At 45.9% G+C, this 57,671-nt stretch carries 44 protein-coding genes and 1 tRNA gene (1 of these 45 running past the window's edge); 6 read left to right on the top strand and 39 right to left on the bottom strand.

Annotated elements, in window-relative coordinates:
- The 10 genes from G588_RS0111135 to G588_RS0111090 form a co-directional block, all read right to left on the bottom strand.
- Positions 1 to 90, bottom strand: the 5' portion of a protein-coding gene (locus tag G588_RS0111135; protein WP_026668733.1) for a transketolase. 741 nt of this gene lie to the left of the window's left edge; only the first 90 of its 831 coding nucleotides appear in the window; its start codon is at positions 88 to 90; the stop codon falls past the left edge of the window.
- Positions 91 to 314: 224 nt separating this feature from the next.
- Entirely contained in the window at positions 315 to 1,010 is a 696-nt protein-coding gene (locus G588_RS0111130) for an L-ribulose-5-phosphate 4-epimerase (protein WP_022778816.1), read from the bottom strand.
- Positions 1,011 to 1,340: 330 nt separating this feature from the next.
- Positions 1,341 to 2,936 carry a xylulokinase gene (locus G588_RS0111125; protein WP_022778815.1) on the bottom strand — a complete coding sequence of 532 codons (1,596 nt, stop codon included), beginning with the start codon at positions 2,934 to 2,936 and terminating at the stop codon, positions 1,341 to 1,343.
- Between the two features lie 25 nt (positions 2,937 to 2,961).
- A complete protein-coding gene (locus tag G588_RS0111120) occupies positions 2,962 to 4,038 on the bottom strand; it encodes a GntR family transcriptional regulator (RefSeq protein WP_022778814.1) in 1,077 nt (358 codons plus the stop codon).
- 120 nt (positions 4,039 to 4,158) lie between these two features.
- Complete coding sequence (locus G588_RS0111115; protein ID WP_022778813.1) at positions 4,159 to 4,974, bottom strand: DNA-3-methyladenine glycosylase family protein; 816 nt, start codon at positions 4,972 to 4,974, stop codon at positions 4,159 to 4,161.
- Entirely contained in the window at positions 4,971 to 5,417 is a 447-nt protein-coding gene (locus G588_RS0111110; RefSeq protein WP_022778812.1) for a restriction endonuclease, read from the bottom strand. The genes G588_RS0111115 and G588_RS0111110 overlap by 4 nt, the downstream gene beginning before the upstream one ends.
- A gap of 11 nt (positions 5,418 to 5,428) precedes the next feature.
- Complete coding sequence (locus G588_RS0111105) at positions 5,429 to 6,466, bottom strand: hypothetical protein (RefSeq protein ID WP_022778811.1); 1,038 nt, start codon at positions 6,464 to 6,466, stop codon at positions 5,429 to 5,431.
- A gap of 27 nt (positions 6,467 to 6,493) precedes the next feature.
- Positions 6,494 to 7,927: an MBOAT family O-acyltransferase gene (locus tag G588_RS19980; RefSeq protein WP_022778810.1), complete on the bottom strand. Its 1,434-nt coding sequence runs from the start codon at positions 7,925 to 7,927 to the stop codon at positions 6,494 to 6,496.
- A gap of 26 nt (positions 7,928 to 7,953) precedes the next feature.
- The gene (locus G588_RS0111095) at positions 7,954 to 9,045 is read right to left on the bottom strand and encodes a PTS transporter subunit IIC (RefSeq protein WP_022778809.1); all 1,092 of its coding nucleotides are present in this window, start codon (positions 9,043 to 9,045) and stop codon (positions 7,954 to 7,956) included.
- 123 nt (positions 9,046 to 9,168) lie between these two features.
- The gene (locus G588_RS0111090) at positions 9,169 to 10,674 is read right to left on the bottom strand and encodes a hypothetical protein (protein ID WP_022778808.1); all 1,506 of its coding nucleotides are present in this window, start codon (positions 10,672 to 10,674) and stop codon (positions 9,169 to 9,171) included.
- Between the two features lie 144 nt (positions 10,675 to 10,818).
- On the opposite strand from G588_RS0111090, the gene G588_RS0111085 reads away from it, so the two are divergent.
- The 3 genes from G588_RS0111085 to G588_RS0111075 are packed head-to-tail and all read left to right on the top strand — an operon-like array spanning position 10,819 to position 18,329.
- Positions 10,819 to 14,394, top strand: coding sequence for a lectin like domain-containing protein (locus G588_RS0111085; RefSeq protein ID WP_022778807.1), 3,576 nt, complete (start codon positions 10,819 to 10,821; stop codon positions 14,392 to 14,394).
- Positions 14,395 to 14,424: 30 nt separating this feature from the next.
- Positions 14,425 to 17,547 carry an ATP-binding protein gene (locus G588_RS21570; RefSeq protein ID WP_022778806.1) on the top strand — a complete coding sequence of 1,041 codons (3,123 nt, stop codon included), beginning with the start codon at positions 14,425 to 14,427 and terminating at the stop codon, positions 17,545 to 17,547.
- Between the two features lie 20 nt (positions 17,548 to 17,567).
- Positions 17,568 to 18,329: a response regulator gene (locus tag G588_RS0111075; protein WP_022778805.1), complete on the top strand. Its 762-nt coding sequence runs from the start codon at positions 17,568 to 17,570 to the stop codon at positions 18,327 to 18,329.
- A 72-nt stretch (positions 18,330 to 18,401) separates the two neighbouring features.
- Here the strand turns inward: G588_RS0111075 and pelA are convergent, their stop codons facing one another.
- The 4 genes from pelA to G588_RS0111055 form a co-directional block, all read right to left on the bottom strand.
- Positions 18,402 to 21,581 carry a pectate lyase gene (gene pelA, locus G588_RS19970; RefSeq protein WP_022778804.1) on the bottom strand — a complete coding sequence of 1,060 codons (3,180 nt, stop codon included), beginning with the start codon at positions 21,579 to 21,581 and terminating at the stop codon, positions 18,402 to 18,404.
- A gap of 168 nt (positions 21,582 to 21,749) precedes the next feature.
- Positions 21,750 to 23,582 (bottom strand): hypothetical protein, encoded by a 1,833-nt coding sequence (locus G588_RS0111065; protein ID WP_022778803.1) that lies wholly within the window; start codon positions 23,580 to 23,582, stop codon positions 21,750 to 21,752.
- A gap of 34 nt (positions 23,583 to 23,616) precedes the next feature.
- Positions 23,617 to 26,025, bottom strand: a complete 2,409-nt coding sequence (locus tag G588_RS0111060) for a toll/interleukin-1 receptor domain-containing protein (RefSeq protein WP_022778802.1) — start codon at positions 26,023 to 26,025, stop codon at positions 23,617 to 23,619.
- 100 nt (positions 26,026 to 26,125) lie between these two features.
- Positions 26,126 to 27,685: an ion channel gene (locus G588_RS0111055; RefSeq protein WP_022778801.1), complete on the bottom strand. Its 1,560-nt coding sequence runs from the start codon at positions 27,683 to 27,685 to the stop codon at positions 26,126 to 26,128.
- A 235-nt stretch (positions 27,686 to 27,920) separates the two neighbouring features.
- On the opposite strand from G588_RS0111055, the gene G588_RS0111050 reads away from it, so the two are divergent.
- Entirely contained in the window at positions 27,921 to 30,482 is a 2,562-nt protein-coding gene (locus G588_RS0111050; protein ID WP_022778800.1) for a bifunctional diguanylate cyclase/phosphodiesterase, read from the top strand.
- 55 nt (positions 30,483 to 30,537) lie between these two features.
- Here the strand turns inward: G588_RS0111050 and rsgA are convergent, their stop codons facing one another.
- The 21 genes from rsgA to G588_RS0110945 all read right to left on the bottom strand — a co-directional run bounded on the left by rsgA (position 30,538) and on the right by G588_RS0110945 (position 51,467).
- Positions 30,538 to 31,515, bottom strand: a complete 978-nt coding sequence (rsgA, locus tag G588_RS19965; RefSeq protein WP_022778799.1) for a ribosome small subunit-dependent GTPase A — start codon at positions 31,513 to 31,515, stop codon at positions 30,538 to 30,540.
- 354 nt (positions 31,516 to 31,869) lie between these two features.
- Positions 31,870 to 32,118 (bottom strand): CatA-like O-acetyltransferase, encoded by a 249-nt coding sequence (locus G588_RS19960; protein ID WP_330361416.1) that lies wholly within the window; start codon positions 32,116 to 32,118, stop codon positions 31,870 to 31,872.
- 66 nt (positions 32,119 to 32,184) lie between these two features.
- On the bottom strand, positions 32,185 to 33,240 hold the full coding sequence (locus G588_RS23375; protein ID WP_022778797.1) for a DUF3795 domain-containing protein: 1,056 nt from the start codon (positions 33,238 to 33,240) through the stop codon (positions 32,185 to 32,187).
- Positions 33,241 to 33,274: 34 nt separating this feature from the next.
- Positions 33,275 to 34,111: an AraC family transcriptional regulator gene (locus G588_RS0111030; protein ID WP_022778796.1), complete on the bottom strand. Its 837-nt coding sequence runs from the start codon at positions 34,109 to 34,111 to the stop codon at positions 33,275 to 33,277.
- A gap of 232 nt (positions 34,112 to 34,343) precedes the next feature.
- On the bottom strand, positions 34,344 to 34,889 hold the full coding sequence (locus tag G588_RS23065; RefSeq protein ID WP_242830361.1) for a hypothetical protein: 546 nt from the start codon (positions 34,887 to 34,889) through the stop codon (positions 34,344 to 34,346).
- Positions 34,873 to 35,358, bottom strand: a complete 486-nt coding sequence (locus G588_RS23060; protein WP_242830360.1) for an ORF6N domain-containing protein — start codon at positions 35,356 to 35,358, stop codon at positions 34,873 to 34,875. The genes G588_RS23065 and G588_RS23060 overlap by 17 nt, the downstream gene beginning before the upstream one ends.
- 135 nt (positions 35,359 to 35,493) lie before the next feature.
- The gene (locus G588_RS0111015) at positions 35,494 to 35,856 is read right to left on the bottom strand and encodes a helix-turn-helix domain-containing protein (RefSeq protein WP_022778794.1); all 363 of its coding nucleotides are present in this window, start codon (positions 35,854 to 35,856) and stop codon (positions 35,494 to 35,496) included.
- A gap of 534 nt (positions 35,857 to 36,390) precedes the next feature.
- Complete coding sequence (locus G588_RS23370; RefSeq protein WP_022778793.1) at positions 36,391 to 37,386, bottom strand: GNAT family N-acetyltransferase; 996 nt, start codon at positions 37,384 to 37,386, stop codon at positions 36,391 to 36,393.
- Between the two features lie 46 nt (positions 37,387 to 37,432).
- The gene (locus G588_RS19945; RefSeq protein ID WP_050008154.1) at positions 37,433 to 37,708 is read right to left on the bottom strand and encodes a DUF1062 domain-containing protein; all 276 of its coding nucleotides are present in this window, start codon (positions 37,706 to 37,708) and stop codon (positions 37,433 to 37,435) included.
- A gap of 16 nt (positions 37,709 to 37,724) precedes the next feature.
- Positions 37,725 to 38,015: a CD3324 family protein gene (locus tag G588_RS0111000; RefSeq protein WP_022778791.1), complete on the bottom strand. Its 291-nt coding sequence runs from the start codon at positions 38,013 to 38,015 to the stop codon at positions 37,725 to 37,727.
- Between the two features lie 216 nt (positions 38,016 to 38,231).
- Entirely contained in the window at positions 38,232 to 39,977 is a 1,746-nt protein-coding gene (gene rlmD, locus G588_RS0110995; protein WP_022778790.1) for a 23S rRNA (uracil(1939)-C(5))-methyltransferase RlmD, read from the bottom strand.
- The gene (locus G588_RS0110990) at positions 39,974 to 40,471 is read right to left on the bottom strand and encodes a tRNA (cytidine(34)-2'-O)-methyltransferase (protein ID WP_022778789.1); all 498 of its coding nucleotides are present in this window, start codon (positions 40,469 to 40,471) and stop codon (positions 39,974 to 39,976) included. The genes rlmD and G588_RS0110990 overlap by 4 nt, the downstream gene beginning before the upstream one ends.
- Before the next feature lie 6 nt (positions 40,472 to 40,477).
- Positions 40,478 to 41,911 carry a sensor histidine kinase gene (locus G588_RS0110985; protein ID WP_022778788.1) on the bottom strand — a complete coding sequence of 478 codons (1,434 nt, stop codon included), beginning with the start codon at positions 41,909 to 41,911 and terminating at the stop codon, positions 40,478 to 40,480.
- Positions 41,912 to 41,923: 12 nt separating this feature from the next.
- Positions 41,924 to 42,625, bottom strand: coding sequence for a response regulator transcription factor (locus G588_RS0110980; protein ID WP_022778787.1), 702 nt, complete (start codon positions 42,623 to 42,625; stop codon positions 41,924 to 41,926).
- 33 nt (positions 42,626 to 42,658) lie between these two features.
- Positions 42,659 to 45,058 carry an endonuclease MutS2 gene (locus G588_RS0110975; protein ID WP_022778786.1) on the bottom strand — a complete coding sequence of 800 codons (2,400 nt, stop codon included), beginning with the start codon at positions 45,056 to 45,058 and terminating at the stop codon, positions 42,659 to 42,661.
- 153 nt (positions 45,059 to 45,211) lie between these two features.
- Complete coding sequence (locus tag G588_RS0110970) at positions 45,212 to 45,733, bottom strand: hypothetical protein (protein WP_022778785.1); 522 nt, start codon at positions 45,731 to 45,733, stop codon at positions 45,212 to 45,214.
- Positions 45,730 to 45,969, bottom strand: a complete 240-nt coding sequence (locus G588_RS0110965) for a polymorphic toxin type 44 domain-containing protein (RefSeq protein WP_155830786.1) — start codon at positions 45,967 to 45,969, stop codon at positions 45,730 to 45,732. Before G588_RS0110965 ends, G588_RS0110970 begins: the two co-directional genes overlap by 4 nt.
- Positions 45,970 to 46,078: 109 nt before the next feature.
- Positions 46,079 to 47,023, bottom strand: a complete 945-nt coding sequence (locus tag G588_RS0110960) for a 3'-5' exoribonuclease YhaM family protein (protein ID WP_022778783.1) — start codon at positions 47,021 to 47,023, stop codon at positions 46,079 to 46,081.
- A gap of 58 nt (positions 47,024 to 47,081) precedes the next feature.
- Entirely contained in the window at positions 47,082 to 48,431 is a 1,350-nt protein-coding gene (locus G588_RS19940) for a S1C family serine protease (RefSeq protein WP_196804977.1), read from the bottom strand.
- 137 nt (positions 48,432 to 48,568) lie between these two features.
- Complete coding sequence (locus tag G588_RS0110950; protein ID WP_022778781.1) at positions 48,569 to 49,258, bottom strand: MIP/aquaporin family protein; 690 nt, start codon at positions 49,256 to 49,258, stop codon at positions 48,569 to 48,571.
- 73 nt (positions 49,259 to 49,331) lie between these two features.
- Positions 49,332 to 51,467: an InlB B-repeat-containing protein gene (locus G588_RS0110945; protein ID WP_081644321.1), complete on the bottom strand. Its 2,136-nt coding sequence runs from the start codon at positions 51,465 to 51,467 to the stop codon at positions 49,332 to 49,334.
- Positions 51,468 to 51,671: 204 nt separating this feature from the next.
- On the opposite strand from G588_RS0110945, the gene G588_RS0110940 reads away from it, so the two are divergent.
- Positions 51,672 to 53,210, top strand: coding sequence for a glycoside hydrolase family 28 protein (locus G588_RS0110940; protein ID WP_022778779.1), 1,539 nt, complete (start codon positions 51,672 to 51,674; stop codon positions 53,208 to 53,210).
- Between the two features lie 63 nt (positions 53,211 to 53,273).
- On the opposite strand, the gene G588_RS0110935 is transcribed toward G588_RS0110940, so the two are convergent.
- From G588_RS0110935 to G588_RS0110920, 4 genes are all read right to left on the bottom strand, one after another.
- Positions 53,274 to 54,335, bottom strand: coding sequence for a threonine aldolase family protein (locus tag G588_RS0110935; protein WP_022778778.1), 1,062 nt, complete (start codon positions 54,333 to 54,335; stop codon positions 53,274 to 53,276).
- A 30-nt stretch (positions 54,336 to 54,365) separates the two neighbouring features.
- Complete coding sequence (locus tag G588_RS0110930; RefSeq protein ID WP_272796498.1) at positions 54,366 to 54,857, bottom strand: GAF domain-containing protein; 492 nt, start codon at positions 54,855 to 54,857, stop codon at positions 54,366 to 54,368.
- 123 nt (positions 54,858 to 54,980) lie between these two features.
- The gene (locus tag G588_RS0110925) at positions 54,981 to 56,081 is read right to left on the bottom strand and encodes a GGDEF domain-containing protein (RefSeq protein WP_022778776.1); all 1,101 of its coding nucleotides are present in this window, start codon (positions 56,079 to 56,081) and stop codon (positions 54,981 to 54,983) included.
- 80 nt (positions 56,082 to 56,161) lie between these two features.
- A complete protein-coding gene (locus G588_RS0110920; protein ID WP_022778775.1) occupies positions 56,162 to 57,451 on the bottom strand; it encodes a class I SAM-dependent rRNA methyltransferase in 1,290 nt (429 codons plus the stop codon).
- A gap of 125 nt (positions 57,452 to 57,576) precedes the next feature.
- Between G588_RS0110920 and G588_RS0110915 the strand changes: the two genes are divergently transcribed.
- Positions 57,577 to 57,649 (top strand) — tRNA-Gly (locus G588_RS0110915).
- The last annotated feature ends 22 nt before the right edge of the window (positions 57,650 to 57,671 follow it).

The raw sequence follows: 57,671 nt of genomic DNA, 5'->3' as shown, positions 1-57,671 counted from the left end.
GCCCGGATGTCCTGCGCCTGCTGCGTGAACCGCTGTAACAATGCCCTTGCGGACTTCATTGGCTGTTCTTTTTAATTCTAGATTGGTCATAGCCATACTTCCTTTCCCCTTTGTATTGAAAACTTTGTTAAACAAATCTCAAAACGCAATTACAATTTATCACATGAAAATGTATGCGTCTATAAGACAAATTGCTCAAGTTTTTACTTATGTTGCCATTGAAAATCTCGCTAAGTATACATGGTAGTTCTGATCTCGCTTACGCTCGCCAGAACAAAGTAGTACACTAAGCTCGAAAATACCTCGCTAAGTGATTACTTTTGACCGTAATAAGCATTAGCACCGTGCTTACGGAAATAGTGCTTGTCCTGAAGCTCCTGAGGTGCAGGCTGAACTCTGGGATTGATAACTTCGCATCTGTAGGCCATCTTGGCAACTTCCTCGGTTACAACAGCGTTGTGAACTGCCTCATGAGCATCTTTTCCCCAGGAGAATACGCCGTGGTTCTTGCAAAGAACTGCAGGAACAGCCACAGGATCTTTGCCCATGCGATTGAACTCGTTAACGATGAGGTGTCCTGTGTTCTCCTCATAAGCTGTCTCGATCTCGTCCTTGGTAAGACATCTTACACAAGGGATCTCGCCATAGAAATAGTCAGCGTGGGTTGTTCCGTAGCAGGGAATGCTTCTTCCTGCCTGGGCCCAGCTGGTAGCATAGGAGGAGTGGGTGTGAACTACGCCGCCCACCTCCTTGAAAGCCTTGTAGATCTCAACGTGTGTAGGTGTATCTGAGGATGGATTGAGCTTGCCCTCCACCTTTTTGCCGTTAAGGTCCATAACAACCATGTCATCGGGAGTCATGGTCTCGTAGTCAACGCCGCTGGGCTTGATTACGAAGAGGCCGCTCTCTCTGTCGATGGCACTTACATTGCCCCAGGTGAAGGTAACAAGACCGTACTTGGGAAGCAGAATATTTGCTTCATATACTTTTTTCTTTAATTCTTCTAACATCGTTATGCTCCTTATTACGATATGCTAAATCTCTCTTTTTTGCCTAAAGCATATGAGCGCTGCCCGTTAGAATGTTTTAATATGCCTATGATCAGAAAAATTACCGATATCTAAAGCAATTTCACCTGCACATACATATGAAAGCCTTTTTTTCATATTCTTTCGTATGTATTTCTGCCAGTTTGTATTATAGAATTGACGATTAATGCATATTAAATATTTCCATATAAGCATTTCATATGCCGAGGTATCTATTTGGCTTAGTTTTGTTCTTGTTTACGCTCGTCAGAACCAAGCAATACTCCGGATTCGAAGAACCTCTCCCTGCAATTACTTAAGGTTCTCCACTGCTGCTCTCTCTACAGCCAGGCCTGCGTTGTAATCCTTCATAAACTCATCGAATCCCTTAACATCCTCAGCTACAGGCTCAAAGGTCTCAACCTTGCCGCCTACGAATACCTTGTTGTTAAGGTAGTTCTCAAGGGTCTCGCCCTCAGCCTTCTGGCACATGTAACCTGCAAGGATTGCCTGTCCCCAAGGGCCGCCCTCTCCTGCTGTCTCCATGAGCTTGATAGGTGTGTCGAGAGCTGCTGCCATTACTCTGTCACCAACGCCTCTTACCTTAAAGAAGCCGCCCTGACCAAAGAAGAAGTCAGCCTTAACGTTCTCTTCCTTCATAAGGATGTCGTTACCGGCCTTAAGCGCTCCGAGAGCTGTGTAAAGGTGACATCTCATGAAGTTGGAAAGGTTAAACTTGTCATCAGGTCTTCTTACAAAGAGAGGTCTTCCCTCGTTGAAGCCTGTGATGCTCTCGCCTGAGAAATAGTTATATGCAAGAAGTCCGCCGCAATCTGCGTCGCCTTCCATTGCTTTGCGATAAAGTGTTCCGTACAGTGTATCGTCATCCACATCCTGTCCGATGGCACCTGCGAATTCTCTGAAAAGTCCAACCCAGGCATTCAGATCAGATGTGCAGTTGTTGCAGTGAACCATGGCAACTTCCTCGCCGCTTGGTGTTGTTACAAGGTCAAGCTCAGGATATGCCTTGGAAAGGCTGTGCTCAAGAACAACCATGGAAAATACTGAAGTTCCTGCTGAGATATTACCTGTTCTTACGCCAACTGAATTGGTGGCAACCATTCCTGTGCCAGCATCTCCCTCGGGAGGACACACAGGGATTCCTGCCTGAAGTGTTCCTGTGGGATCAAGCTTCTTAGCGCCTTCTGCTGTAAGAGTACCTGCCTTCTCACCTGCGGGAAGTGACTTGGGAAGTACTTCTCTGATCTTCCAGCTGATATTCTCTTTTGCAAGAAGCTCGTCGAACTGATCAAGCATCTTCTCGTTGTAATCGCAGGTTGCTGAATCAATAGGGAACATTCCGGAAGCATCGCCTACGCCCAGAACCTTCTCCCCTGTGAGCTGCCAGTGAATGTAACCTGCAAGAGTTGTGAAGAAATCTACCTTGGAGATATGCTCTTCCTTATTAAGGATTGCCTGATAGAGGTGAGCAATGCTCCATCTCTGAGGGATGTGATAGCCAAAGAGTTCGGTTAACTTGTCTGAAGCCTCTTCTGTAATGGTGTTTCTCCAGGTTCTGAAGGGAACAAGAAGCTCTCCCTCCTTGTCAAAAGCCATGTAGCCATGCATCATAGCTGAGAAGCCCATAGCGCCTACAGTTGTAAGCTTTTCCCCATACTGCTTCTCAACATCCTCTGCCAGCTTCTTGTAGCAGTCCTGAAGACCTGTCCAGATGTCCTCCAGAGTGTAGGTCCAGATTCCGTCCTGAAGTCTGTTCTCCCAGCCATGTGAGCCGGAAGCGATAGGTGTGTACTTCTCATCTGTAAGTACTGCCTTGATTCTTGTGGAACCGAACTCGATTCCGAGAAATGTCTTTCCCTGTGCAATTAGTGTTTTTACGTCTCCCATTCTTTTTTCCTCCGTTTGTTTATCATTAACGTCTGCTGATTGATTCCCTGATTATCACGTCCTCGGCAAATTCGTAGGTGGCATTAAAGTATGCGTTGCCGCCGTGAATAAGACGTATCATGTTCTGCGCTGCCTTCTCCCCAAGAAGCTCCTTGGGATGTGGAATTGAAGATATCGGAACTCCCACGGTACCGGTCTTGGCAAGATCCGAATCATCCATGCCAACCACCGACATGTCCTCCGGTAGCTGTAGTCCTGCCTCAGACAGTACCTGCATCAGAAGCCCCGCCACCTGATCATTGTAGCAAAAAACAGCCGTACAGTCCCTGAGCCTCTCCTGAACCCTCATAAGGGCTCTTGGTCCATCCTTGATGTCTATGGTGTCAATCCAGTTCACATGGTCATAGGTAAAAGAGAGCCCGTACTCAGTCATAGCCTTGAGATACCCGCGGTATCTCTCTCTTCCCTGGCCATCGTCCAGCTTGAGAACGCATCCTATATTCTTATGTCCCGCCTCGATTAGAGCCTTCACCGCTCTGTAGGCGCATTCCTCGTCGTCTATTGAGACGTGGGGAATATCAAGTTCCGGGTAAAAAGTGTTTATGAAAAGAAGCTTAACTCCTCTGTCCGTCAGCTTCTTGTACAGATCCAGGTTAGGATTGGGAAGAGCGCTCTTAACCGGTTCCATGATGACTCCGGCTATATCCGTTCGCCCCGAGAGATCAGAGAGGATCTGACGCTCCTTGGTGGCAGTGTTGTTGGTAAACGACAGCTGCATGGAGTAGCCCTTCTGACTTAGAGTATTCTCGATTCCTCTGATGGTGCTGGGAAAAATGTAATCGTCCACATAAGTTGTAACAACAGCCACCACGGTTCTCTCACCCTCGCCCGCATGAAGATCCGCAACATAAGTGCCGCTTCCTCTCATGCTCTCAAGAAGGCCTTCCTTGGAAAGCTGTGAAATGGCATGTCTTACCGTCTGGCGGCTAAGTCCAAACTGCTCACACAGCTCATTCTCCGAGGGAATTCTGTCCCCGGGCTTGAGGCTGCCGTTGTCTATATTCTGATTTATCCAATCAATAACCTGCTGATATTTTGCCACGATTCGCTCCCTCTCACGCATTTAATCATAAGACCGGAGGGGGAGATGTGCAATGATAAAAGTGTACAATTATGAGAAGTTGTATATGTACAAGTTGATGGGGAATAAGGGAAGCCATCCTTACATAGTAGTTCTGGAGTAGAAGAACAGATACTGCTGCATTATCCCATTATACGGCTTATACTTCTCAAACCTAAATCCATCCGCATACTCCTGCTCCAGCACCCTATTGATCCACACATCCCTGGGAAATGCATCAAGTCTGTGATACCCAAACAGTATCTCGCAGTTGGCAACCTTAACTCCCACGCCAAAGAGCTCCAACAGTCTCTCCATCAGTCCGGCGTCATCAAGATTCTTCCAGCTGTCCAGATTCACATAGCCGCTGGCAACATCCTGAGCGGCTTTCATAACATATTTATCTCTGTAGCCAAGACTGCAGGCAGTCAGATCCTCCATGGAAAGAGCTGCAATCTCCGCTGCTGTGGGAAATGCGTACAGCACTTCACCTTCGGGAGTTCTGCCTGCTTCACGGCCCACCTTGGCACAGAGCTTCTCGATGGAAGCCTTAATTGCAGGAATGTTCTTCCTCTGGGAAATAATAAAGGAGATCAGCATCTCCCAGGGATCCTGCTTGAGTATTCTAATTCCTTTACCATACTCTGCAGCAGCAAAAAGATAGGGATCTTCCTCAGGATCTATTCTTCCCCGCAGTTCACTGTAATTAAGCCCCAGGTCAAAATACTCCTTCCAGAAGTTCTCATATTCTTCTTCACCGCAACTAAGGTCGTACTCATTCTCCCCTACCTGCTTTATAAAAAGATACTTATCCCCCGCCATGACAGTGTAACCCTCGCCACAGGCATTGAAGCGGAAACACTGGCCGCTGTCGGCAATCTTTAATAAATCAAAATCGTCCGAAATTGTTACTCTCATTTATCCTTCTCCATACTATCCAAATACCCCCTATCCCACAGCATCACATTCAATCTCGTCGCCATCTCCACCGCGGGCTGGGTAAAATACTGATTCGTCATCACAACTCCCACCATCCTGCCGTAAAAGTCTTTTCCTGCGTACACCTCCTGGACTGCTTTTACGCCGATGGGCTTGTCGTAGCACTTGCACTGCACGGCGTAGGTGATCCCGTCTTTTTCCGCAAGGATGTCTGCGCCGAAGTCGCCGCTTCCCTTGGTCACCTCCGCCTCCACAAAGCCGTTGGCCTTCAAGAGGTCTGCGCAGTAATATTCAAAATCATGCCCCTCCATCTCATCCATGGGAAGTGGCTTATTTCTTTTTCTCTTAATTATCCAAAACAAAAGGGCCGCCAGTAGCACTATGCCCATTCCGATAAAAAGAAATGTAATCTGTCCTGCCATCTGACGCCCCCTTAATTATTCTCATTTACATCTTCGCTGTCCTGTCTCTCCACCTGACCCCGGATGTACTCCGCATGTCTGTCCCAGGACTCATAGCGCTCATCCCCTCTTCTGTCGGGAATATCATAGAGACTCTTAATCACCTGTCCCAGGAAATCCGAATACTTGCAGCTTCCCTCATAGTTAAGATGGGAGGCATCGTTTAAGTCAGTGGCGAAGTCAAGTCCCATGGTGTCATACCAGTGGTTGAAGTTCTCGTATCTGACTCCCTGCTCCGCCGCGATCTCCTTGATCCTGTTGTAACACCCAGCTTCCGGAGAATCTATGTAGTAAGGGTTCACCACAAGATACAGCTCAATACCGTTATCTTTGCAATAATCAATGATCTTAAGAAGATACTCCTCGGTCTTGGGCGGAAGAACCGTTACATGCTCAAAATCATAATAGGGAACTTCGTAATAAGTATTTCTGAAATGGGGCGTGAAGCCTTTGAAGGCCTGCCGCTCTTTCTTGGACATAAAGAGGTACTCAAGGTCATATTTGTTAAGCTCCTTGTAGCGAAGGTGCCAGGTCACAAAGGAGGGAAAAAAGTCCCATATCCTGTCAGGCTCCGCTGAAGCCATGATCATATCAAGCTTGGTCTTGGAGAATCTGACGCCGTTAAGGTTGTCCGTCAGATAGTAATACTGGTACTCATCATGGAAGGACGCCGGCGAGTACAGATCCAGCACCACGAGCCCAGGCGACTGGTACTTGCACAGCTCCTGCAGATAATAATAGGTTATCCAAAGAGGCTGCTCCGCTGCGCTGTAATCGTAGGAGGCGATTCCGAAATTCTCCCACAGATATGCGGTGTTCATATCATAATGAACATGGCTGGAGCCAAGAAAAGCCACATCTATGGTGTCCCTTGGCTGAACATACAGATCCCTCGCCTGACGGATTCCGTGTATGGTCTTGAAGCTAAGGAGTCTGTCGGCAAAAAGGAACGTAACTACAAGTGCCAGCACCAACGCTATGAACTTTATATATTTTGAGGATCCTTTCATCCGCTTCTTCCTTCCGAGTCAAATATGTTAAAAGCCCATGTAGATCAGCCTTGTTTCCAGGGCCGGGCCGTAGATTCCGAAAATAAATATTGCTGTGGCAAGAAGATAGAACCATATGTATCTCCTGCCCTGCGTCAGCTCTGATATGATCTCAGGCATATGTGTCTGCCTTGCATAGGCGTATCTGTCGAGTAATGCGATGATAAGTACAAGTACTGCAATAACGCATATCTCCACAGTTTTTAATTGAAGAAGCTCCAGCTGCGAAGTCAGCTCGCCGGAGAGAAATCCGTTTTTCCATATAGCAGTTATGTATCCAAGTGCTCCTGTAAAAGAGGACGCTCTGAAGAATATCCAGGCAAAAGCTGCCTCTGAAAAAGTAATGATCCTTCCGGGAGCACCGCTCCTTATGGCCTTATAGCCTCTTTTTCTGGTTTCCAGGTCAAGAGCAGAATATATGCCGTGGAGAAGTCCCCATACAATGAAGTTGAATCCTGCGCCGTGCCACATTCCGCAGACCAGGAATACGATCATGGTGTTCAGCACTTTTCTGAGATTACCCTTGCGATTACCGCCGAGGGGAATATAGATGTAGTCAAGGAACCAACTGCTGAGGGAAATATGCCACCTTCTCCAGAACTCGGTGATATTGCTGCTGCAATAGGGAAGGTCGAAGTTCACCATCAACTCGATATTAAACATTTTGGAAAGGCCCATGGCCACATAGGAATAACCTGCAAAGTCGCAGTAGATCTGAATTGTATAAGCGATAGCTCCGACAAACAGAAGACTTCCGCTGTACTGCGCATATCCGTCGAAGAGCTTATCCACATAGATTCCCAGCCTGTCCGCTATAACCACCTTCATAAAGCATCCGTACAGGATGTAGTACAGAGACTTTTTCCATCTCATGGCATCCTTAAAGGGCGCATCCACAGCCTTACGAAGTTCTGCGGAAAAGTTCTGCCACCTCTCAATGGGTCCGCTGACAAACTTGGGGAAAAAAGAAAGATACAGGATCACGTCAAGGGGATTGTGCTCCGCCCTGACGTGCTCCCTCTTAATATCGGCAATATAGCTAATTACCTGAAAGATATAAAAAGAATAACCAACCGGCATAAACAGCTTTTTGAACAGCTCCGAATCCTCTGCAAAGCGTCCGTAATAAGCCGGCACATATTTAAGAACAAGAAGGCTCAAGGCCGCTACAGTTATGAAGCCATAGGTGATTCCAAGGGACAATCTCTTTCTGCCAGCTGCTGCGGTCTTCTCAACGAGGAGCCCCGCTGCCCAGGCGCATATTGCCACCACAAGCACGCTCACACCCGCAGCCCTGTTAAGTCCGAAGACATAACCTACGCTGGCCAGTGTAAGAACCACTTTCCTGGCCCTGCCCCTGAGGATATAGAACAAGGCGCATACTGCTATAGCATATGCAAAAGAAAAAGCCGTAATGGTCATAAGCGGTCATTACCTTTCGTAGTATATCAGTTAAGCTTAAGGTCTCCTTCCTTGACCCAGCCAAGCTTCTTAACAACTGCGTGAATAGCAAGTGAAAGAATAGCGGGAAGGACGAAGGAGATCAGAACAAGTCCGATCCAGTCAAAGGCTGTGATTGCTGCCTTGGTTCCCTCTGCGATGTCGTTAACCCATCCGGTGTAAACACCGATCTGGCCTACAAATCCGCAGGTTCCCATTCCTGATGAAACCGGGGCGCCGTCCATCTTGAGCTTGAAGATGCAGGTTGCGATGGGGCCTGTGATAGCAGAAGCAAGCGTAGGTGCGATCCAGACTCTTGGATTCTTAACAATGTTGCCCATCTGAAGCATTGAGGTTCCGATACCCTGTGAAACAAGGCCGCCCCACTTGTTCTCCTTAAAGGAGATAACAGCAAAGCCCACCATCTGTGCACAGCATCCGGCAACTGCCGCTCCACCTGCAAGTCCTGTAAGACCAAGGGCTGCGCAGATAGCTGCTGAGGAAATCGGAAGTGTAAGTGCCATTCCAACGATAACAGAAACAAGGATACCCATAAGGAAGGGCTGCAGCTCTGTTGCCCACATGATGAGTTCACCCAGCTTCATAGCGATTCTTCCAAGAGGCGGTGCAATAAGCCATGAGAAGAATACGCCCACGCCAACTGTCACAAGAGGAGTTACCAGGATATCAATCTTGGTTTCCTTGGAAACAGCCTTACCGAACTCAGCTGCAAGGATTGCTACGAAGAGGACTGCAAGAGGGCCGCCGGCTCCGCCGAGAGCATTGGCTGCAAAACCAACGGTTACCATTGAAAAAAGAACAAGCGGCGGACACTTAAGGGCAAATCCGATGGCCACAGCCATTGCCGGTCCGCTCATTGCTGATGCAAGTCCCCCTACAGTGTAGTCGGTGCCTGCGATTGTTGCTACTGTCTGAGTCAGAAACGGAATATGAAACTGACTGCCGATTGTGTTGATGATGGTACCGATAAGAAGGGAACAAAAAAGTCCCTGCGCCATAGCGCCAAGTGCATCAATACCGTAACGCTTCAAGGAAATCTCGATGTCTTTCCTCTTCAAAAAACTCTTAATACTTCCCATACTTTTTCCACTCCCTGCCGGTGACTATTTTTGTTAAACCCTGTGTGATCTGCCCCGGCTATCTGTTTACATTAGCATTGATTGTATCATATATTTTTGGAAAAAGTAGCAAAAATATTATTTTTATCTGACTTTTTTGAAAAGAAAATAATTAAAGTCGTATCCGTACCAGCCGTAGCTCTCCGAATCTATGAGTTCATAGTGGTCATCAATGGACTTAGGGATGTCGTCCCTGACAAGCACATAATCGATGAGACCCTCGCGGACATAGCGCTCCTGCTCCATGTAAGGATTGTTCTCCGGCTCGTCTATATCCAGTGTCTGAGTCTGGAACCAGCGACAAGTTGGAACGATGTCGCACAATGTATAGAGTCCCGCATCGAGACAACCCACGTTGAGAAGCGTCGGATCCTTAGTCTGAAGCACTTCGTCCCTGAATCTGTACAGGAAAAAGTCATCCCGGCTAGTCTTCATAAATGGAATATTCATCGAGTTCGCATAAACAAACAGCACTGATAAAACAGTACACAGCACAGCCAGCACCACCGTGGCCGAACCCGAATTGGTATTGATCAGCTTATCAAGAAGAACTGCAATCACCGCTACTCCAAACACAGCGAACATCGAAAGGGGAAGGCCATAATAAGGAATTTCCCTTCCGCCCCCGAAGATTCCCAGGAAAGTAAAGGCAAACAAAACAGGGGCGATGAGCCTTGCCAAGACTTTTTTGCCCTTGCCAAAGAACGTGAAGATAAGTCCTGCGATTCCCGGCACATAGTACTGCCAGTTGCTGCGAATCTGCCAGTAGAGGAGCTTGGCCATATTGTAGATCTTCTCGAAGAAGGTCGGGCCGTAATCATCAAATTTGCTGTAGAGGAATACGTTGATGTATACGTATCCCCAGTACCACTCATAGAGCGCTCCCTGCACTCCGAAGTAAATGATCCAGGGCGCAAAGGGGATGAACATTCCAAAGAGGAAGACGAAACAGGCCTTGATGCCTCTCACAATTTCTTTTTTGGCCACATAGGAAAAGAATACCATCATCATCCAGGCAAAGAAAAATCCCAGGCCCGTGTATTTGATATTCGCAACCATGCCCGCAAGGACGCCGCCAATCAGAACATTTCTAAAGGGCATTGTCTCCTGTTCGTAATGATTCTTGAAATAATCAGTGACAATATAGAGTCCCCAGATATAGAAGGGAAGGCATATCTCCTCTGCCGCTCCGCCCCACCAGAAGCTCCGTGAGCACACGATCATGGCAAAAGAGACAGGCGCCAGCGCAAGGGACACCCCTTTACCCGCATAGAGCCTTACAATGCGGTACATCCCCGCAATATCCAGGGCTCCCAGTATTATCTCCATAATGAACACGCCGATAAATGTGGTGTGTGACACCAGGTAACACAGCCCATAGAAGAAGTACAGGTACATTCCCTTCTGATCGAAGATGTCGCGGTAGGGCATCTTGCCGTTGAATATTCCCTTGCCTACGGAAAAATAGCTGTTGGCGTCGTCCCAGTTGTTCAGGGGATAGAGAAAGGACGAGCGGGATGCCAGCATGAGGCATAGGGCTGCGGCGAGAAGGAAAAATGTATAGTGAATCAGGGTTTTCTTTTTATCCATAAAGTCTCCGGTGATGGTTTATAGTCATTGCCTTATTTTACTATATTTAGAAGAAGAATAAAATTCATTCTCCTATAAACTCCCTCGCCTTTCCTGCCGATATATATACGTAAGGCTTGATTGGAAATCTAAGGAGTGAATGTCATGAAAAAACAACTGGTTTCATTATTACTTTCATTTGCTTTAGTACTTACTAATACAAGTATTATCAATGCTGCCGACAAGCTTCCCTCGGCTATAGAGGAATCTTCGGAAGAGCTTGAAATATATGCGGAATCGGATGATTCATCCGTAGAAGCTTTGGATGACCAATCATCTGAGTCCATTTCGATACCTGACATGGAAGAGCTGACAATCGATGAAGGAGCCTTCGATGCCTCTTTTGCCGATATATCTGATCTCAGTGAAGAAACTGATCTTACCGAGGACGAAGAGCAAAACCAGCTGCCTCCTTCAGGTACTGTAACAGGCCCGGAATTCGACTCCCTGATTCCGGATAGTAACCCCGATCTGAGTGAAGAAATAGAATATGATGTCAGCGGTAACAGCTTCAGCTCACTGACTCATAATAATCTGTATGTATCACTTCCAACATATACTACGCCCAAACTCCCTCCTCTTCGTAATCAGGGCTACTATGGTACTTGCTGGGCTCATTCCCTTCTCTCGATGGCAGAGATAAGCCTGCTAAAAACCTACAATGATCTAAGCAATGTGGATCTGTCCGAGCTGCACCTGGCATACTTCACCTATCATACAGTCCCGGATCCCCTTGGAGGAACTTCAGGCGACACCAACGACTTCACAGGAGTTAGCAGCTTTCTTAACAGAGGCGGCAACCCCAATTGTGTATCAAATATCCTTGCAACCTGGACCGGCGCAGTAGACGAAACCGATGTTCCCTACTCTGATGCAGCCACCGTGGATGCTAATGGCCTTCCGTCCGACCTTGCCTACCAGTATTCTGCACATATGGAGAACTTCTATACCGTGCGAATAACAGACCATCCATATGATATTTATGCCGTCAAAAAACTTGTCTATGACTGCGGCGCTGTAGGTATCATTTTTCAGGCAGACACTCAATACTATAATTCCACCTATAACAGTTATAATGCGCAGGTTCCCGGTACAAACCATGCCGTAACCATCGTTGGATGGGACGACAACTTTGACAAAAATCACTTCAATACACCGGCTCCCTATAACGGAGCATGGATCATAAGAAACAGCTGGACCTCCGGAAGCTATGAAGATAACCAGAGCTTTTACGGTTATTTCTACATGTCCTATTATGACAAATCCCTCTATAACCTTGGTATTGCTTATGATTTCCGAAAAGGCTATGACTACAATAACTATCAGTATGACGGCGGAATGTTCAATGAGATAACAAGGTACACACAAGCTGCAAATGTCTTCACAGCAAATGGCAAAGAATCCCTGGAGGCAATATCCTTCAGCACAATAGATGCGGATTGCCATTATGTCGTTGATGTCTACACCTTTGACAAAGGCGCCGTAATTACCGACCCTACAGCAGGAACCAAAGTGGCCTCGGTTAGAGATACAACAGTTTATGGCGGCTATCTCAGAGTGCCTATGGAAACAGCCATTCCGCTAAACGCCGGAGATAAATTCTCTGTGGTAGTCACCCTTTCACGTGAGGACGGTATATCCCGTTTCATGGCAGAAACTAATCTCACCGGTGCTCTGGTATCCAACGTATCAGCCCGAAGTGGACAGAGCTACGTAGTGGAAAACAGTCAGTGGATAGACTACGGCGCAAAATACAACAAAAACGTTCGTATCAAAGCATTTACCCGCGACGTAGGCGACAGCGGTCTTATATCCCTACAGCTCCAAGGTCCCACAGAAATAGAGGAAGGTGCTTCCGCCACCTACACTGCGGTCCCAACTCCTTCCGACTGCAATCTTAAGGACCTCACCTGGGCCAGTTCAAATCCTTCTGTATTATCAATTGATCCAAAGACCGGATCTGCCATCGCCCTTTCCGAAGGCACTGTTACCATCACCGCCACCTGCGATGGCGTCACCGCTACCATAGATGTAGTCTGCTCTGCTAAGCCCACAGAAAGCTACATCATCTACGATCCCAACGGCGGCTCAGGTTCTATGAAAAAAAGTCTTTTCACCAATGACACTCCCATCACCATTACCCCTAACAGCTATAGCCGGGTCGGCTACAAATTCAGGGAATGGAACACAGAACCCGACGGTACAGGAATCGCTTTCCCCGACAGATGTACGATCAAATACACTCTTCCCGACGATGAGACTAACCTGACTCTCTATGCCCAGTGGACAGGCAACAAATACATCGTCTACTACAATGGAAACGGCGGAGTGGGCAGCATGACTGCCACAAATGCGCACTACGGAACAGCGTTCCAGCTTCCGACCAATGCCTTCCGAAACGGCAAAAAGGTCTTTTCCGGCTGGAACACGGACAAAAACGGCAAAGGAACGCAGATTGCCGCGGGAGCTCTGGTCAAGAACCTGACTTCCGTCTACAACGGCACTGTAACTCTCTATGCCCAGTGGACAGACTACGCCATCAACAAGGTCAGCTCCATCAAGATTTACACTCCAAAAAGCGTAGGCTACGTGGCCAAAGGCAAGACTCTCAGAATGATCGCCGAGATTGACGGCGTTAATTCCAAAAAGTCCCGCTACGGCAAATACCTGATCTGGTCCATTGATGAGGAGCTGGGTACCGGCGGTGCAACCATTAATCCCAAGACCGGAGTCCTTACAGCAACCAGGGAAGGAACCGTATATGTAAAGGCTACGAATGCCGCTAATAGCGAGGTCTACGGCCTAAGCGAAGAGATCTACGTCTACATTCCCTTTAAAAAGGCGTCCTTAAACAAATCCTCCGTAACCCTTGCCCCCGGTACCACGTACCGGTTAAGCGCCAGCCTCGTTGCTGCCACCAAGGATTCCGAGGATTACCCGACTCTTGACAAGAATATCACCTGGAGCCTTAGAAACACCTCCGATTCCCAATATGTGACCGTTGATTCCACAGGTCTTGTGACAGCAGTGACCCCAACCATCAAACCTGTGGTCGTACAGGCCAAATTTAAGCCCTACAATCAAAAAGAAAAAACCTATGTCTGCAAAGTAACCGTTAAGGACGTGGCCATTAAGAGCCTCTCCTTCAGCCCGAGCTCCCTCACCATTCAGGAGGGCGGAAGAAAGACTCTCTATGCACTTACCTCTCCGGAAACAATTTCAGTCACCGGCGTCACCTGGGAAGTTGTCTCCGGCTCGCAGTACATAAGCCTTATTCCCACATCGGATTACAGCTGCCTCATTGTCGCAGGTGCTGCGCCAAAGAATAAAGTAACCGCCAAGGTTAAGGCAACCTCTGTAGCCACCAACGCCAGGAAGAAGAACGTATCCAAGACCTTAACCATAACCGTTACCGCCAAGGCTGCTTCCATATCACTAAGGCGCCCCACCCCTGATATTAAAGCGGGCAAATCCTTTACTCTTTCGCCCATTGTTTACACCTCTCAGCACGGAGTAAAAGCAGTGAACCAGAAGGTATGGTATTCATCAAGCAACGAATCAGTCCTCACCGTCAGCCCTCAGGGCAAGATCACAGGCAAAATGCCCGGGGATGCTTCGGTAACCATAACCTCGCAGGATAACCCGGATACAACACTGACTATACCGGTAAGGATTTACTAAGAAACAGCGCAGCAGGCGGAAAGGTACTCTATGTTCCAGAAAAATGCCATTGTTCCTGACCTGTCAGGACTAAAAAAAGCTCTCCCGGAGCTGATAGAGTTTTTTAACAGCAAGGATTATTCCGACGGAGTAATAGAAGTCTATATAGGAAACATTCCCGAAACCGATGTCGGCAAGATCCTTGATCTACTAAACGATAGCTTTCCCAAGATGAAAGTTATCGGCTTTTCCGTTACACAGCAGGCATATCTGCATGACATGGAGAGCGCCATCGTCATTAGCTTTACCGCCATGGACCGCTCAAAGGCAGATCTTTTTTACAAAGAGATACAGCTTGAGGAGGACGACTTTCTTGAAGACTGCTTCTCCTATGCAAGGGACCTTAATGCCCGGATTAAATCCATGAAGGATGTCAAAGCAATCGAGATATACTTTTCCTATCTGAAGGCAGGAGCCGGCAAATTCCTGTCGATTCTGGCGGAAGGCCTTGAGGAAGTGCCGGTATTCGGAGCCCTTGCCGCAGGCAACAAAGCAGGTGAAGTTCGCAACTTCATAACCATGAAAAGTGATGATTCCTTCATCATTGGCGGAAAAGATCACTCTCCCGGTGTCAGCGGCGTTATCTATTCCGGAGAAGATCTGTATGTCTATGAGGATTACCTATTTGGCTGGGAACCCATAGGCAGATACATGGATGTGAGCGCCACCAACAGGACAAAGGATGGTACCACAGTCATCAGGTCCATGGACGGAATGAAGCCCATCGATGTTTACAACAAATATCTGGGCGTTAAGCCCAACGACTATTTTGTAGCCAATATAGGGGAATTCCCCCTTGTTATAGAACGGAACGGTCTCCTTATAGGCAGAACCCCCTCCTCCTTCGATGAAGAGGGCGGAGTGTATCTCGCCGGAGACATCGATACCAAGGAAAAAGTCAGATTCTCCTATGCTGAAGCAGGAGAACTTCTTGATGCCACCAAAAAGGCCTCTGTAAGAATGCGTTCTTTTGGTGCAGAAAGACTCTCCCTGATCATCTGCGGAAACAGATTCAATTTCCTTCAGGATGAGGATCATCTGGAAATCGATTATTACAGCGAAGGACGAAGTGAATGCCCCGGAATCATTCTTGGCATGGGTGAGATTTACATGCACAAAGGAAAAGGCGGCATTCTCAACTCTGCCCTTGTGGCAGTCGGTATGAGAGAGGGCCTTGGTGGCAAGACCTCCTCTCCTCTCTTAGAGCCCAGCTCCCTTCACCACTATAATGACTTAATCCCCCTCTCCGAAAGGCTTTCCCACTTCCTAAAAGCCATGACCGGAGAGCTGGAGGAAGCTGTTGATGCTGCCAAAGCCGCCAACAACGCCAAGAGCGAATTCCTCTCCAACATGTCACATGAGATCAGGACTCCCATCAACGCAGTCCTTGGAATGGATGAAATGATACTTCGCGAATGCGACGATCCCGTCATCCAGGGATATGCCCATGATATTCGCAGCGCCGGCAACACCCTTGTCAGCATCATCAATGACATCCTTGATTTCTCCAAGATAGAATCCGGCAAAATGGATGTGCTCCCTGTGGACTATGATTTTTCCTCGGTTCTTAACGATCTCATACACATGATCATGCCCAAAGCTACCCAAAAGGGCCTTTCTTTCGTACCGGTCATGGATAGAAGCATGCCCAGTATTGTTAACGGCGATGAGATCCGCATTAAGCAGTGCATCTCCAACCTTCTGTCCAATGCGCTCAAATACACGGAAAAAGGCACCATAACCTTTACTGTTTCATGTATGCAAACCCACAGCGATTCCGTGGATTTCCTTGTTTCAGTCAAAGATACGGGAATAGGCATCAGAGAAGATGAAATGGAAAAGCTCTTTAATTCCTTCCAAAGGGTTGATGAGGAAAGAAACAGAACAATAGAAGGCACCGGACTTGGTCTGAATATAACACAAAAACTCCTTAATCTCATGGATAGCGAACTCCATGTTGAGAGTAAGTACGGCGAAGGAAGCGAATTCTATTTTGTTATCAATCAAAAAGTTGTGAAATGGGATCCCGTCAGCGAATACATGGAGTCCTACACACGGGCCCTTTTCAACAAAGAAGCCTACAAGGAGAAATTCACGGCGCCGGAGGCTGAGATCCTGGTTGTAGATGATACTTCCATCAATATAACCGTATTCAAGGGACTTCTTAAGAAGACTCTTGTCCATATAGACGAGGCTCTGAGTGGCAGGCAATGCCTTGAGATGACACGGGAAAAGAAATATGACCTGATCTTCCTTGATCACAGAATGCCGGGGATGGATGGAATCGAGACTCTTACGGCACTTCAGAAGGAGGCTGATAATCCAAACCTTCACACCCCGGTGATCAGCCTTACCGCCAACGCCATCTCGGGAGCAAGGGAAATGTACATACAAGCGGGCTTTATTGACTATCTGAGCAAGCCCATCATGTCGGACAAGCTGGAAACCCTGATGATACGCCATCTTCCCAAGGAGAAGGTTCATCTGGATAATGTTCCCTGCGACAGCCCTGAGCCCCCTGATGAGCCTCTTCCCGATTGGCTTAAGCAGGCACCCGGCATCGACTGCAGGGAGGGCCTAAGTAACTGCGGCTCCGCAGAAATGTATCTGGACGCCCTTGAGTCCTTTGCAGATGCTGCCCCTGATAACAAGAGATTGATTGAAGAGTTCTTCAATGCAGGCGCGATTCCTGACTACACAATCAAGGTCCACGCTCTGAAATCCTCAGCCAGAATTATCGGTGCAAAAGAGCTCTCCGAGCTGGCCAAGTCCCTGGAAAAGGCCGGAGACGACGGCGATCTTGAGACCATTAACAGAGATACCCTGCGGCTCCTTGAAATGTATGAGGAAGTCTGCAGCGGCCTTACCGGGCTCCAAAAGGAGCCGGAAGACGATTCAGGTCTCCCTCCCATTGACCCGGAGCAGCTCCGGGAAGCCTTCTCTTCTATGAAAGAGCTGGCTATGGTCTTTGATTATGACAGCATTAAATTTATAATGGATGGTATAAGTAGTTATCGAATTCCCGATGAACGAAAGGATCTTCTGGCAAAGCTCAAGGACGCCATGAGAAATGCCGATTGGGATATGATAAAAGAAACTCTCGATGAATTCTGATAATCAGACAGGAAGAAGCTATGGATAAACAATTACTTCTTATAAGCCAGGGCTCCACCTTCATGGTGGACGCTCTCTCCAGCGGCCTCAAAGATGCAGGAATAAATGTAATAAAATGCGCTCCCAGAGTGAATGAGCTGGAACAATACAAGGAAAACCCATCGGTATTTCTTTTTTACCTGGGCAATTACCTTGAGGACATTAGTGACGCTCTTGTTTATATCAAGGATCTGTGCGTTGAAAAAAATAAGATCCTGTGCACCATAGGCGACATCTCCGAGCGCGGAGTCCTCACCAGGATCATACCCGAAAACCTTATCATGGAGCACTATTACAGGCCCCTTGATATCAAAAGTATTGCCAGAAACATGCTGGAGGTTCTCTACACGAACGAAGCCCTGTCCCGTCAGAAGACTATCCTACTGGTGGACGACGATCCCACTTTTTTGACCCTTGCCAAGGGCTGGCTTGAGTCAGAATACAAAGTTATCATCGTCAATTCCGGAATGCAGGCCATCGCTTACCTTGCCATAAACAAACCGGACCTTATCCTTCTCGACTACGAGATGCCCGTAACTCCCGGTCCCAAGGTCCTTGAGATGATAAAAAGCGAGACCTTTATCCAGGATGTCCCCGTCATCTTCCTCACAGGAAAAGGCGACAAAGAGAGCGTAATGAAGGTTCTGGCCCTTAAGCCCGACGGGTATCTTCTCAAGACCCTCCCCCAGTCTGAACTGCTTAAGTCCCTGCGCCAATTCTTCAAATCAAGAGAACAGAGCTAAATAAAAAATATCTGATTTACCAAAAAGAACCGTGGCAAAAGCCACGGTTCTAAGTGTTTTCAGAACAAATCTTTATTCCAGTGTATATTCAAATGAATCTCTTACCTGTCCGGTTCCGATAGCGCCAAACTCTATGCTCTGTCCGTTTGCTATGGTCGCATTCCAGGAAAGTGGTGTGATCACATAGTAGTTGCCGCTTGTCTTAACATCCACGTTCCAGTAGGAATCAAGATTTACCTGGTTCTTGTTGATCTTAAGAGTCCAGCCGTTTACAGTGCTGCCGGAGTTGTTGGTGATCTTGAAGCTTGCCTGATAGCCGCTTCCCCAGCTGTTGATACTATAACTGAGTTCAAGTCCGCCTGTAACCACAGGTTCTGGCTCTACTACAGGCTCAGGATCCGGTTCCACAACAGGATCAGGATCTACAACTACAGGTTCAGGATCGGGTTCTACAACTACAGGTTCGGGATCGGGCTCAACCACTACAGGAGTAGGCTCCTGAGTCTGCTCTGCAACCTTCTCGAACTGCCACTGCTGATTGGGCTTGCCGTTGTAGGTCCACTGGCATACATTGGTGCCGTCTGCTGTCTTCTTGGCGTATACATCAAGAGTCTTGGCAGCAGATGAGCACTTGGTTCCGATGGTGAATACGCCGCTCTGATCTGTTGTCTTAAGGATGAACTGCTGAGCATTTCCGCCATAAGCCTGATAAATGCCGATGTCTGCGCCGTCTGTATCCTCGCCATTGGCAACATCGAGCATTACATTGCCAAGCTTGTTGGTAAGTGTAATATATCCGTTACCTACATTTGTCAGATACCACTTCTGAGCATCAACGCCTGTGCCGGTCTTGATAACTACGCTCTTCCAGCCGTTTGCGTTGTCAGCATTAACTGTAAGATACTTCTGGGACTGAACGCCCTTGATGTAGTACCAGCCATCTTCCACATATCCTGTGCTGCCTGTATTTACAGGTTCTGAAGTCTGAGGGTCGGGCTCTGGCTGAGGCTCGGGCTGCGTAGTTCCGCTTTGGCTGCTGCCTGAGTAGTTGTAGTAATAAGGTGCATTTCCGCCAAAATATGTAAGTACATCAAGGCCGTTTCCGGAATATTTAACCGTATTTCTGACTCTTCCTGAGGTATTAACCGCTCTGCCACCAGCTGTTGTGTTGTATTCCTTGAAGTTAGCATTCTCAGGAGCATTGCCGCTCATGGAAGTCCAGCCTGCTGAGGTGATGAGGCTCTCATAGGCAAGCTCTGTATTAACAAATGCTACATCCGCCTTGTCTCCCCAAGGTCTTCCAAAGTAACCTGATGCTACCTTCTTGCTGCCGTTTGCTGTTACTTTGCAGTCATAGAAAAGAGATCTTCCGTCGCTCTTCATTGCTGTGATATATCCGCCCACAGCCTTGTCTGAATAACCTGCGAACTCCAGCTCACAGTTCTGGAACACTGCGATGCCCTGTCCGAAGATATAGTCTGTGTTACCTACAACGTGGCAATCACGGTAGTAATCGTAATTACCTCTTGTGAAAAGAGTATCCTGACTGCCGAGGAATGTGCAGTTACAGAACTCACTGTAATCGCCCTCAACTGCGATGGCTGCTGCTCTCTCTGTAGCTGTCTTGCTGGTAACGTCAACGCCTTTTCTTCTCTGGAAGGTGATGGACTCACTTCCTGAAGGAGTTACACCGTCTGCGATCTCTTCATCTGTCACATATTTGTTAAAAGAATTCTCGAAGGTAATATACTCAGCACGGAAATAATCTGCGTTGCCCTTAAGTCCAACGGTGCTGCCCCAACGAGTGGCTTCGCCCATACCGGACTTGGACTTTGCTTTGTTTGCATCGTAGTAGCCGTTGCTGCCCATACTGTAGTACTTGTATCCGATTCCGTAGTACCAGGTAAGCTTAACTTCCTGTGAAGGCTGATCGTTGATAAAGCTGATGTATGGTGTGTTTACAATAACCTGCTGACGGTAGGTTCCCGGAGCGATATGGATGTATACACGCTGCTGCTCGCTCTTGGGATTAAGCTTGGCCGCTGCATCCACAGCTGCCTGAACCGTTGAATAATTGCCTGACTTATTGCTGTAACCTACATAGAGGTTGGTTCCGGGACGATCTGAAGGGTTCGAAGTACTGCTGCCGCTGCCTGAATTCTCAGGAAGTGTTCCCTTCTTAAGATTGTCTGCACACCAGGTGCCGTACCAGGAGTAACCTGTTCTGCGCTCCTGACTGATCTTGGTAACATCGTCATAGGCCTTGCCGTCGCGATCTGCGAACAGGGGCTTATTTGTGTTAAGATCGTAGAATCTTGCCCAGATGGTTGAACCATAGGAGGTTGTCAGAACCTTGTCTGTCTTATTGGAATTCCAGTCCCATTTCTTGTTCTCAATCTTAACTGCGTCAAACCATCTTACTGCAGCATTGATACTCTTAATTACAGCATTACTCTGCTTTTCCTTGGGAAGGTCCCTAAGGAAGGTTACGATAGCTGCGCTCTCTGATGAACAAACAGACGCAAGCTCATAGGCACGGGCGGAATCAGGAGCAAGTGTATACTCATTGTGCTGCTGACCCCAGGCTGTCAGGGTTCCGTTAATTGTTATCTGAGTGTTTAAGATACACTGAACACCCTTATCCAGTGCGTTAGCGGCCTTACTCTGGTAGTTGTTGTCTACCCATGAGAAAGCGCCGGATTTCTGTGATACTTCCTGCATGATCTTAAGAACATTGACCATGGCATTGTCGTTGTAGGTAATATGCGCATGATAGGTTCCCGCATCATTAAATACCTGCGGCCATCCGCCGTTTGAATACTGACCATTGAACAAAAGAGTAAGACCCTTCTCGCAGGACTGTCTATACTTGTAGGTTCCGGTTGCGGCATAGACATTTGCCAGGAAACGGATCTGTCCCCAGGTCGCATTGTTGTCGATGGTGGATTTGTTCCAGGAGCCGCTGGTGGAGGTCTTCATATCCTTGCGCCATCCCCCGTCTGAGAGCTGATACTTTATCATCTCATCCGCAAGGCCTGTAGCCTCCGAGCTCTTCCACCAGGATGCACTCTTTTTGGAATAAGTGCTCCAGCTAAAATCATTGCTTCCGGCGTAGACCGTCATTGTGCCCACGCTCTGCGGCATAACTGCAGAAACCGGCGAAACTGCCAGCATAGCAGCAAGCATTATGCCTGTTAAAACTTTTGTCCCCCTCTTGAAGCCATTGCTTCCCCGTACAAAACTTCTTTTCATCCTTCTCCTTCCTTTCTTTTGCTACGCGCAAATTTGCGCCCGTTGATCAATACAATTATGATAACCGCGAACAGCCTGCCACGCAAGGAAATACCGCACTTATTTACAAATTTATTTCAAAAAAATTACGGGCCGCTTAAATCTTAAGCAGCCCGTTACTTTATCATATTATTCAGTTACCTCAGTCTTATTGATAATGCCGCATACCGCCTTGACGTTATCTCTGTCCACCTGCTTGTAATCATGCTTCTTGCCTGTAAGATTCGTCTCAAATTCGGAAAGGGCATCTATCTTATCCCAGGGGATAAGGCAGGCATGACGCCGTTTGACTACATCCTTGGTAAGATTGATAGAAGGATCCTTCTTGTACAGTTCTGCCCTCTCACTGCGCTCATCATCGGTCATCGGCTGATATCCGATTGCATAATGGAAGCCCATCCATCTAAGATGCTCGCACCTTGCCAGATTCTCCAGAAGCTCACCTCCGATACTGTCTGCAGGCGTCTTAGCAAGGCCCAGACGTCTGATAAGTCCTGAGAGATAATCCGCGCTGGCACAGCAGCTCATGCGGCTGAAGTAATCACAGCTCTTCCACTGTTCCTCAGGGTCTCCTTCTTTGCAGTAATAATGATTTATTTCCTTGGCCAGAGCATCAAGGCTCCTGCCATACATGATCTCCTTGTCAAAAACGCTGGTGGTTACGCAGTCCTCACCCTTCTTATTGCGGATGATCTTGTCGTCATAACACTGATAAATGGGTAGCGTTGCTCCATTGTCCGAGAGAATATCCATGATTCCGTAGGTAATCTCCTGTCCAAGGCTCTCATTTCCCACCTCCACCGTTATAAGACTTAATCGATTGGCTTTTTCCTTAACATAATCAGCAAACCTTATGCTTCTTGCATCTGCTGCTTCAAACTTAATATCATAGTTTTCCAGAAGTCCCGGATATCTTGAGGAAAAGAATCCGTTTACCTTTTCATAACAGGAATCAAAAATATGAACATGAAGAGAACTTCCCTCGAACTGCGCAACCGGAACTAACTTGCGAAGGATCTCCTGACCGATGCCACCAAAGCCCACCATAAGAACATCAATGTCCTTCGTAGCTCTCCCCTTGTCGTCAAAGCTCATCACATCAGCAATTGGATACTTCCACGTCAGGAGCCTGGCGGTGAGTTCTGTCTGCTCAAAAGCCTTGACCTTACCATACCCGTAGTCTGTTCCCAGTGCCAGCAGCTCATTTCCGATACTTGAGGCTCTTGCAAACATCACAAGCTCAGTGTTTTCAGGCTGGATATTTGCTCTCTTAAGGCAGTTCATCATCTTATGGGCGTAGGAATAATTCTTTTCATAATCCCCGGATAGGACGCTGACTCTTATCCTTCTTTTGCCGTCTTTGAGAGCCAGCCTTTTTATGAACTTATCGCTTGGCTGCATAGCATCAGGATCCGAGTAGACAAGTGCTCCGGTACGGTTCAGATAACTGTCGGGGACACTTCCGCCGCCCACAAATACCAGTGCGACACGTCCTTCCTTGCACAGCGCCTCGCCAAGCCTTAAAGTATTATCATCAATCCCATAGATGATCTCTATATCCCTGAATCTAAGAAGCCAGGTACGAAAGCTCTTAAGTATGTCTTTACCTATAACCAGAATTAAAGCGCTTATTACCGAATAATAGGCAAAAAAGTGCACGATCCAGTAAAAGCATGATGTGAAAATGTTCTGCCCCACCACCTTTACAAAGGAGTCATGGGCGCTGTCACCGGCATTTCCAAACATCCTGCTGACATGAACAACGGTCCTCAGAACCGCAATTGGGGGCAGCTCACTAAACTGGGAAGCATCTATATTTCCATAGATGACAAGTCCTCCTGCGATGGCCACCAGAAAGGAGATACCTGTCCATTTTTTTACATGCTCAGTATCAACCGTAAACCATATGATAAGGGTCAGAAACACTGCTGCTGCGATCAGAATAATTATCACGTTACTCATACTCTTTTACCTCTCGTTTATCTTAAGGTCACCGTTACTTAAGTCCGTATTTCTGCTTGATGGACCCCGGCGGAGCATAATCCGCCAGGTACTCATCGGCCATTTTGCATATCCCCTTGTAGTCCACAAAAGGAAGCAGATATTCACCCTCGTTGTCGTATACTATAATCCCTTCGTTTGTTTCACCGAACACAGAACCTATCTCACATACTATGCGCATGTCCTTGTCAAAAATATATATCTTCTCTCCTCTTAGTACGTAGCTTCCGGTAAGATCACTAAGCCCAAATGAATAGAAGTTATCCTCGGAAGTGGCAAAGGAGCTGACTTTTTCTCCCGTTTCAGCATCGTAAATGCAGGCTGTGTGGTTACTAAGAGCCGTCATAATATACTTTTTGTCCTCAGAGTAATAAATAAAATCAACAAGTCTCTGATTTACATCAAATTTCTCGCTGTCTGTGAAGACCTCCTCCGGAAGATAGGACTGCATCATCTCCGTATCAAAATCACCGTCATAGCGCGCTGCCAGAGTACTTGTCTTATCTGAATAACGGGTCACATAGCTCTCGCTATTGAAAACACAATAGAGATCACCGTTCTTGTAAGATGCGTCGCTGACTGCCAGACTGGGAACCGTCTTAAAGAACACCTCGGTTGCATCTGCCTGATTGTACTCGCTGCAGCTAAAGACTTTGCTTCCACCGGTCAGATAATACAGTTGACCATCTTCTATCCAGGCTTCGAAAATGTTCCCCGGTGCATAGTATCTCTTAACAAGCTCGCCTGTTTTTGGTTCAAGAATTGCCACTTCCGTCTTGCCGCATATATACAGGTATTTATCGGATATCCTGAAAAAACCGTAGATAACCTCAAAGTCTTCAAGGGTTGTCTTCCACTTCTCCTTTTTGGATTCCGGATCCATTAAGGTAATGTCGCAGCTAAGAAGTTCACCCTCGTATCTTCCGGCGGCAACATACAATACATCATCTCCAAGGTATACCACAGGCTCCCGGAAGGATTCCCCTTTATACAGATCAAGCATTTTACCATCTGTTGTATTTATCTTGACCAGGAAGTAGTTCTCTTCCATTTCGGAAAAGCAGCAGGTAAGCACATTCCCTGACAGCCATGCCTCCCGGATACTTACAAATTCTTCGAAAACATCGCTGTGGTCGAATTTGAAAAGAATCTGTCCACCGTCTCCCACAGCGTAGAGAATGTTGTCGAAACTGTCTATAAGCACCATTGTCCCATCATCAACCACGAAAAAGCTTGCATCTGCGGGGACTTCCACCGGGGTACTCTCTTTTGTCTCAAAAGAATAGTAATAACAGTTTTCACCGTTACCCCAGAGCACACCTTCTTCACCGCAGAATGCAGACTGGATCCAGCCATTGTCACTTACGATGGTATGAAGAACACTTCCCGTCTCCGCATCGCACACATAGGCGACCTTGTCCTCATTTAGCAGCACATATTTGCCGTCTCCTGATACATAGAAGTTGTACAGCATAGATCCCGCATCGTAGGCGCAGACAGGCTCATGACCTCCTGACATCTTGTATACATCCATGGATTCATACAGTGCCTTAAGCGCATCTGCGTTATATCCTTCCTCTTCATCATCAGGAAGAACGCTCCTGACAGCATAGACAGCATCCTTTCTCCTTCCGGCCTTCATAAGATTTCCCGAGGCTGCAGCCATGGATGAGGCAAAACTGTCCTGAAGCTCTCTGTACTGCTTGTTAATGGTCACATTCTGAGCGCTGATCTTGATCAGCATTACGGTTGCAAAAATAGCAAATGCCAGGACAGCCGCTCCGATACTGCCAAAGATAGTCGCCAGCCTTCGCATTCTCTGCTCTCTGTGCCTTTGCTTAAGGTCATCATAATTAAGCCCGAACATTGCGGCGCAGAGCTTGATCACTGCAATATCCATGGCCTTCAGGACCTCTTTTTTGGTGCCGCCCCTGGTATCTGCCGCAAGCGGCTCCAGTTCGCGCCTTGTTATAATGGTCTCGCCGTTTTCTGTTGTAGTCTCTATGTCCTCATAACACAGAATCTCGGGAAAAGAATTGACCGGCTCATCCTCAGCCAGCACAACCAGAATGTGGTCCCTTGGATGGGTCTGCAAAAAGACCTCGATCTCCTTCATACACCATCTGGACTCAGGATATCTGGGCGTACAGATGGTTATGAGAAAGTCCGAGTTAAGAAGCGCCTTGCTGATAGGGTCGGAAAGATTGTCCGTAAGAGGAAGCTCGTCCACGTCGCGAAAGACCCGCTCTATCTTTTTCTTTCCGCTTGCTACCTTAGGAAGCACAGACTTAGGGAGTTTGAAGCTCTCCAGCTTTTTATGGAGATTTTCAGCCACAAAGCTGTCAAACTCATTGTGCCTGTAGCTTATAAATGCATCATAATGAAGATCGTTTCCTCCTGACATATTGGTCACCCCGGGCGCTTATGCGCGTGTTCGCTCAAGACCATGTTTACGATTTATCATGATACAATTATACTGTTTTTTATGTACAATTAAAACAATTTTATAAATTATCTATCTTCGACAGAAGTTCCCAGGAATAGGCATCCTTGGCCTGTTCTTCGTAAGGAAGATCGTCAAAGGGAACCAGCAGGTTATGCTCTCTCGCTGAATCATTCCGCACAGCGGCGTAGTGCCAGTTATTAACGATATGAAAACGAGTCCATCTCTCATGCTCCAGATGCCACAGCGTAAGCTTCTGCTCATCGGTCAGCGCCTTGTAAGCGGCATAGGCTTCCCCGGGCGTCGCAGCCTTAAGAATTCCAAGCTTGACAGGCATGTGATCCGCAACTTCCTGGTTTGACTGCCTCTTGAAGGCTGACAGATAGTTCCAGTCAGGGGCTGCTGCGTTATCCTTTCTGTAGGTCTCATGCATACCGATGGCAACACGGCTCATTTTTTCCTTAAGGACGAACTCTTCTGTATAGATATCCTCTATTGAGCCAAAGGTGGTCACCCCGGAGTCATTGATCTTTCTGGAATACAGAACATGGAACTGCTGGTCCTTATTTCTGATCGCATAATATTTGCGGAGCCTGCTAAGGACAGTGAGATTAACGCTTTCATCGAAGTCGCAGATAATGATTCTGTCGGCATTTTCAATTGTCTCTCTGTCTTCCATCCAGGAGGCCTGATGATAGATTATGCTGTCCACCGTTTCGCTCTTTTTATCGATGGAAAAATAATCGCCAAGGTAGTAGTGCTCTTTCCTGAAGGTATTAAAGTCTCCGAACAGATGATATTCAACGCTCTGCGTAACCTTATAAACATTTCTCTTCAGGGCATGCTCAAGGATACTGCTGCTGTACTCTCCATCACCGATGATCACTATCCTTTCGTCATGTCCAAGATCAGCTCTCAAAGGATAGGCGTTCCAGTAGAGCCTGCTGATATTCTCATATTTGCTAAAGCATACCAGATTAACGGGAATTATCTCCGGAACATACTCCGTGAGGCAGTAGCAGTGGAAGGGTAAAATATTGTCCCTAAGGTATCTGTTGCACTGATCATAATACTCTGAATAGTTCTCATAATCATTGTCACAGTCCCTCATAAAAAAGAGATGCAGCCTTGATTTATCACCTTTTAAACTGATGATCTTTTCGAAGGAACAGTCGATAGGCAGTACACCTGAGGGAGTGAAGTCATTGATTTCCCCGAGGCATATGAAGATTCCTTTGCCATGGCTCTTAATGTCACTTATGAGAAAGCTCGTTTTTTCATTTATCTCTGAAAACACATACCAGTTCTCATCTCTGTGCCTTTTAAGCCTCCAAAGTTTGATGCCGTCGGAATTGAAGGTACTGATGATAGTCGCCAGCAAAAAGCCCATCAGCCCCATGCTTGACAGTATGAATATAATACCGATGATCTTGCCCCATAATGTCACAGGATACAGATCTCCGTATCCGACAGTGGTAAGGGTCACTACCATATACCACAGCGCATCGCCTATGCTGGTTATGGAAGAGCCACCGGCTCTTGCCTCTACCATGTATAGGAGGCCGCAGAGTACCAGCATTATCAGACATATAACACCTATGTAGCCAAGTTTTTTCTTCATACATTTGTCCCCCGAAGACTTCAAGTGATCCTGTACCACATCTATACTTAAGCATATCAAAATGTCCTGTTTCTCTGCAAACCTTTTTGTATCCCGCCCCATATCTTAATAAACATTATACTTCATAAAAATTATCTAAATTACGATAACCAGATTTCTGATAGTGCTAGAATAATTATGATGGTTAACTATTGTGACCTGATATTTTCATGCAATGATCAGAGGATTTGTAACTATGAGTACTGCCATTTTACCGGAGGGCAAAACCGAATATTTGATAAATAACCTTGATCGGGCGATTAGTGAAGGATGGATTGAAATATATACCCAGCCTGTAGTTCGCTCGTCCAACGGCAAAGTAAGTGAGGAAGAGACGCTGGCAAGGTGGGACGATCCTGTCCTGGGAGTACTTAACCCCTCCGAATTTGTTCCCGTGCTTGAAGCAGCTGATAAAATTGAATTCCTTGACCTATATATACTGCAAAAAGTTCTGGAGAAGATGCATAAACAGCGTGAAATGGGGATGGATCTTGTAAGAAATTCCATCAATTTTTCGCTCCTGGATTTTCAGCAGGAAGATATCATAGACAAAATTGATGACCTGGTCACTTCTTTTGATATCCCCAAAGACAGAATTGCTTTTGAGATCTCAGAAAGCTCTGTTTTAACTGAAAACACGAAGACTCATCCACAGTTGGAATGCCTCCATAAGCTGGGCTACAGATTTGAGCTGGACGATTTCTGCTACAATTCGATCGCGCTTCTTTTGTCTGGCAAGATCAGATTTGATACTGTCAAGCTGGACATGGCGCTGACCAGACAGATCCCTGATAATCCCATCGCCCAAACCGTTTTATCCGAGCTGACAAAGATGTCCTCCAAGCTTGGTCTTGATACCATCGTTAAAGGCGTAGAGACTAAGGCGCAGGCAGATTTTTTAAGCGAGATCGGTTGTGCTAAACTCCAGGGCTATTACTTCAGCAGACCGGTTTCCGTAGCAAGCCTCTTTGAATTATCAGCAGATAAACAGAATTTCCTGTTATTAGAGCGCACAGAGGAGGAACCCTATTATAATGCTGTAGACAGGATGAGTATACACGAGTTATCCATTACCGATGTAAACAGCGAGGTTCTTGGTAATTATCATAACACAATACCGATCGCCATCATCGAAGTTGACGGTGATGAGCTTACTATTTTGCGTTCCAACAAGGACTTTACGAGATTTCTCCGGGATGATTTTCATTTCGACAGTTCCAAGTCAACTATATCAATCAAAAATCATGAGAACAAACCCGGAATTTACGCCCTTAATTCGATCAAACAGTGCATATCCATCGATGCTCCCATGGTTATTGATGATAGAACCCCTACCGGAAAAACTGCTCATATCATGCTGCAAAAAATCGCACACAACCCGGTATCGGACAAGAATGCGGTCTTAACAGCCATCATTTCTATTGAAGAATCTAACACGATCACCGATTCTCTATCCTTTAATTATATTGTCCGCGCGCTGTCAGCTGATTACGTGGCCATGTTCTTTGTAGATATCAGAACAAATAACTATGTAGAATATCGTTCTGATGGTGCGAATCGCGATGTAACTGTTGAAAAAAGAGGCGATGATTTCTTCTATGATGCCGGAAACGACGTCAGTAAACGGACTTATCATGAAGACAGACAAATGTTTAAGGAAATCTGCACCAAGGAAAACATCTTAAGAGCCATAGACGAACAGGGCAGCTTTTCCATAACCTACAGATTAGAAGACAAATTCGGAATACGTTATGTAAATCTAAAAGCAGTAAGAGACCGAAGCAATAGCAACCACCTGATCATTGGTGTAAACAGTGTCGATGATCAGATGAAACAGCAGGAAGCCTTTCTGGCAATTCAGAAGGAGAAGGTGTCCTATTCAAGAATGGCCGCCCTTGCCGGAAATATCTATGCCGTTTACACAGTAAATATCGATAATGATTCTTACTCTGCTTATAAAACCGGCGAAGGCGAGAGCTATATCGGTTTCAAAGAAAAGGAAGAAGATTTCTTCAATGAAACGAGACGCCGAATCAAAGATCTGATTTACGAAGAAGATCTGGAGGGCTTCTTAAAGGTCATAAACAAAGAGACAATAATCAAAAAAATCTCAGATGATGGTGTCTTTGAATATACCTACAGATTACTTATGGATAACAAGCCTACTTACTTCATGTTCAAAGCCGTAATAATATCTGAAAATGGCGAGCCCAAGCTGATAGTCGGTATCGTAAATATCGATGCTCAAAAGAGAAGGGACGAGAAATATGCAGAGACTCTGTCCGCTGTAGAAAATATTGCCCTTAAGGACTCCCTTACCGGAGTAAAGAATAAGCATGCCTATGCCTTGGCAGAAGAAGAGTTTTCTTCGCAAATTGCCTCCGGTGAAGCTCTCGAATATGCAATAGTTGTTTTTGATCTGAATAACCTTAAGCTTGTAAACGATACTTATGGACATAAAAAAGGCGATGAATTCATAAAGGAAGGCTGTAAGATCATCTGCAAGACCTTTGCTCACAGTCCCGTATACCGCATAGGAGGAGATGAATTCGTGGCCATTGCCAAGGGCACGGACTATGAAAAACTCGATTTCCTCATGGGTGTCATAGACATGAAAAATAACGAAAACAAGATCCGCGGTAAAGTAACCATTGCAGCAGGCACAGCCCGCAGTTCTAAAGGTCTTTCCTTCAATGATGTATTCAATCAGGCCGATACCTGTATGTATGAAAAGAAAAAGAAGATGAAGCAGCTGTAAATGCCTTTCATGGCATCTACGCTGCCTTATCTTCTATTCTGTCATGACCTTATCATCAAATCTGAATATTTTCTCTTTTGAACTTCTTAGCCGCCTTGGCCCACTTGGATATTTCTTTCTTCCTGGCATAGTTTCTGGTATTTTCTGCACTGAGGGATTTGTATAGTATGTAACGTTCAGCGGACAATTCTCCGTTTTCTATTGCCGCTTTTATAGCACAGCCAGGCTCTGTATCGTGCTTGCAGTCACTGAATCTGCAGCACCTCTCAAGTTCCAGGATGTCTGAAAAAGTGTTGTCGATTCCCTGCTCTGTGGCCGCCATTCCCAGCTCTCTCATACCGGGAGTATCGATGATAGATACGCCGTTTGGAAGCTCGATGAGCTGCCTGTGGGTGGTGGTGTGTTTTCCTGTGGAATCGGATTCTCTTACCGCGGAGGTTCTCATTATCTCTTCCCCGGCAAAGGCATTTAACAGCGTTGACTTTCCTGCGCCTGATGAGCCCATGAGGCAAATAGTGACGCCGGGCCTCATATACTCCTGCAATTCATCCACGCCAATTCCATATAGCGCAGAAATTGCATGAACTCTCACCTTATCGGATATACTCTCCACTTCTCTTATGTACCTGCCATAGTTGCTGCAAAGGTCTGATTTGGTCAGCACCACAACCGGTGTGGATTTCCCCTGAAGAACGACGCTCACATATCTGGCAATCCTGTTGTAGCTGTAGTCCTCATTAAGGGATGTGACTATAAAAGTGTAATCCACGTTAGCCACCATGTACTGCATTACCCCGGTCTTAGCCTGATCGGGCCTTTGCAGGAAGCTCTTTCTCTCACATACCGAAAGGATGGTGGAATCGCCCCGGCTGTTATACAAAAATGTAACATAATCTCCCACAACCGGGAGCTTGTCCGCATCCTCTTCGTAGAAGTTGCCTTTTAACTTCGCCGGAAGCTCCTGTTCTTCAAATCTGATCTTGTAACTGTTCTTGCTTATTTCTGATATTCTTCCAATATTAGTATTATTCAATTCTTTGTCTCCTCATATTTTCATTAGTCAGGTTAAGTTACTTGCGCATAGTATGGAGACCCGGTCATGGAAGTTTGCCTGAAATGGCACTGAGTGTAAAATAGAAAAACCGTAGCTAAAGAAGCCACGGTTGTAAATTCATAAATATATAAGCCTGATAAAAACTGTTAAAAGGCATAAACCGAGGTCCTCATACAATATGAAGTTGCAATGTCTGTTATGTACTTTACACTCATTATTATGATTTCCTCGCTTTCTTTAGTATTTTTTTACTACAATGATGATTCTATCACCGATAAAACGTAAATGCAATTGTTTATTAACTAAACTATCGCTTTCCTTCAATGCTGGAGGTCAGGTATTGCAGAAAGCTGCCATTTCCTTCTCCAGCAGTCTATATACATTTGCCACAAGAAAGCCATCTGCTATGGCATGATTAAGGCGCACCGTCACCGGCATCATGAGTCTTCCGTTTTCCTCTCGGTATTTTCCCCAGTTGATGATCGGAGGAAAATAAAGATAACCATCCGGCAGCTCAATATTCAACGAATCATAGGACAGCCAGGAAATATAGGATGCGTCAAACCAGTTCGGAAGTAAAATGGCGAAAAACGCCGCTTCTATAGTATTCTTTTTTGTTCACAACCTTATAGTTCATTTCACCCTTCTTCAGTTCTTTTCCAGTATTTCAAATGCTTTTTGGTAGTCCTGTCCGAGAATTTCCTGGGTCTTCTGGAAATCATATTTCTCATGTAGTCTGGTCTGGACTTTCAGGAATTCCTTTTTACCATATTTCCTGATATATAAGGACTGAGCTTTGGCAGCGTTTGCGCCATCATTTGAAGGCACAAAAAAGCCTTTATTACAGGTCTCAATTTCGCTACATTCGTAGCAGCCGTCAATCCCTTTTTCTTTACAACATTTTACATTTGGACAGATCCTGCCTTCAGAACATGTAGCAAAAGAACAAACATTATAGCTTGTCCTACAGCCTCCGCACCATTCACCCAGGAAACAATGATTGCATGACAAGCCGCATATTGCCACAGGGTCGACACCTTTTCTGGCGTTCTTGCATAGTTTATCTTTTATGCGCCTCATGGCCTCTATATGCATGATCCAGTGGCGGGAAAAAGGCATCTGTATGAGGCCCTTTATATCCTTGCCACACCAATAGTCGATAAGCCAGAATGCGTTCTCATCTTCACTGACACATTTGCTCTTTATAAGCTGAGTCTTTGTCTCGCCTTCAAACTTTCTTTTTAAGTCCTTATAATTGAGACCTTTGAGAAGCTCATCGCTTGCTTCCTTTACAGCCTTGGCATACAGATAGAGCTGCTCGACATTCAGTTTCTTTGAAAACTCAGCAATCTCTTCTCCCACAAGTTCATTCCCGGTTGTAATGATGGGAGAGCTCGTTTTTTCCAGGAAACCTTCCCTAAACAGAATCTGCTCATCTTGCGCGATCATCTCATGGGCAACGATATCTTCAATCCTGAAAATATGCCATATAGAATAGGCCAGCGTCTTGCTATGATATCCGTCGACGCCGGGAAATGGCATCTGATAAAAAGCCTCCTCAGGGTAGCCTTCTACGATCCAGGTGACCTGCTGGAACATCTCATCTCTGAATGCGATTAGTTTCTTGGTAGCTTCATCAAAAGTCGCCTCTTTGGATAAAAGGCGTTGCACCTCTTTATTCTTCTCCGACCATTCTTTGTCCATAACGCAGATCACCTCCTGAAGCTTCGCTTACCTGTTACCTCTTTTTTACCGGAATGCAGATCTCGCTGACATAATCAGCTGCTGAGGGGTCTCCCGGAAGATAGTTCTCGATATCTACATCCGGGATCAGCTCGTACTCAGACACCGGAAGCCATTCCTTGTAGATACGCTCCCACATATCCTGTATTGCATTGGGGGACGGACCGACACATTTAAATACTGCCCAGTCATATTCGGGAATATGGATAACTTCAAAGCCTTCAGGCACGCCATCTACATCCGATGCCTTGCAGCCAATGCCGTACTTAAACTCATCGCTTCCGCTTTTCACCTGAGCGCATACCCCCAGATACCCCGGAATCTTTCTGTACTCCTCATTGGAATAGTACTCATCCCAGAACTTCGGTATCTCCGTTTCACTGGTTTCGGCATTAAACAGCTTAGCATGTACGAGAAGATCCATCTCTTCCCATTTCTCAATCTTGTATTCCATGATACTGCCTCCTTTAATCGTGATCTGGACGGTATACCTGCTCATGAACTGGATAGGCTCTCCTTTTTTGGCCTGCGCAGGCGACACACCGTGAAACCTTGTAAAAGCTTTGGTAAAGCTCTCCGGTGAATTGAATCCAAACTTAAGTGCAATATCAATAACTTTCCCATCTCCCTTTACCAGCTCCGATGCGGCCTGAGACAATCGTCTTTTTCTCAGATATTCCGCCGGAGACATTCCTGTCAGCAGCGTGAAAGCTCGCTGGAAGTGGAACGCTGAAAGATTAACTGCCTTGGATATATCCGCCAGGGTTATATCCTCTGTCAGATTCTCTTCCATGTATTCTATTGCATCGTTTATGGTCCTTACCCAATCCATTTGGTATCCCTCCTTTCACTTAAGATTTTAAGGCGGTAATAGATTGCAATCCTGTCCTTGATTGCTTTGTTTTGTCATTTTTCTTGGCGGTGGTAATGGAGGCGATGAGCTTTCTTCTGATTGTTCCACATTTTCTGTGCCTCCAAAGAATAACCATCTATCTGCATAGATGTGGAAACACGAGTATATAGATATACTTTTGGTTTTTCTTTTCCCAATTATATCATCTCCTTTAGATTTTTTTATCCGGAAGTTTTAACAAAGCATCAATAACCGGGCGAACCATTTGTACTGATTCTACCTTGTTAATAGCACAGAGCTTTCGTCCTGCATCCTTACTTGATGCTCCACAGTGGAATGCCTGCTCTGTTGGAAATCCATAATCGAGAACAATAAGTCTATCATGACAATCCGGATTTGGTTTAATCCGAAGCGGTGGGTACTGGTTTATAAAATCATTAACCACAGATGTAGTAAGAAATCCTCTTTTGCCATGTCCATTTTCTGTGAAAAGAACAACTTCGACCCCTGGATTTTTCTGTGATAGTAACTGTAACGATTTAGCATTCATATAATCGTCAACAACATAAATTGATTTTGCTGCCTGCTGATAGATATCTATGTAAGCCACATCAGCTTCAAACTTCTGACCTTTATAGATTATAAAATTCTTAAAATCCTTATCCGAAACAAAATTTTCATTCAGGGTATCAATACTCTTCTGAATATCTTCAATTGCCTTATCCGTTTTCTTCTGATGATCAATTGCTCCTGCCATTTGCACAGATAACTCTGAAACCTTTAGCAGTAACCATGCTCATTTCGGACTGAGTTACAAACTGCTGATTCTGACGGATATAATGACGCATTTCCTTAAAAGCTCGCATAATAAAAATGCTTTGTTGCTCAGCTAACTCACCTCTAAGAACTGTAGCTAACATATAAATTCCTTGCTCTGTAAAAACATAAGGCATTTTTCTTCTACCACCATCCTGCCCTTCAAAAAATGAATCATTCCGTGAAGTCGCATTTTGCGACTTCACCAAATCAACTTCCTCTCTTGTCAATTGAAACATAAAATCTTCCGGAAATCTGTTTATATTTCGTTTAACCTGCTCATTTAATCTTTTGACTTCATATCCATAAATATCAGCTAAATCACTGTCGAGCATCACCTGTTGCCCGCGTATCGTATATACACAGTTTCTAATAGACTCAACTGTGAGTAAGTCTGTTGTATTTTTCATAAACACTATATCCCTTTGCATTTCCTTTTTTGAAGTCACAAATTGTGACTTCATATATTCTATATTCAAACAATGTGATTTTTGTGGTCGCAAAAATCGACCGCAAACCACCTTTTCAAATTTTTAAACTCTTTCCTACATCTCTTCAAGACTTTCTATCTTCTTCAAGGCCTCCATATAAGCCATAAGTCTCTTCTGCTGTTCTTCTCTAAGATTGTGATAATCTTCAATCATCTGAATATCTCCCGGCGTAAATTTGCTTTCAGGACTTGCTGCAGCAATTTCCTCTTCATCCTCAATTCCTTTACCGGTAAGAAGTTGCTCCGGAGTAATTTGCAAAACATTACAGATGTCCATTATCTTTTCTACAGTAGGATTGGTCTTTCTCTTTTTCCATTCGCTTATGGTACTGGTCGAAATACCTACCTGCTTTGCAAACTCCGCCTGAGTCATATTGCGTTCTTTCAAAACCTTTATAATTCTTTCACTGATAATCATGAGTGATACCTCGCTTTATTATTCACTTATATAACATTCATATTAGTGAATTTATTTTATCACACCCACTGATGTCCTTCAATGATCTACTTCATTTTCCGAAGATAATTACTTTAACAACCTTCTCGGAAATGATATCGTAAAAATCGCAAAGATTTAAGAGATGCTCATAGCAAAGATGCAGAAACCGGTGATGTTACTACACCTGTTGATGATATCCTTGACTCATTTGAAGAGCTAAAGACTGCCGATAATGCAACACAAGCTCAGATGATAATGTACAGCAAACTCTTTAAAATCAACTTCACTAAGATGGCCCCTTATGAGTTTAAAACCTTTACCGATATCCTCCAGAGATAATCAGATCTTTGTAAACCTGTAAAAGGAACCGGACGCGGCAAGAAGAAATAATAAACCAATGTCAAATGCTTTTCCGAAATCTATTACATTTTCTTTTTCAAGAAAAAGGCGCACTCATACCTGCCATTAGTAAGTATAGAGTGCGTCTTTTCCTAGTTGTCTATTTCAAATGTATCATCGATGAATGTACAATCTCGTCTGCTCCGGTTCATCATCTCCTTGAGCCATACAGTAAAACTCCCATCCATAACGCTCATAAAAACCAGTATGATCTGTAACAAGATAGAGCGGTGAAATTCCTTTTTTATTCATGTTCTCCACAACAAGATTAAGAAGATTTCCTGCTATCCCCTGTCCACGATGAGCCTCTTCAGTATATACAGCGCAAACATTGGGGCTTAAGTCCTTCCTGTCATGAAAATCATTATCGATTACACCTAACCCCCCGACAATTTGATCTCCTAACATGCATAGGTACCAACCATTTTCGGTCTCTTTATTAAGATACGCTGTCATACATTCAAGATAAGCATCCTTGGGGACTCCCCACTTTTTGTGAAACCAATCTGCAGCCATATCTTTTAAGTCGGGTTTTTCTCTCAACTCAAAATATTTGTATTCCGTATTCGCATTAATATCTTTTACCATCTCAACAATCTCTATATCTCCGTCAACAAGAATCTCCACGATTGATTCATGTCCATCCTCATTAGCTCCATTCTGCCAATAGATTTCAGCCATCCTAAGATTCTCTTGTTCGTCTGTTACTCCATCAAAACACTTGTAGGCATCTCCTTCAAAAACTCTTCCAGTCACTTTTATCTTTGCAATTCCGAAAGTAGGTCTTCCTAACTTAGCAAAATAGTCTCCCCACCTCTCAGCTTCCTCGTATGACTTAGACACATATAGCGAAGCCATTCTCGAAGGGTACTCCGAATACTTTTCTTTTCTAACTTTTTCCAACGCAAGCTCACGAAGCGCTACATCCACCTTGTGCGTCAGTTCTGTATCCTTATATTTTTCAGGATTATTATATATATCATTTACTGTTTCGAGTTCCTCATATACACGCTTGTGGACACCGTTTGGATGCTTGTCATCCAGAATGATATGTTCACCGACCTTCTTGGGAATGTCGGATATTACATGAAAAAAATATTGTTCTTCCATTACATTCTCCCTATTGAAATGGCCGGACACATAGCCCGGCCGAAATTCATTTTAATTCAGCATTGTTTCTTTTTAAAAAGTCTATATCGCTACCATACTTCATGGCAGTTTCCATATCGTTATTCATAAAGCTCTCAAACAATTCTTCAGGTATCTTTCCTGGACGAGTCCTTTCATAAATTGTGAGGTTCTTGGAATGCTTACATTTCTTACATCGATATATCAGCCATACATCAACACTTTTACCGTTAGCATTTACTCTAAATCTATAGGAATTGATAAACTCCTGTTTCTTCCCACAACCTCCACATCTAAAGAACACTCTTGTTTTGGTATGATCAGACAGAAAGGGCACCTTTGCTTAAGGCCAGCCTCTGATTCCTGAGGATTCTCTGAATGCTTTTCTCCGACAAGGAAAACCTGTGTGCAAGTTCGTGTATTCCTATTCCGCCTATGTAGTTTTCGTATATTTCTTCATTTCTTTCACGAAAGAAGACCTTGGCAGAAGTCGTGGTTCCCCACTCCTGTTTTTCCTTGCAGGGAATATAGATCATTTTTCCGTCTACATATTGCTGAATCGTTTCTATTAATTCCTGCGGCAGCACATTCTCTGCCTTTATATAGCTCATATCGTTCCTCCTAACATCATTTCTCTTAGGATTCATCTGAGCTTACGATTCATTTATTATTTAAGCTCAGACTACTGAGCGGTAACAACTCTGATGGTCATATAATCATGCTCCTTTCCAATCAAATAAAGAAAATCTTTGTAAATTGTACGTGAATACAGTTTACGATTCAACCTTAACAATAATTATAAAAGAACTTGCGCCATAAATCAGGCCTTATATCATCTGAAAAAATTTCAAAGCCTCTTCTATAGCCTTTACCTTTTCTTCCGGGCATCCCGGTTGTCTGCTATTTTCTGATTTTGGCTTATTGTAATTCTCTCTTTCTATAATCCCATGCTTCTGCTTTACCTGAGCTATATTCAGGTTTGTCACATGGAATCCGTAGTGCTCCTGCACCCATTCTTCAATCTCTTTATATGTTGCCTTAGCCTCCGCACTTGTAAGATCAAGTTCATCCATATCTACCTTTACGTTGATATGATGCTTTGCTTCATGAAGTTTGGACAATAAACATACTGTCTCCACATGCACGGTATGACTAAACATGTCGCATGGTCTTACCTTCTTTATCTCGTATCCTCCATCCACAAGAATACGGAGGTCTCTGGCCAAAGTTGCACTGTCACAGCTAACATAAACAATTCGTTCAGGGCTCATCTTAAGCATGGTCTCAAGGCACTTCTCGTCGCATCCTTTGCGAGGAGGGTCAACAACAATGACATCAGGATGTAGGCTGGCAGCATCTTTGTTTTCCTTCATCTGCTTTTCATAGAACTCAGGAAGTACCTCCTCAGCCTTACCACAGAAAAAGTCCGCATTATCAAGGCCGTTACGAACCGCATTCTTCTTGGCATCCTCGATTGCTGCGTCAATTATCTCAACGCCGTAGACATGTCCTGCTGCCTTTGCCATAGACAGGGTGATGGTTCCTATGCCGCAGTACAGGTCCCAGACTGTCTCTTTTCCTGTAAGTCCGGCATATTCGATGGCCTGTCCGTAGAGTTTCTCACATTGAACAGGATTGACCTGGAAAAATGAAAGGGGCGAGATCTCGAATTCAAGGCCGCAGAGCGTGTCACGGATTGTGTCCGTTCCCCAGATGGTATGGATCTCGTAGCCCATGATAACGTTGGTATTCTCAGTGTTTATGCTGACAGAGATGCTTGTCATCCCGGCGACGGCAGAAAGTCTCTCCGTAAGCTGTTTCTGATTCTTAATATACTCTGCTTCACCGGCATTATTCTTCGAAGTCTTTCCATGACTATCAGTGCCCTTGTAATTGATCACAAGGCACACCATGATCTGACCGCTCTTGAAGCCCTTCCTTATCAGTACATGACGAACAAGGCCCTTGCCGGTCTTCTCATCATAGGGCTGGATATTATTCTTTTCCATGTGGCCTGTGATGATGCCCAGTATCTCTTTGTTCTCTTCTGTTCCGATAAGGCAATCACTGACAGGAATAATGCTGTGGGTTCTCCCTGCGTAAAAGCCTGCAATGTTTTTGCCATTCTTATCCTTGCCAATGGGGAACTGGGCTTTGTTTCTGTATCTCCAGGGCTCCTCCATTCCGATGATCGGCTCCATAACAGAATCAACAAAAGCTTCATCAAAACCGCCAAGACGCACGATGTTGCTGCGAACCTTGTTCTGCTTGAACTCAAGCTCTCTTTCGTAGGACATACTCTGGGTCTGGCAGCCGCCGCACTGACGGGCAATGGGGCACTTTGGCTCCACGCGGTATTCGGAAGGCCTTATCACCTCATCAAGATGGGCGTAGGCATAGTTTTTCTTGGCCTTCATAATGGAGGCCTTAACTGTATCTCCTATTACCGCATCCTTTACAAAAAGGGTATAGCCGTCTATCTTGCCAATACCCTCCCCGTCAATTCCTATATCTTCAATTGTAAGTGTCAGAACATCGCCCTTGTTGTATGGGGCATTCTTTTCTACTTTCATGACTTCCTCCAATGCAGCCTGTGCAATTCCCCTTCCTTCTCCAGACCTGCGAAGTTGTTCTGGCGAAGTGCCTCATACAGCACAATTGCCACAGAGTTAGACAGATTCAGCGACCTGATCTCCTCTCCCATGGGAATCCTGATACAGGTCTCCTCATTGTCCACCAGAATTTCCTCCGGGATTCCGGCGCTCTCTTTTCCGAACATGATGAAATCATCGGGACCGAAATCCGCCTCCACATAGGACTTCTTCGCCTTGGTGGTGGCATACCAGATCCTGGCGCCGGGGTGCTTCTCACAGAACTCGTTGTAGTCCATGTACCTTGTCACATCGAGCTTGTCCCAGTAGTCCATTCCGGCTCTCTTTAGTTCTTTTTCCCCGAGACGAAAGCCCAGGGGCTCGATAAGATGAAGACTTGTGTTCGTTGCAACGCAGGTTCTTCCGATATTTCCCGTATTTGCTGGAATCTCCGGCTGATGTAAAACTATATGCATAAAATATTAAACCTCTTCTTCGTCCATGACCTTAGCCTTAGGCAGGGAAAAAATAAACTCCGTGCCAACGCCTTCCGTACTGATGACGTTGATGTTTTCCTCATGGGCTTTAATAATCTCTTTTACAATGGAAAGGCCAAGGCCTGTTCCCTTCTTGTCCTTGCCTCGCGACAGGTCGGACTTGTAGAATCTCTCGAAGATCATCTTCTGATCATCCTTGGGGATTCCGATTCCGCTGTCCTTGACGGATACAAAGACCTTGCTGTGCTTCTCCGTGGTCTCTATCTTGATGGAGGAATCATGGTGACTGAACTTGATGGCGTTGTCCACAAGATTGTACAGCACCTGCTGGATCTTGCTGATGTCAGCGTTCACCAGCATTTTTTCGTCGGTGAGCACCAGCTCTATGGCAATCCTCTTTTCCCTGCAGGTTCCCTCGAAGGAAGCAGCAACGTTTCGGATTACCTGGTTGATGTCAAAATCTGTTTTATCAAGCAGCATTCCCCTGGTGTTAAGGTTGTTCAGTGTCAGTAGCTCGTTGGTAAGCTTGGTAAGTCTGTCGGTCTCGTTGATGACTATCCCAAGATATCTGTCGTGCATCTCCTCAGGAATGGTTCCATCCTGCATCGCCACCAGATACCCCTTGATGGAAGTAAGGGGAGACCTGAAATCGTGGGATACATTGGCGATGAACTTCTTCTGATCATCCTCCTGACGGGCAATCTCTCCTGCCATGTAGGACAGAGTCGCTGCAAGATATCCCATCTCATCCTCCGACTCCACCGTAAACTCATAGGCCATATTGCCGGCGGCATACTGCTCTGTGGCCTTGGTGATCTTACGAAGTGGCATATACACCAGCTCCGTGAAGAAGATCAGGATTATCATGGACAGCAAAAAGAGCACTATCAGCATCAGATATGAAATATTCAGATAATCATTGGCCTGCTCCTGAATATCGATAACAGGCTCATGAACAATAACATAGGCCTGAACCTTGTACCCCGCTGTAATCGGGGCAAAAACGCTGAGCATATCCTCATCAAAGGTTCCGAAGAAATTACCTGTGGTGTAATAATACCCGCCGGTAACCGTTGGATCAAAGCCGTTTACCACGATCTCATCTCCGGGGCCCAAGACTCTTGAGGAATCAAGAACCAGTCGTCCCGAAGGGTTGATGATCCAGATGGACGCTCCCTGCATGTACTTGGACAGAGCCACCATCTGGGTATGCACAGCCTCCAGCGAAGTCTCACTGTTATACAGGTCTGCCGCATAGGTATTGGCAATCTGAGTTGCGATCTGATACATGGTATCCGCCCTGTCACGCCTTATCCTCTCATAGGTCATGCTGTACACAAAGGTTGCCACCACGATAAATCCAAAGATTCCAAACAGCAGGTATGCCAGCAGAAATTTTAAATAAAGAGTTCTCTTCATAAGTAAAAATCCTTACTGTTGTACCTCAAATTTGTAGCCGATTCCCCAGATTGTAGCAAGGCGCCAGCTGTCGTGATCGCTAAGTTTCTCACGAAGACGCTTGATATGTACGTCAACGGTTCTGGTATCTCCGATGTACTCATAGCCCCAGATCTGGTCAAGAAGCTGCTCTCTGGTAAAAACGTGATTTGGCGAAGCCGCAAGGAAGTACAACAGCTCTAACTCCTTCGGCGGCATATCAACTCTCTCTCCCTGATAGGTTACGGAGTAGTTGGTCATATTGATCTCAAGATCCGGATATCTTACCACCTTGTCATTGGGCTTCTCCGGCTCCTGAACCGGTGCTTTGGTGCGGCGAAGAACAGCCTTTACCCTTGCCACCAGCTCCTTGGAATCAAAGGGCTTCTCCATGTAATCATCTGCCCCCATCTCAAGACCAAGAACCTTATCAAAAACCTCTCCCTTGGCGGAGAGCATGATGATCGGCACCTGAGACCTGGTCCTTATCTCCCTGCAGACCTGATAGCCGTCGATTCCCGGCAGCATCAGATCCAGAAGGATAAGATCCGGATTAAAAGTGTCATAGGTGTTAATTGCCGATTCGCCATCGTTACAGATCCTGGTCTCGAAGCACTCCTTGATAAGGTAGAGTGAAACCAGCTCTGCGATATTGTTGTCGTCATCGACGATTAAGATTTTCTGTTTGTTTACCATTTTTACCTTCCCATTCCCCTCATATTATGAAAATCATTTAATAAAATTAACTATTGTAACACCCGCATCGCCTTCGCCGTATTCGCCCAGCTTGTAGGACTTGACGTAGGGCACGCCCTTAAGATAGTTGTGAACTGCATTCCTGAGAGCTCCCGAACCCTTGCCGTGTACGACTCTGACGTTATTAAGATGAGTCATATAGGCGTCGTCCAGGTATTTATCCAGAGCGGCGATGGCATCGTCGCAGTTCTTGCCGATAAGATTGATCTCTGTTCTGATATTGGCAGCCTTGGACAGATCCATCTTGCCGCCGCTTGTGTTCCTACCATAGAACTTCTTCATAGCAGTCTTCGCATCATCGTCGGACACCAGCACCAGATCGCGAATATTGGCCTTGGTCCTCATGATACCGCACTGAACATAGAGGTTGCCGTCCTTGTCGGGCTTGGAGCTGATGGTTCCCTTAAGTCCCATGGACACGATCTTGACGGACTCGCCCAGCTTAAGCTGAGATTCCTTAAGGATCGGATGAGTCTCCTTGGCCTTCTCGTTCTTGGAAGAATTGGAGATAGCCTTGTTCTTGTCGGAGATCTTCTGTCCTACGCTGGTTCTTGCTCTCTCAAGATCAGCAATTGACGCTCCGGGGCCTGCCTTTCTGAAGGTCCTGATGGTATCATCCGCCAGATCCTTGGCCTCCTGCAGGATCTCTCTTGCCTGCTCATTGGCCTCTCTGATGATATCCTCACGCTGCCTGTCCAGCTTGTCTGTCTTTTCCTCAAGGCGCTTGTGAAGCTCCTGGGTCTCCTTCTTGTACTGCTCGATCTCAAGTCTCTCATTCTCGATGATCTTGCGGCTTCTCTCAAGGTCTGCCAGCAGATCCTCAAACTTTTTGTCCTCGGTACTGATCTGCCCCTTGGCCGCCTCAATGATCCTGTCGGGGAGCCCCAGCTTCTGAGAAATGGCAAAAGCGTTACTCTTACCCGGGATTCCTATAAGAAGCTTATAAGTAGGTCTCAGCGACTCCACATCGAACTCGCAGCTGGCATTCTGTATACCCGGTGTATTAAGGGCATAGACCTTCAGCTCGCTGTAGTGGGTTGTAGCCATAGTTCTGATCTTCCTTGAATGCAGGTCATTCAGAATAGATATGGCAAGCGCCGCTCCCTCTGTGGGATCCGTTCCCGCACCCAGCTCATCGAAAAGACACAGCGAATTCTCGTCGGCGTGCTCAAGAATGGATACCGTATTGGTCATATGTGATGAGAAGGTTGAAAGAGACTGCTCAATACTCTGCTCATCACCGATATCTGCATAAACCTCATCAAACACAGACAGCTCTGAGTGATCACCTGCAGGTATCGCAAGGCCTGCTTGTCCCATCAGTGTCAAAAGACCTACTGTCTTCAAGGTAACTGTTTTACCACCGGTATTTGGTCCCGTGATAATAAGCATATCGAAATCTCTGCCCAGATATACATCGATGGGAACCACCTTCTTTTTGTCGATAAGAGGATGTCTTCCCTTCTTGATGTCGATGGCGTGGTGCTCGTTAAATACAGGAACCATGCCGTTTATCTCAAGGGCATAGGAAGCCTTGGCAAAAACAAAGTCAAGGTCCGTCATTATATCAGAATCAAACTTGATGTCGTCCACATGCTCCGCAACACGAAGGCTCAGCTCCGCCAGGATCTTCTCAATCTCAGCCTGCTCCTGCAACGCCATCTCTCTAAGCTTATTGTTCAGTTCAACTATTGCCTGGGGCTCGATAAAAAGAGTGGAACCCGAGGAGGACTGGTCGTGGACAATTCCGCTTACCTGTCCCTTATACTCCGAACGAACGGGAATACAGTATCTGTCACCTCTCATGGTAACAACGCTGTCCTGAAGATAGGTCCTCATGGAACCATTGATCATCTTGTTAAGCTGCTCGTGGATACGGTCGTTGGTTAACATGATGCCACGTCTGATGTGCTTCAACGCAGGACTTGCATCAGAAGCGATCTCATCTTCTGACACAATGCATCTTCTGATCTCTGCTGCCACGAAGGTCAGAGGCTCCAGCATACTGAACATCTCCGATAAAGAGTCGGTGTTCTCATCCTCTCTTGCGGGACGGCCATAGCTCTTAACTCTGTTAACATTGTCAAGGAAAGAGGCAAGGCGAAGAAGTGAACCCATATCCAGGGCTGCTCCTATCTTCAGAGCCTTCAGAGTTCCTGTAAAATCTCTATTGTCTCCAAAGGAAGTGGAACCCTTCTTGAATATCCTTGCAATGGCATCATTAGTCTTAGTCAGGTTATTTCTTATTTCCTTAATATCGGAAGACGGCACCAGCTCCCGGCACATCTTCCTTCCCGGGTCAGAGCTGGCGTGATCCGTCAGTCTTTCTATTATCTTGTCGTACTCAAGTACGTGTAATGCTTTTGAATTCATCTAATATCCTTCTGTCATAGTTTTTGGTGCAATACATAATCATCCAAATTACAGTGTAACATCTTAATCGGGTTTTTGCTAGCATTCATGGGCTTTACCCCACAAAAAAAGAGATGCTCATGGCGAGCATCTCCTGAAATCTTAATATCAAATTTACCAGACAGCCTCTTCAAAATAGTACCAAGAATCGCATATTTTCTTTGCCTTATACCTATATTTCTCTTGGGAAGAGGCACCATCATACTCATAATAATCGCCACCCTTAGCACGTCCGTATATATCCGATAATGTGTCTGTAGGAGAAAAATACATTCCACAGTAATAGTAATCATGATCTATTGGCTGGTAACCCAAGTAAAAAACCACTCTATCCTCCGTATTTTCAGCCCCTTTCATCACGTCAACAGACCGAACCTTTAAATCATCAAACGGATCTATGGTTTTTCTGACTGATTCCGGTATTTCATCCGAAGAATAGTAGATTTCTAATTCATTATCCTGATTATCATATAGCGCTTTGGCAAACACGGTAAGTTCGTCACGATTACCTAGCACATATTTTTTTACGTTAGCTGCCTTAATTGCATCTGAAATTACAAACAAATAAAGTGCTATCTGTATTGCTAAAAATACTATGCCCCAAAAAGCAATTAGTTTATGTACTCTTTTTTTCAATCAGGTAGCCCCTCCTCTCTCCACTTAATTCCTAGTCTAATAGCTTCAGCATCCTCAGGCATATCCCCAAAATGTGGTAAAAAAGGAGTGTACGTTATATCTGGCAGAAATCTTCGTTTCGTTTGCACCGCTGCACCACCCAAGTATAATAACATCTCTGGGAAGTATTTCGCCCCAACATATGCATAAATAACATTCCCTAATGTCCCTGGAGACATCCTAAAACCGTTTCCCACTATTTATACTTTTCTCCTTCGGCAGCATTTTTAACTTGTATTATAATGGACATGAGTTTTTTTTGTTGGTTTTCTGACGAATAACACTTCAAATCGGACGAATAACACTTTAGTCCATTTTGGTCTCGTATATATTGGTCTCGAAGAACTTGTTGTATCCCTGCCAACCGGGCTCAGTAACATTAGAGAGGAGCTCAGTGAAGGTCTCCATCTTGGCATCGGTATTGTCAGCCATGTTCAAGGCAACAGCCTCAATGATAGAGGGTTTCTTGGGTGAACCGTACTCAAACTCTCCGTGGTGGGCCAGGATACAGTGCTGCAGTTCCTGCTTGAGCAAAATAGGAAAACCGGGGATGTTAGCGGCCTTGACGCCGATCATCTCGCAGCCCATAACGATATGGCCAAGGAACTGACCTTCATCGGTGTAATCATTAACAGGGAAAAGACTGATCTCTCTCACCTTACCGATGTCGTGACACATAGCTGCAGTAAGAAGGAGATCCCTTTTGAGCATGGGATAAGCTGTGCAATAGTAGTCACAGAGCCTGGTAACGCTTAAGGTATGCTCAAGAAGGCCACCGATAAAGGCATGATGCACCGTCTTGGCTGCGCTGCTCTTTCTGAAAAGTGTGACAAAATCAGTATCCTTTACGAAGAACTCCTCCAGAAGCTGCTTCAAATAAGGGTTTTCTATAGTTGAGATGATAGCAAGAAGCTGCTTGTACATCTCGTCATTATCCTTGGACGAAACAGGAAGGTACAGCGCCGGGTCATATTCACCCTCGTGGCACTTCCTTGCTCTTTTCACATTGATCTGGAGAGCTCCGTTAAAACTGGTAACCTCTCCGAATACATCGATATAATCCGTGTCGTCGAATTCATCTATCCCCGCGCCGCCGGGTTCCCAGATCTTGGCATCCACCGTTCCGGTCTTGTCCTGAAGGGTTACAGAATAATACTCCTTTCCGTTCTTGGTGGTTGCACAGAGCTTGTGCTTGCACATATAGATATCAGCCACTCTGTCGCCGGGTTTCAAATCCTTGATGAACTTCATTAAAATTTCCTCATTTCTAAATCTTGAATTATTTGTTTCCTGTGGTCCGCTATGGGCCTTAGCCGTGAGTTGATTTCTCAAGCGTGACCTCTATGTCCAGACTGATGTAATCAGTGGGCGCCTGTCTCATAACAGTAATAGTAATTATATCATCAGGTTTGCACTCTGCAAGCCTTGCTATCAACATCTCGTAGCTGGTGATCTCCTGTGAATTGAAAGCCGTAATGATATCACCGCTCTGTATTCCCGCCTTCATCGCCGGTGAGTTCATCTCTGTCAGCGTGATATATGCACCCGCAGGGATGTTCCCGGCCTGTATGATATCCGTAGGAATCGTTGTTCCGTGAACTCCCAGATATGCTCTGTCCTTAAGATTGGAGAGATCTTCGATAAGGCTCTTTAACTCAGTAATACCAACAGCGCAAATGTTGCCCTTAAGATCCTCCGGAGTATAAGCCATATCGATCATACCCACAATCTGGCCCGACAGGTTGATCAGCGCTCCGCTTCCGTTGGAGCTTCCCGCAATATCCGTGGTAAGAAGCTTGTAATCCGTATCCGGAAGATCAAGGCTGGTCTTCTCGGATGTGATAATGCCATAGGCAATAGAGTCCTGAACTCCGATGGGGCTTCCCACCGCAATGACAGGGCGTCCCGTGATACTGTTGGAGTTGGAGCTTCCAAGTGTGGCCACCAGAATGTGGTCCTTGGTCTCCTCCGAAAGGGCTGCTATTCTGACATTCAGGATGCAGAACTTGCTGACAGAGTCCGCCAGCCTTATGTTGGCTGTTGCAGTAGTGTTGTCACAGAAGGTAACCCTGATGCTGTCCGCTTCCTCCACCGCGCTGTAGGGAACCAGGATAAAAAGGCTTACTCCGTTGTCCGCAACAATAGCTCCGGAAGTAGCAGTGCTGCTCTGTATAGACTCACTGAACCAGTTGGCATCATTGGACAATCCTGTTACCTTCACCATGCTGCGCCCGGCTTCAGAAGCAATGCTTTTTAATGAGTTCATCATTTTGCCGTAATCGGAGGAATCAAAGTTGTAGGATGCAATGGCTGCATCGATCTGGCCCTTCTGACTCTCCTCAAGGCTCATGGCCTCCACCGCCGCAATCTCGCTGTCATCTGCGAACATCTCCTCCGGTGTCAGCTCATCACTGGCAGATTCTGCGGGAAAAGAGATGGCCTCAGGCTCCTTCTCCGGGAACAGCCTGTCACTGAAAAGGGGCTGCAGCACCAGGAAAGTGAAGCAGGCTACGATGCCAAACAGCACCGCCAGTGCAAAAGTAATAACGGTTCTCCTAAAGAGCTTCTTTTTATTTATAGGCCTTTGCTTGATCTTCTCGCTGATAAAATCGGTATTAGCCAAAGGCGACTGTTTGTTATCATCATTGTTAAGTGCCATAGAAGTACCTTCTTCTGAAATCATTCATAATCCTTAACATTATAACACGGCGGACCACTTCCTATGAACAGCAAAAAAAATACCGGGCAGCGATTTGCCCGGTACTTTGTGATGCTGATTATAAGATAATCCGTGGATTATTCCTTCTCGAAAGCCTTGTGTGTAAATGCTGCAAGTGCTGCACCTACAAGAGGGCCAACGATGAATACCCAAACAGAAATGATGGGTGCTGTATTGCCTGTGATTGCTGCAAAGATTGCAGGGCCAAGGCTTCTTGCGGGGTTAACGGAGGTGCCTGTAAGGCCGATTCCGAAGATGTGTACCAGGGTCAGTGTAAGACCGATGATAAGTCCGCCAAAGGAGCCGTGCTTAGCCTTGGGTGATGTAACACCAAGGATTGTAAGAACAAAGATATAGGTAAGAACGATCTCTACGATAAGGCCGGCAACGAAGCTTCCGCTTACACCGTCAAGACCGTTGGCACCAAATCCGCCTGTAGCATCATCAATCTGTCCGAGAGTGAAGATTGCTGCAAGGATACCTGATCCTACGATACCGCCAAGACACTGAGCAATTACATAAGCAATAAACTGAGCCATGTTCATTCCACCGTTTAAAAATACTCCCAGAGAAACGGCAGGATTGATGTGGCAGCCTGAAACGTTGCCGATGCAGTAAGCCATACCCACAATGGTAAGACCAAAGGCAAGGGCTGTCAGAAGGTAGCCGCAGCCGCTCATGGCATCACAGCCAACAAGCATCGCTGTACCACAGCCAAGCACAACAAGTACACAAGTTCCAATACATTCCGCAACATATTTCCTCATACCTTTTTCCTCCTATTTATGTGCTTCTTCGCACAATTATTCTCTGAATATTATAGCACTGTTAGCAGGTGGATTAGTTATCTTTTTCCCAGATAGCATATAATGTTACTTTGCTGTTAGCCTTCTTGGAAAGAGCTCCTACTGTCTCTTCTGTTACAGGCTTCTTGCCCTTGGCATCAAGAGCAACTCCAACGCACTTGTAGCCCTCTCTCTTAACAGATCCTGTGAAAGCAGCAATGGCATCATTGATTTCCTTGGCATTCTTAACAGGAAGAACTGTTGTGTTGTTCATAAGGTCAACTACGCCCTTCTTCTCTGCTCCGTCAACAAGGATTGTTCCGCCGTTGGTGTTGAATTTGAGCTTGTATGAGTTCTCAGCGAATACGGCATATACAAACAGATCTTCCTCGTTATCTGCAAGAACCTTGGTAACGAATCCGTTCCTATCTGTTGCAACCTTGGCTGCGCATCCATCTGCGAGCATCCAGCCAAGGAATTTGCAGCCTGGATAGGTTGCGGGTGTGAGCTTGGATACGCTTCCGAAATACTTGGTCTCTTCTTTGTAGTTCTCGTGAGAGGCACGTGTTCCATCAATAAGAACCTCTGAAAACTCTGTTTCGTCGGTGATCTTTTTAGCTGCTGCAGGATCGCAGGCAGCTGCGCTGTTCATGTAATATACGTTATAAGGATTAGCCTGCCAGATGCAATAGATCGTCACACCGGCCTTAGTTGTGAATCCGGTAAAATCGTCTCCGTCGATAAGATCTGCTTCTGACTTGATCTTTTTCTTAAGAGAGAAACCAACAAGTGTATATCCCTTTCTGGATACCTCAGGTGTGAACGCCATATCTTTGGGCTCACCATCGTAGTCAAATGTTGCCCAATAGGTCTTTTTCTTAAGTGCGATATTCTTTTCTTCGCCGCTGCGCTCAACACCTTTTCCGTTGGGATCGATGCTGATCTTGAATCTTAATGCCTCGAAGTAAGAGCCAATGTAAACGGTCTGCTTAGCAGTTTTCTTGATTGCTGTAACTACAGTCCACTGATTTCCGTCAGCATCCTTAACTGTCTTGGTAGCATATACGTCCTCGAGCTCCTTGAGAGCTTCTTCGCTAAGAGGATTGCCGTCTGAATCAAGAGCAACCCATCCAAGGAACTTGTAGCCTGTCTTCTTAGCTGTAGGAAGTGCTACTTTCTTGCCTGACTTGTAAGATGTGATCTTCTTGGAAAGAGTTACATTAGAATCAAGCATCATGTTGATTGTGTACTCGCCCTCACCAAGAACGGGATAAACTTCAAGTGTTCCCTCGTGAACATCTACAAGCTTGCTGTAGTCCTTGTTAAGTGCAAAATCAATCTTGCGGTCACCTTCCTTGGTCTTGGAGAAGCCCTTGATGGTAACTCCGTCAGGAAGATTAACATTCATCTGGGTTGCAGCTGAGATGAAGTTAACCTTCTCCTCATACTTAACAAGGCTGTAATTGCCAAGAGGCTGAGCCTCGAGCTTGTTGCCGTCATTATCGAAAAATACGATGCTGTACTCGTTCTGCTCCCAGTCTGCATACAGATCAACGGTTGTAAGAGAGTTAGCATCAGCGTAGTTCTTAACCAGTGCATCAACAGTAGCATCAACTGCAACCTTGAACACAGGCTTCTTGGAGCTCCAGGATGTCAGTCTGTATCCCTGCTTAGTGAATGCAGTAGATAACACCTGGTCCTTATCTTCAACTTTGAATGTCTTTTTCTCTTTGATATCTTTCTTGCCTGTGTTAGCGTGGAAAACAACAGTGTACTCTGCGTTCTTCCAGCCTTCCTCAGGCTCCTGTACAGGCTCCTTAGCAGGATCTGCTATAGGCTCTGTGATCTCTTCATCGGATACGGGAAGTTCCTCTTCTGTAAGATCAGCTTCCTCTGTATCTTCTGTTACTTCTTCTACAGCCTCTTCAACATCGAAGGAAACTGTCTCTTCTTCGGGCTCTACGAAGTACTCATCCTCTGCTGTCTCCTCGGATGTTTCTTCAGAAGCCTCTTCTGCTACCTCTTCTGTAGCCTCTTCATCTTCGGTGATCTCTTCCTGAACCTCTTCGAATACCGCTTCCTCAAGCTCTGCTGAGAAGTCCTCTGCGGCAAATGAAGGTACGCTTGATGTAACTGCCAGAACAGCAGACAGGGTCAAGCCAAGAATTGCCCCCAAAACGCGTCGTTTCATACCTAATTACTCCCTTCTGGTTTTCATATTAAAGCATTAAAAATTATATACACGGCTCAGTCTATCGTCAACTCAAATATTGCTGTAATTATGGGCATTTATCGCCATCTGCGCCATCTTTTTATAAACTTATCATTTGAAATCCTAATCGCCCGAGGTTATGATTTATCTATTAGATTTGGACTTGATCCGGAAAGGGCTCTTATGGAATTTTCTTTTTTACTTGACTATCGAACCACAGACACCGAAGCTGAAATCTTCTGGGACATGCCACTGGAAGCAACTCCCGGCTGCAGATATCTCGTATATCTAAACGGCGAGAACAAAGCTATTGTTGAAAAAACACATTTTTCCCTTGAGGGACTCACCCCCGAGACAGACTATGAAGTGGAGGTTCTTCTGTCCACTCTCGAGGATGCCAGAAACGGCATGCCTCCCATGTCTCTTGGCAGGATCTACTTCTGCACGGGCAAGACCAAAAAGAGAATTGATATAACGAAGCCTCCCTACAACGCTGTAGGCGACGGCATGACCATGAACACTGCTGCCATTCAGGCGGCTCTTAACGACTGCACCTCGGACTCCTATGTGTATATTCCAAAGGGCGATTTCCTGACAGGAGCTCTTGATATGCACTCTGACTCTGAGCTGTATCTGGAAAAAGACGCTCTTTTACAGGGAAGCGTAATTCCCGATGACTACCTGCCCAAGATTCACAGCCGCTTCGAAGGCTATGAGATGGAGTGCTACAGAAGTCTCTTGAATCTGGGAACCCTGGACCGTAACGGCGGCTATAACTGCAGCAATGTAATCATTCGCGGAAAAGGGTCAATTCTTGGTGGCGGCGCACCTCTTGCCAAGTCCATCGCGTCTCTTGAAGCAATAAGGCTCAAGGACTTCATCAAGTCTCTGGGTGACAGGATAAAAGAGTATGAAAAGCCCGAGACCATCGCCAGCAGAGCGAGGGGTCGTCTCATCAACATGAGTAACTGCCAGAATGTCTGGATCCACGGCCTTACTCTGGGCTTTGCCCCTGCCTGGAACCTGCATTTTATTTATTCGGACGAGATTGTTACGGATCATTGCACGATCAAGTCCCAGGGAGTGTGGAACGGAGACGGATGGGATCCGGATTCCTCCACCAATTCCACATTATATGCCTGCGATTTTTATACAGAGGATGACTCTGTTGCCATTAAGTCCGGCAAAAATCCTGAAGGAAACGTGATAAAAAGGCCCACGGAGCACATCCGTGTCTTCGACAGCATCTGCCATTTCGGCCACGGCCTCTGCATCGGCAGCGAGATGTCCGGCGGTGTTGAAGATATAAGGCTCTGGGACTGCGATATGGGTCCCACCTGGTCCGGCATCGAGATCAAAGCCACCAAGAAGCGCGGCGGCTACGTTCGCGGCATGATCGTAAGAGACATCACCGCCTCCCACGTCCAGATCCACTCCGTCGGCTACAACGACGACGGTGAAGGCGCACCGGTGCCACCTGTATTCAGCGACTTCCATTATGAGAGATTGCATTTGCTTGGAAGATATCTTGATAACAACAATGGGAATAATACCTGGTACAGCTGCCCTTCTATATATCTGAGCGGCTTTGATGTGCCGGGATTTGAACTTAAGAATGTGAGATTTAAGGATATTACAATGGAGAATCCTGTACAGGGAGTAGACAGTATTCATATGGAGTACTGTGAGGATGTGAGCTTTGAGGGATTGAGGACGGTTTGAGATGACAAGGGGACGGTTGCGAGTCAATGGGGACGGTTGTCATCCCCTTGTCATCTCATCAACTTACAGCAACTCCATCAACTTCTCCACATCTTCCTTCGTCGTCGCCCAATCTGTGGCAAATCTTATTACAGTATGGGTATCATCATACTTCTCCCAGAATCCGTACCCAACTTTTCCATCAAACTCTTTTAGCTTCTCATTATCCATGATAACGAACTGCTGATTAGTAGGAGAATCCAGGAACATCTTATAGCCTTTTTTAACCAGCCCCTCTTTTACAAGCTCTGCCATATCTATGGCATTTCTGCTGATCTCAAAGTACAAGTCATCCGTAAATAGTGTGTCGAACTGAACTCCCAGGAGCCACCCCTTGGCAAGGAGCGCTCCGTGCTGCTTGATTATCGGTATGGGGTGCTTGACCGCATCCTTATGAGTGAAGACTACAGCCTCACCGAACATGGCTCCCACCTTGGTTCCTCCGATGTAGAATACGTCAACAGCCCCCGCTATATCCTGAATCGTCACATCGGTTCTGCGGCTCATAAGTCCGTAGCCAAGTCTTGCTCCGTCCAGGAAGAGCGGAATCTGATACTGCCTGCAGACAGCAGAAATATCATTAAGTTCTCTTTTGGTATACAGAGTTCCGTACTCCGTGGGATGGGAGATATACACCGCTCCGGGAAATACCATGTGCTCATGGTTGTCGTCGCCATAGAATCTCTCCAGCAGCTCCGTCAGTGCAGTCGCTGAGATCTTGCCGATGTTGTCTCCGTACTTGGCGGTATCGGTCTCCTCTCCGTGACAGTCTATCGTCAATACCTTGTGGCCTGAGAACTCAATGGCCCCTGCCTCGTGAGCTGCGATATGTCCTGTCGTTGCAGCAACAACGCCCTCGTAGGGCCCAAGCACCATATCGATTATGGTCTGATTGGTCTGGGTTCCACCCACAAGAAAGAAAATCTGCGCATCATCAAGTCCGCAGGCCTTCCTGATCTTCTCAGCTGCGGCTTCGCAGTGCCTGTCGGTGCCGTAGCCCGTATTCTGTTCAAAATTAGTCTCTGCAAGGCGCTGTAGGATATTCGGATGTGCGCCCTTTGTATAATCACTGGAAAATGAAATCATTTTCTATGCACCTCTTTGATTAATCATAAATCAGTCAAAACTGATCCCGTCAAACTGTGTCACTTCTTCAATGGCCTTCACCAGATCCTCAAGGCCTTCTCTGTCTTCTTCGCTAAATCTCTCAAGCTTCGGGCTGTCGATATCCAATACTCCGATGACCTTGCCATCCTTCCTGTGAATAGGCACCACTATCTCAGAGTTGGAGGCCCCGTCACAGGCGATATGTCCCGGAAACTCATGAACGTTTGGAACCAGAAGAGTTCTGTCCTCTCCTGCCGCTGTGCCGCACACTCCTTTTCCCAGGGGAATCCTGATGCAGGCCACCTTACCCTGGAAGGGTCCCAGAAGCAGAGCTCCCTTGTCCATCAGATAGAAGCCCGCCCAGTTAAGGTCTTCAAGGTTATCGTAAATAAGTGCCGAAGCGTTGGATAAAACCGGGATGAAATTAGGCTCATCCTCCGCCAGTGACTTAAGCTGCTGTGTCAGTAATCTGTAATCTGTCATAACCTGTCCTTTCTGCATTTCGTCCATATGCCCCGCATAAAAAGAATCCTGTAAGCATATGACGTTGTGAGCACTTTTATTGTGCAAAACCATTCTATACTTACAGGAAACTGTCGTCAACAATATATAAATGACCAAAAGTCACGTAATCACACGGTTTCTGCCGGATTCCTTGGCTGTATAGAGCCTGTCATCAGCTGTGCTGACAAGCTTCTCCACACTCATGCCGTCTTTATATGCAGCGGCGCCTATAGAAACCGTAACATGGATCAACTGTCCGGCAAAAGAGAACTCTTTTTCCTCAATCTCTCTCCTTATACCCTCCAGCATCCCGGCAAAATCATCATAGGCACAATCCTCCGGTGCGATAAGAAGAAACTCCTCTCCGCCCCACCTGCCGTACAAGAGTCCGTAGGAACTATGCCCGGCAAACACCTCTGCAATTCCTTTGAGGATTGCATCACCTGCAGCATGTCCGTAGGTATCGTTAACCTGTTTGAAATGATCTATATCAAGTATGGCGACGGACAGATCTTCTTTGCCCAGCATATGCTCCCTTTTGGCTTCCGCTTCAAGAATGATCTGAATCCTGTGCCTGTTGAAGATTCCCGTCAGATAGTCGTGATCCGCAGCCCGCTTGATCTCTCTGTTTTTCTTACTCATGCTGTAATTGTAAACAAAGGTGTATATCGAAATGCTACAAAAACTGGTGGTTGCATTCACGTGATAAATAATCCTGGATATGTTATAAGGGGGTGAATATTTTGTCGGAAACCATCCATTGGTTCCCATAAAGGTCAAGACCTGGAAAGTTGCCAGTATCACAAAGGCAAAAAAGGCAATCTGGAACTTCATACTCTTAGAAAGTCCCTCCTGGAACAAAGGAAGGAAGATACAGGCAAAGGTTCCGAAGAGCCACAGCTGATATCCACAGTGAAGTCCCATGAATATGGTTGCAAATATGACATGGAAATACACCTCAAACAGCATCACCCACATAGTGATCTGAGTCTTGCTCTTAAGAACCAATGCGGTACAGCCCACGTAGAGAAAAATAACCGGCGCATTGATGATGGCCATTGGTATACAACCCAGATAATAATACATGAACTCGAAGAGAATGTGGATCACACAAAAAGAAACGGCCACTGCCAGATACTGGCTTCGATTGAAGTAGTCGCCGCTCTCATTCTCCCTGTATGTCCTGTCCCTACGGGACAACAGTTCATTGTCGTCATTCATACAATTATTGTAATATCGTTCTTTTTAATCCGCAAATAAACAAACAATAAACAAATTGTATAAAATATGTTGTGGCTTCATTATACTTCGTCGCTGACTCTGAAGATCACGAATTTCAGATAGTAGGAAGCAGCGCCGCCCCACAGGATCGGGTGATCTGCTGCCTGCTGGCGAAATTCCACCTGGCACAGTCTCTTGTGGGCATCACGGGCAGCGTCCGCAATGGTCTTAAGGAAAAGCTCCTCATCCATGAAGTGTGAGCAGGAACAGGTTGCAAGATAGCCCCCGTCCTTAACCAGCTTCATACCGCGGAGGTTGATCTCCTTGTAGCCGGTAACAGCCTTCTTGATAGAAGCTCTTGACTTGGTAAAAGCAGGCGGATCAAGAATTACAACATCGAACTTCTCACCTTTTTTCTCAAGATTGGGAAGAAGCTCAAATACATCCGCGCACTTGAAGGTGGCAATATTCTCAAGGCCGTTAAGGGCCGCATTCTCCTCAGCCTGCTTGCAGCCAAGATCTGATGCATCAACACCTATTACTGAAGAAGCCCCTGCTGCCGCTGCGTTAAGAGCAAAGGAGCCGGTGTGTGTAAAGCAGTCCAGAACTTTTTTACCCTTGCAAAGGCCTCTGATGGACTGTCTGTTGAACTTCTGGTCAAGGAAAAAGCCGGTCTTCTGGCCGTTCTCAACATCTACGTAGTACTTAACACCGTTCTCCTCGATCATAACCTTAGTGTCAAAGGGCTCTCCGATAAAGCCCTTGCATCTCTCAAGGCCCTCCAGCTCACGAACCTTGGCATCGCTTCTCTCATAGACGCCGCGGATCTTCACGCCGTCTTTGGCAAGAACTTTTTTGCAGGTATCGATGATAAGCTCCTTCATTCGGTCCGTGCCAAGGGCAAGGGACTCGATAACGAGAACATCCGAGAACTTGTCTATCGTGATTCCGGGGAGGAAATCAGCCTCGCCGAAGATAAGTCTTGTGGAAAGTCTTGTAAACTCATCTGCTCCGGGCTCATGGTCTGAAGCTCCCTGGTCCTTAGACAGGTACTCCAGCATGTAGCTCTTCATGACTTCTTTTCTGTGATTCCAGGCATCGCTTATTCTCTTCTCGATGAGCTCCTCGTTCACAGGATGCTCTTTCCTCCTGGACATGATGCGAACTCTGATCTTGGAGTTCATATTAATGAAACCATATCCGAGGAAATATCCGTCAAAATCGTGAAGCTCGATAATATCACCATTCTCAAAGCTTCCCTCGATCCTGTCGATCTCATTGTCATATATCCATGCTCCGCCGGCCTTAAACTCACGACCCTCGCGCTTTTTCAGGATTACCTGTGCGTTGCTGCAGCTGATTTTACTCATATATATCACCTTTCAAAAAATAAATCCGGAAATAAATTAAAATTTTTTTAAATTATATGTTGACAATACACCAAATTTATTCTAAAATCAATTGTTGTCGCCGCTAATAAATGTGTCGATTAAATGCGATAGTAGCTTAGTTGGTAAAGCGCCACCTTGCCAAGGTGGAGACCGCGGGTTCGAGCCCCGTCTATCGCTCTAGCGAACTTGATGTACCAGC

Source organism: Butyrivibrio sp. AE3009 (assembly GCF_000420845.1).
Taxonomy (GTDB): domain Bacteria; phylum Bacillota; class Clostridia; order Lachnospirales; family Lachnospiraceae; genus Butyrivibrio.
The sequence above is the reverse complement of the archived record's forward strand: the minus strand, read 5'-3'. Positions and strand labels throughout refer to the sequence as shown.

Excerpts from the sequence above, each read along its gene's own strand:
- G588_RS0111130 (WP_022778816.1), bottom strand. The coding sequence starts at position 1,010 with ATGTTAGAAGAATTAAAGAAAAAAGTATATGAAGCAAATATTCTGCTT.
- G588_RS0111125 (WP_022778815.1), bottom strand. The coding sequence starts at position 2,936 with ATGGGAGACGTAAAAACACTAATTGCACAGGGAAAGACATTTCTCGGA.
- G588_RS0111115 (WP_022778813.1), bottom strand. The coding sequence starts at position 4,974 with ATGAGAGTAACAATTTCGGACGATTTTGATTTATTAAAGATTGCCGAC.
- G588_RS0111110 (WP_022778812.1), bottom strand. The coding sequence starts at position 5,417 with ATGGCAGGACAGATTACATTTCTTTTTATCGGAATGGGCATAGTGCTA.
- G588_RS0111105 (WP_022778811.1), bottom strand. The coding sequence starts at position 6,466 with ATGAAAGGATCCTCAAAATATATAAAGTTCATAGCGTTGGTGCTGGCA.
- G588_RS19980 (WP_022778810.1), bottom strand. The coding sequence starts at position 7,927 with ATGACCATTACGGCTTTTTCTTTTGCATATGCTATAGCAGTATGCGCC.
- G588_RS0111095 (WP_022778809.1), bottom strand. The coding sequence starts at position 9,045 with ATGGGAAGTATTAAGAGTTTTTTGAAGAGGAAAGACATCGAGATTTCC.
- G588_RS0111090 (WP_022778808.1), bottom strand. The coding sequence starts at position 10,674 with ATGGATAAAAAGAAAACCCTGATTCACTATACATTTTTCCTTCTCGCC.
- G588_RS0111085 (WP_022778807.1), top strand. The coding sequence starts at position 10,819 with ATGAAAAAACAACTGGTTTCATTATTACTTTCATTTGCTTTAGTACTT.
- G588_RS21570 (WP_022778806.1), top strand. The coding sequence starts at position 14,425 with ATGTTCCAGAAAAATGCCATTGTTCCTGACCTGTCAGGACTAAAAAAA.
- G588_RS0111075 (WP_022778805.1), top strand. The coding sequence starts at position 17,568 with ATGGATAAACAATTACTTCTTATAAGCCAGGGCTCCACCTTCATGGTG.
- pelA (WP_022778804.1), bottom strand. The coding sequence starts at position 21,581 with ATGAAAAGAAGTTTTGTACGGGGAAGCAATGGCTTCAAGAGGGGGACA.
- G588_RS0111065 (WP_022778803.1), bottom strand. The coding sequence starts at position 23,582 with ATGAGTAACGTGATAATTATTCTGATCGCAGCAGCAGTGTTTCTGACC.
- G588_RS0111060 (WP_022778802.1), bottom strand. The coding sequence starts at position 26,025 with ATGTCAGGAGGAAACGATCTTCATTATGATGCATTTATAAGCTACAGG.
- G588_RS0111055 (WP_022778801.1), bottom strand. The coding sequence starts at position 27,685 with ATGAAGAAAAAACTTGGCTACATAGGTGTTATATGTCTGATAATGCTG.
- G588_RS0111050 (WP_022778800.1), top strand. The coding sequence starts at position 27,921 with ATGAGTACTGCCATTTTACCGGAGGGCAAAACCGAATATTTGATAAAT.
- G588_RS23375 (WP_022778797.1), bottom strand. The coding sequence starts at position 33,240 with ATGGACAAAGAATGGTCGGAGAAGAATAAAGAGGTGCAACGCCTTTTA.
- G588_RS0111030 (WP_022778796.1), bottom strand. The coding sequence starts at position 34,111 with ATGGATTGGGTAAGGACCATAAACGATGCAATAGAATACATGGAAGAG.
- G588_RS23065 (WP_242830361.1), bottom strand. The coding sequence starts at position 34,889 with ATGGCAGGAGCAATTGATCATCAGAAGAAAACGGATAAGGCAATTGAA.
- G588_RS23060 (WP_242830360.1), bottom strand. The coding sequence starts at position 35,358 with ATGAAAAATACAACAGACTTACTCACAGTTGAGTCTATTAGAAACTGT.
- G588_RS0111015 (WP_022778794.1), bottom strand. The coding sequence starts at position 35,856 with ATGATTATCAGTGAAAGAATTATAAAGGTTTTGAAAGAACGCAATATG.
- G588_RS23370 (WP_022778793.1), bottom strand. The coding sequence starts at position 37,386 with ATGGAAGAACAATATTTTTTTCATGTAATATCCGACATTCCCAAGAAG.
- G588_RS0111000 (WP_022778791.1), bottom strand. The coding sequence starts at position 38,015 with ATGAGCTATATAAAGGCAGAGAATGTGCTGCCGCAGGAATTAATAGAA.
- rlmD (WP_022778790.1), bottom strand. The coding sequence starts at position 39,977 with ATGAAAGTAGAAAAGAATGCCCCATACAACAAGGGCGATGTTCTGACA.
- G588_RS0110990 (WP_022778789.1), bottom strand. The coding sequence starts at position 40,471 with ATGCATATAGTTTTACATCAGCCGGAGATTCCAGCAAATACGGGAAAT.
- G588_RS0110985 (WP_022778788.1), bottom strand. The coding sequence starts at position 41,911 with ATGAAGAGAACTCTTTATTTAAAATTTCTGCTGGCATACCTGCTGTTT.
- G588_RS0110980 (WP_022778787.1), bottom strand. The coding sequence starts at position 42,625 with ATGGTAAACAAACAGAAAATCTTAATCGTCGATGACGACAACAATATC.
- G588_RS0110975 (WP_022778786.1), bottom strand. The coding sequence starts at position 45,058 with ATGAATTCAAAAGCATTACACGTACTTGAGTACGACAAGATAATAGAA.
- G588_RS0110960 (WP_022778783.1), bottom strand. The coding sequence starts at position 47,023 with ATGAAGTTCATCAAGGATTTGAAACCCGGCGACAGAGTGGCTGATATC.
- G588_RS19940 (WP_196804977.1), bottom strand. The coding sequence starts at position 48,431 with ATGGCACTTAACAATGATGATAACAAACAGTCGCCTTTGGCTAATACC.
- G588_RS0110950 (WP_022778781.1), bottom strand. The coding sequence starts at position 49,258 with ATGAGGAAATATGTTGCGGAATGTATTGGAACTTGTGTACTTGTTGTG.
- G588_RS0110945 (WP_081644321.1), bottom strand. The coding sequence starts at position 51,467 with ATGAAACGACGCGTTTTGGGGGCAATTCTTGGCTTGACCCTGTCTGCT.
- G588_RS0110940 (WP_022778779.1), top strand. The coding sequence starts at position 51,672 with ATGGAATTTTCTTTTTTACTTGACTATCGAACCACAGACACCGAAGCT.
- G588_RS0110935 (WP_022778778.1), bottom strand. The coding sequence starts at position 54,335 with ATGATTTCATTTTCCAGTGATTATACAAAGGGCGCACATCCGAATATC.
- G588_RS0110930 (WP_272796498.1), bottom strand. The coding sequence starts at position 54,857 with ATGCAGAAAGGACAGGTTATGACAGATTACAGATTACTGACACAGCAG.
- G588_RS0110925 (WP_022778776.1), bottom strand. The coding sequence starts at position 56,081 with ATGAATGACGACAATGAACTGTTGTCCCGTAGGGACAGGACATACAGG.
- G588_RS0110920 (WP_022778775.1), bottom strand. The coding sequence starts at position 57,451 with ATGAGTAAAATCAGCTGCAGCAACGCACAGGTAATCCTGAAAAAGCGC.